Annotated in this window: 44 protein-coding genes and 1 riboswitch (2 of these 45 cut by a window edge); of the genes, 28 read left to right on the top strand and 16 right to left on the bottom strand. The window is 72.1% G+C overall.

Features of this window, described 5'->3' with window-relative positions:
• A protein-coding gene (locus PYR72_RS14575) for a TerD family protein (protein WP_275455759.1) crosses the window boundary here: on the bottom strand, positions 1 to 442 show its 5' portion. It extends 161 nt beyond the left edge of the window; 442 of the gene's 603 nt are visible here — the first part of the coding sequence; the start codon lies at positions 440 to 442; its stop codon lies off the left edge, out of view.
• A gap of 85 nt (positions 443 to 527) precedes the next feature.
• Between PYR72_RS14575 and PYR72_RS14570 the strand changes: the two genes are divergently transcribed.
• From PYR72_RS14570 to PYR72_RS14555, 4 genes are all read left to right on the top strand, one after another.
• Entirely contained in the window at positions 528 to 1,133 is a 606-nt protein-coding gene (locus tag PYR72_RS14570) for a YdbC family protein (RefSeq protein ID WP_275455758.1), read from the top strand.
• Positions 1,134 to 1,273: 140 nt separating this feature from the next.
• Positions 1,274 to 1,933 carry a histidine phosphatase family protein gene (locus PYR72_RS14565; protein ID WP_275455757.1) on the top strand — a complete coding sequence of 220 codons (660 nt, stop codon included), beginning with the start codon at positions 1,274 to 1,276 and terminating at the stop codon, positions 1,931 to 1,933.
• A gap of 12 nt (positions 1,934 to 1,945) precedes the next feature.
• Complete coding sequence (locus PYR72_RS14560; RefSeq protein WP_275455756.1) at positions 1,946 to 2,848, top strand: ADP-ribosylglycohydrolase family protein; 903 nt, start codon at positions 1,946 to 1,948, stop codon at positions 2,846 to 2,848.
• A gap of 291 nt (positions 2,849 to 3,139) precedes the next feature.
• Positions 3,140 to 4,882, top strand: a complete 1,743-nt coding sequence (locus tag PYR72_RS14555) for a DUF4153 domain-containing protein (RefSeq protein WP_275455755.1) — start codon at positions 3,140 to 3,142, stop codon at positions 4,880 to 4,882.
• A gap of 125 nt (positions 4,883 to 5,007) precedes the next feature.
• Here the strand turns inward: PYR72_RS14555 and PYR72_RS14550 are convergent, their stop codons facing one another.
• Positions 5,008 to 6,558, bottom strand: coding sequence for an MFS transporter (locus tag PYR72_RS14550; RefSeq protein ID WP_275455754.1), 1,551 nt, complete (start codon positions 6,556 to 6,558; stop codon positions 5,008 to 5,010).
• Between the two features lie 183 nt (positions 6,559 to 6,741).
• Between PYR72_RS14550 and PYR72_RS14545 the strand changes: the two genes are divergently transcribed.
• The 3 genes from PYR72_RS14545 (at position 6,742) to PYR72_RS14535 (ending at position 8,838) form a co-directional block, all read left to right on the top strand.
• Positions 6,742 to 7,365, top strand: coding sequence for a TetR/AcrR family transcriptional regulator (locus tag PYR72_RS14545; protein ID WP_275455753.1), 624 nt, complete (start codon positions 6,742 to 6,744; stop codon positions 7,363 to 7,365).
• Positions 7,366 to 7,447: 82 nt separating this feature from the next.
• Positions 7,448 to 8,149 (top strand): ribonuclease HII, encoded by a 702-nt coding sequence (locus PYR72_RS14540; RefSeq protein ID WP_275455752.1) that lies wholly within the window; start codon positions 7,448 to 7,450, stop codon positions 8,147 to 8,149.
• Positions 8,150 to 8,217: 68 nt separating this feature from the next.
• Positions 8,218 to 8,838, top strand: coding sequence for a hypothetical protein (locus PYR72_RS14535; RefSeq protein ID WP_275455751.1), 621 nt, complete (start codon positions 8,218 to 8,220; stop codon positions 8,836 to 8,838).
• 499 nt (positions 8,839 to 9,337) lie between these two features.
• Here the strand turns inward: PYR72_RS14535 and PYR72_RS14530 are convergent, their stop codons facing one another.
• On the bottom strand, positions 9,338 to 9,964 hold the full coding sequence (locus tag PYR72_RS14530) for a hypothetical protein (protein WP_275455750.1): 627 nt from the start codon (positions 9,962 to 9,964) through the stop codon (positions 9,338 to 9,340).
• 256 nt (positions 9,965 to 10,220) lie between these two features.
• On the bottom strand, positions 10,221 to 12,401 hold the full coding sequence (locus PYR72_RS14525) for a RecQ family ATP-dependent DNA helicase (protein WP_275455749.1): 2,181 nt from the start codon (positions 12,399 to 12,401) through the stop codon (positions 10,221 to 10,223).
• A gap of 133 nt (positions 12,402 to 12,534) precedes the next feature.
• On the opposite strand from PYR72_RS14525, the gene PYR72_RS14520 reads away from it, so the two are divergent.
• The 7 genes from PYR72_RS14520 (at position 12,535) to PYR72_RS14490 (ending at position 24,661) form a co-directional block, all read left to right on the top strand.
• Entirely contained in the window at positions 12,535 to 14,076 is a 1,542-nt protein-coding gene (locus PYR72_RS14520; protein ID WP_275455748.1) for a DUF4192 domain-containing protein, read from the top strand.
• Between the two features lie 890 nt (positions 14,077 to 14,966).
• The gene (locus tag PYR72_RS14515; protein WP_275460413.1) at positions 14,967 to 16,907 is read left to right on the top strand and encodes a glycogen debranching N-terminal domain-containing protein; all 1,941 of its coding nucleotides are present in this window, start codon (positions 14,967 to 14,969) and stop codon (positions 16,905 to 16,907) included.
• A 151-nt stretch (positions 16,908 to 17,058) separates the two neighbouring features.
• The gene (locus PYR72_RS14510) at positions 17,059 to 17,817 is read left to right on the top strand and encodes an NUDIX hydrolase (RefSeq protein ID WP_013000250.1); all 759 of its coding nucleotides are present in this window, start codon (positions 17,059 to 17,061) and stop codon (positions 17,815 to 17,817) included.
• Positions 17,818 to 18,013: 196 nt separating this feature from the next.
• Positions 18,014 to 20,158, top strand: coding sequence for an ABC transporter ATP-binding protein (locus PYR72_RS14505; protein WP_275455747.1), 2,145 nt, complete (start codon positions 18,014 to 18,016; stop codon positions 20,156 to 20,158).
• A gap of 185 nt (positions 20,159 to 20,343) precedes the next feature.
• Positions 20,344 to 21,231 (top strand): FCD domain-containing protein, encoded by an 888-nt coding sequence (locus tag PYR72_RS14500; protein ID WP_079081799.1) that lies wholly within the window; start codon positions 20,344 to 20,346, stop codon positions 21,229 to 21,231.
• A gap of 924 nt (positions 21,232 to 22,155) precedes the next feature.
• The gene (locus tag PYR72_RS14495; RefSeq protein WP_275455746.1) at positions 22,156 to 23,700 is read left to right on the top strand and encodes an RNA polymerase sigma factor; all 1,545 of its coding nucleotides are present in this window, start codon (positions 22,156 to 22,158) and stop codon (positions 23,698 to 23,700) included.
• 145 nt (positions 23,701 to 23,845) lie between these two features.
• Complete coding sequence (locus PYR72_RS14490) at positions 23,846 to 24,661, top strand: serine protease (protein WP_275455745.1); 816 nt, start codon at positions 23,846 to 23,848, stop codon at positions 24,659 to 24,661.
• A 126-nt stretch (positions 24,662 to 24,787) separates the two neighbouring features.
• Here the strand turns inward: PYR72_RS14490 and PYR72_RS14485 are convergent, their stop codons facing one another.
• Positions 24,788 to 25,018 (bottom strand): hypothetical protein, encoded by a 231-nt coding sequence (locus PYR72_RS14485; protein WP_184900160.1) that lies wholly within the window; start codon positions 25,016 to 25,018, stop codon positions 24,788 to 24,790.
• Between the two features lie 469 nt (positions 25,019 to 25,487).
• Here PYR72_RS14485 and PYR72_RS14480 point away from each other — a divergent pair, with 469 nt between their 5' ends.
• The 3 genes from PYR72_RS14480 (at position 25,488) to PYR72_RS14470 (ending at position 29,954) form a co-directional block, all read left to right on the top strand.
• Positions 25,488 to 27,608, top strand: coding sequence for a DNA topoisomerase IV subunit B (locus PYR72_RS14480; protein ID WP_275455744.1), 2,121 nt, complete (start codon positions 25,488 to 25,490; stop codon positions 27,606 to 27,608).
• 217 nt (positions 27,609 to 27,825) lie between these two features.
• Positions 27,826 to 28,365, top strand: a complete 540-nt coding sequence (locus tag PYR72_RS14475) for a DUF485 domain-containing protein (RefSeq protein ID WP_275455743.1) — start codon at positions 27,826 to 27,828, stop codon at positions 28,363 to 28,365.
• Entirely contained in the window at positions 28,362 to 29,954 is a 1,593-nt protein-coding gene (locus PYR72_RS14470; RefSeq protein WP_275455742.1) for a cation acetate symporter, read from the top strand. Before PYR72_RS14475 ends, PYR72_RS14470 begins: the two co-directional genes overlap by 4 nt.
• A 34-nt stretch (positions 29,955 to 29,988) precedes the next feature.
• On the opposite strand, the gene PYR72_RS14465 is transcribed toward PYR72_RS14470, so the two are convergent.
• From PYR72_RS14465 to PYR72_RS14445, 5 genes are all read right to left on the bottom strand, one after another.
• Positions 29,989 to 30,669: a response regulator gene (locus PYR72_RS14465; protein WP_275455741.1), complete on the bottom strand. Its 681-nt coding sequence runs from the start codon at positions 30,667 to 30,669 to the stop codon at positions 29,989 to 29,991.
• Positions 30,666 to 32,432: a sensor histidine kinase gene (locus PYR72_RS14460; RefSeq protein WP_275455740.1), complete on the bottom strand. Its 1,767-nt coding sequence runs from the start codon at positions 32,430 to 32,432 to the stop codon at positions 30,666 to 30,668. The genes PYR72_RS14465 and PYR72_RS14460 overlap by 4 nt, the downstream gene beginning before the upstream one ends.
• 114 nt (positions 32,433 to 32,546) lie before the next feature.
• Positions 32,547 to 33,485 carry a sucrase ferredoxin gene (locus tag PYR72_RS14455; RefSeq protein ID WP_275455739.1) on the bottom strand — a complete coding sequence of 313 codons (939 nt, stop codon included), beginning with the start codon at positions 33,483 to 33,485 and terminating at the stop codon, positions 32,547 to 32,549.
• Between the two features lie 145 nt (positions 33,486 to 33,630).
• Positions 33,631 to 33,867, bottom strand: a complete 237-nt coding sequence (locus PYR72_RS14450; RefSeq protein WP_037724008.1) for a hypothetical protein — start codon at positions 33,865 to 33,867, stop codon at positions 33,631 to 33,633.
• 218 nt (positions 33,868 to 34,085) lie between these two features.
• Entirely contained in the window at positions 34,086 to 34,643 is a 558-nt protein-coding gene (locus tag PYR72_RS14445; protein WP_275455738.1) for a DUF6082 family protein, read from the bottom strand.
• A 639-nt stretch (positions 34,644 to 35,282) separates the two neighbouring features.
• Between PYR72_RS14445 and PYR72_RS14440 the strand changes: the two genes are divergently transcribed.
• A complete protein-coding gene (locus PYR72_RS14440; protein WP_275460412.1) occupies positions 35,283 to 36,434 on the top strand; it encodes a CobW family GTP-binding protein in 1,152 nt (383 codons plus the stop codon).
• 10 nt (positions 36,435 to 36,444) lie between these two features.
• On the opposite strand, the gene PYR72_RS14435 is transcribed toward PYR72_RS14440, so the two are convergent.
• Positions 36,445 to 38,901 carry a DNA topoisomerase IV subunit A gene (locus tag PYR72_RS14435; RefSeq protein WP_275455737.1) on the bottom strand — a complete coding sequence of 819 codons (2,457 nt, stop codon included), beginning with the start codon at positions 38,899 to 38,901 and terminating at the stop codon, positions 36,445 to 36,447.
• A gap of 383 nt (positions 38,902 to 39,284) precedes the next feature.
• Between PYR72_RS14435 and PYR72_RS14430 the strand changes: the two genes are divergently transcribed.
• The 4 genes from PYR72_RS14430 to PYR72_RS14415 all read left to right on the top strand — a co-directional run bounded on the left by PYR72_RS14430 (position 39,285) and on the right by PYR72_RS14415 (position 44,149).
• Positions 39,285 to 40,673, top strand: a complete 1,389-nt coding sequence (locus PYR72_RS14430) for a pitrilysin family protein (protein WP_275455736.1) — start codon at positions 39,285 to 39,287, stop codon at positions 40,671 to 40,673.
• Positions 40,670 to 42,058, top strand: coding sequence for a pitrilysin family protein (locus PYR72_RS14425; protein WP_275455735.1), 1,389 nt, complete (start codon positions 40,670 to 40,672; stop codon positions 42,056 to 42,058). Before PYR72_RS14430 ends, PYR72_RS14425 begins: the two co-directional genes overlap by 4 nt.
• Positions 42,059 to 42,272: 214 nt before the next feature.
• Positions 42,273 to 42,442, top strand: a riboswitch (cyclic di-AMP (ydaO/yuaA leader).
• Between the two features lie 13 nt (positions 42,443 to 42,455).
• Positions 42,456 to 43,244, top strand: coding sequence for a M23 family metallopeptidase (locus PYR72_RS14420; protein WP_059081509.1), 789 nt, complete (start codon positions 42,456 to 42,458; stop codon positions 43,242 to 43,244).
• Positions 43,245 to 43,444: 200 nt separating this feature from the next.
• Entirely contained in the window at positions 43,445 to 44,149 is a 705-nt protein-coding gene (locus PYR72_RS14415; protein ID WP_275455734.1) for a GntR family transcriptional regulator, read from the top strand.
• A 178-nt stretch (positions 44,150 to 44,327) separates the two neighbouring features.
• On the opposite strand, the gene PYR72_RS14410 is transcribed toward PYR72_RS14415, so the two are convergent.
• On the bottom strand, positions 44,328 to 44,609 hold the full coding sequence (locus PYR72_RS14410; protein WP_019061039.1) for an HPr family phosphocarrier protein: 282 nt from the start codon (positions 44,607 to 44,609) through the stop codon (positions 44,328 to 44,330).
• Positions 44,610 to 44,799: 190 nt separating this feature from the next.
• On the opposite strand from PYR72_RS14410, the gene PYR72_RS14405 reads away from it, so the two are divergent.
• The 4 genes from PYR72_RS14405 to PYR72_RS14390 all read left to right on the top strand — a co-directional run bounded on the left by PYR72_RS14405 (position 44,800) and on the right by PYR72_RS14390 (position 50,333).
• The gene (locus PYR72_RS14405; protein ID WP_275455733.1) at positions 44,800 to 47,694 is read left to right on the top strand and encodes a GNAT family N-acetyltransferase; all 2,895 of its coding nucleotides are present in this window, start codon (positions 44,800 to 44,802) and stop codon (positions 47,692 to 47,694) included.
• Positions 47,695 to 47,849: 155 nt separating this feature from the next.
• Positions 47,850 to 48,437: a DUF5998 family protein gene (locus PYR72_RS14400; protein ID WP_013000227.1), complete on the top strand. Its 588-nt coding sequence runs from the start codon at positions 47,850 to 47,852 to the stop codon at positions 48,435 to 48,437.
• Positions 48,437 to 49,624, top strand: a complete 1,188-nt coding sequence (locus PYR72_RS14395) for a nucleotide pyrophosphatase/phosphodiesterase family protein (RefSeq protein WP_275455732.1) — start codon at positions 48,437 to 48,439, stop codon at positions 49,622 to 49,624. Before PYR72_RS14400 ends, PYR72_RS14395 begins: the two co-directional genes overlap by 1 nt.
• Positions 49,625 to 49,685: 61 nt before the next feature.
• Positions 49,686 to 50,333 carry a thymidine kinase gene (locus tag PYR72_RS14390; RefSeq protein WP_020114136.1) on the top strand — a complete coding sequence of 216 codons (648 nt, stop codon included), beginning with the start codon at positions 49,686 to 49,688 and terminating at the stop codon, positions 50,331 to 50,333.
• Positions 50,334 to 50,390: 57 nt separating this feature from the next.
• Here PYR72_RS14390 and PYR72_RS14385 read toward each other — a convergent pair whose 3' ends face one another.
• Complete coding sequence (locus tag PYR72_RS14385; RefSeq protein WP_275455731.1) at positions 50,391 to 51,185, bottom strand: VOC family protein; 795 nt, start codon at positions 51,183 to 51,185, stop codon at positions 50,391 to 50,393.
• Positions 51,186 to 51,507: 322 nt separating this feature from the next.
• Between PYR72_RS14385 and PYR72_RS14380 the strand changes: the two genes are divergently transcribed.
• Complete coding sequence (locus tag PYR72_RS14380) at positions 51,508 to 52,335, top strand: sulfurtransferase (protein ID WP_275455730.1); 828 nt, start codon at positions 51,508 to 51,510, stop codon at positions 52,333 to 52,335.
• A gap of 198 nt (positions 52,336 to 52,533) precedes the next feature.
• Here PYR72_RS14380 and sepH read toward each other — a convergent pair whose 3' ends face one another.
• The 3 genes from sepH to PYR72_RS14365 all read right to left on the bottom strand — a co-directional run bounded on the left by sepH (position 52,534) and on the right by PYR72_RS14365 (position 56,506).
• On the bottom strand, positions 52,534 to 53,568 hold the full coding sequence (sepH, locus tag PYR72_RS14375) for a septation protein SepH (protein WP_275455729.1): 1,035 nt from the start codon (positions 53,566 to 53,568) through the stop codon (positions 52,534 to 52,536).
• A 417-nt stretch (positions 53,569 to 53,985) separates the two neighbouring features.
• The gene (locus tag PYR72_RS14370) at positions 53,986 to 55,305 is read right to left on the bottom strand and encodes a D-arabinono-1,4-lactone oxidase (protein ID WP_275455728.1); all 1,320 of its coding nucleotides are present in this window, start codon (positions 55,303 to 55,305) and stop codon (positions 53,986 to 53,988) included.
• Positions 55,265 to 56,506, bottom strand: coding sequence for an MFS transporter (locus PYR72_RS14365; RefSeq protein ID WP_275455727.1), 1,242 nt, complete (start codon positions 56,504 to 56,506; stop codon positions 55,265 to 55,267). Before PYR72_RS14365 ends, PYR72_RS14370 begins: the two co-directional genes overlap by 41 nt.
• A 150-nt stretch (positions 56,507 to 56,656) precedes the next feature.
• Here PYR72_RS14365 and PYR72_RS14360 point away from each other — a divergent pair, with 150 nt between their 5' ends.
• Positions 56,657 to 57,671 carry the 5' portion of a ferrochelatase gene (locus tag PYR72_RS14360; protein ID WP_275455726.1) on the top strand. Its footprint extends 116 nt past the window's final position, so the window shows 1,015 of its 1,131 coding nt (coding positions 1–1,015); it begins with the start codon at positions 56,657 to 56,659; its stop codon lies beyond the right edge, outside the window.

Raw genomic sequence — 57,671 nt, 5'->3', positions numbered from 1 at the left:
CGAGGACCGTGTAGCCCTCGCGGATGCGCAGGCCGGGGTTCCGGACACCGGCGAAGGTCTTCGTACCGGATCCCTGCTGTATGGCGACACCGATGACGACCCGCCCGTAGCGGCCGTCGAGGCGGTTCAGCTCCACCGTCATCATCTCGTCCCAGCCGAAACCCTGACCGTTCTTGCTGTCGCGGTTCAGGGTGATGGTGCCGTCGGGCGAGCGGCTGTCGAAGTGGACGACATAGGCGGGATCGCCGCTCGGATCGGCCGCGGTATAGGTCGCCGCGATGATGTCGAGGTCCGTCGGCGGCTGGCCGGTGGGGCTCGGGTCCCACTTCAGCGACACCTCGACCTTGCGGATGCCCTTGTTGAGGCCGTTCAACAGAACTCTCCTCCCCGTCCTTCTCTGCGTGCGGACCGAACTGCCTGGCGGTCCAGGCCAGTTGTCCATCCTCGCACGCGCGCCGGGGCGCTCGCCCGGGTGCAACCGGCCGGAGAGTGACCGCCGCCACGTTCCGTGGCCTTACCATGGCGCGGTGCTGGTCAAGTGGATTCGCTGCACCGTGGTGGACCGCCGTGGGTTCGAGCGGGGGCAGCGAAAGTGGGCGGGGCTTCCGGGGGAGCCGGGTTTCCGGGGACAGGGTGGGGGTTGGAGCCGGGCTCGGCCCGGCGTGGCGCACATCTTCTCCTTCTGGGAGAGCCGCGCCTTCTACGACTCCTTCATGGCACGTTCCCACGACCGGCTCGCCGCGTCGCAGTCCGGCACGTTCAAGGACCCGCAGGTCAAGCTCTTCGACCACCGCTTCGACGTGAAGACCGGTTTCGAGCCCCGCTTCACCGACGCCGATGTGGTGCGGGTGGCGCACTGCCGTGTCCACGAGGAACGCGCCGAGCACTTCACCCTCATGCAGGAGAAGGTCTGGAACCCGGCGATGGCCGGCTCCCCGGGGATGGTGCGCGGGCTGTTCGGCGAGGCGCCGGGCCATGAGTTCATGATCCTCTCCATGTGGCAGTCGGCCGCCGAGCACGGCAAGTACCGCGCCGAACGCATCGAGCGCCTCGCCCTGCGGGCCCAGCTGGAGGCCGACGTCGCGGCCCTGGCGGGCGACATCGTGGAACTGGAGCCGAGCTGGACGGTGTGATCGCCGGACGGTCCGGGGGCGCACGCGCCTTGGCTCCGGGGATCGGACCTGTGCGTTCGACGGGTGGGACCTGTGTGACCTACGCCGTATGGCACCCGGAGAAGTGCCCGATCCGGCCTCGTCCCCTTTAGGGTCTTGGCATGGCACGACCACGGCGCATCATCCTTGTCCGACACGGCGAGTCAACGGGCAATGTTGATGACACCGTGTACGAGCGCGAGCCCGACCACGCCCTCGCGCTCACCGATCTGGGCTGGCAACAGGCGGAGGAGACGGGAAAACGCATCCGCGACGTCCTCGGCCGCGAGCGCGTCAGCGTCTACGTGTCCCCCTACCGCCGCACGCACGAGACGTTCCAGGCGTTCCATCTGGACCCCTCACAGGTGCGGGTGCGCGAGGAGCCCCGGCTGCGCGAACAGGACTGGGGCAACTGGCAGGACCCCGACGACGTACGGCTCCAGAAGGCGTACCGGGACGCGTACGGGCACTTCTTCTACCGCTTCGCTCAGGGTGAGTCCGGCGCGGATGTGTACGACCGGGTCGGCGGCTTCCTGGAGAGCCTGTTCCGCAGCTTCGAGGACCCCGACCACCCCCCGAACGTCCTGCTGGTCACCCACGGGCTCGCCATGCGGCTGTTCTGCATGCGCTGGTTCCACTGGACGGTGGCGGAGTTCGAGTCGCTGTCGAATCCCGGGAACGCGGAGATGCGGATGCTCGTTCTCGGAGAGGACGGCAAGTACACACTCGACCGGCCGTTCGACCGCTGGCGGGACCCGGAGTCGTACGGGGCCACCGGATAGAGTGGCAGGGCGATGACCGCTGACTCCTCTTCCGACGGCCGCCTGGAGCGCGCCCTGTCCAGCCTGCGCGGACTCGCGGTGGGGGACGCGCTGGGCTCGCAGTACTTCGTGCCGGTGAACTATCCGCTGCTCAAGCGCCGGGAGGTCCCGTCCGGTCCCTGGCAGTGGACCGACGACACCGAGATGGCCTGTTCCGTGGTCGCCGTCCTGGCGGCGCACCGCCGGATCGACCAGGACGAGCTGGCCCGCTCCTTCGCCGTGCACCACGACTTCGACCGGGGCTACGGGCCGGCGGTCAACCGCCTGCTGCGCCTGGTGCGGGAAGGCGGCGACTGGCGGGAGCTGGCCTCCGCGCTCTTCAACGGCCAGGGGTCCTGGGGGAACGGCGCGGCCATGCGGATCGCCCCGCTGGGCGCCTGGTACGCGGACGACCCCGAGCAGGCCACCCACCAGGCGGAGATCTCGGCCTACCCCACGCACCAGCACCGGGAGGCCGTCGTCGGCGCCATGGCGGTCGCCGCTGCCGCCGCTCTCGCGGCCGACCCGGCCGGACCTCCGAGCGCCGGTGCGCTGCTCGACGGCGTGATCGCGCTCGTCCCCAAGAGCGCCGTCGGCGCCGGGCTGCGCCGTGCCCGGGACATGCTCGACTACGCCGACGCGGACACCGTGGCCGCGGTACTGGGCTGTGGGCGGCGTACGACCGCGCACGACACCGTGCCGTTCGCGCTCTGGTCGGCGGCCCGCGCCCTCGGTGACTACGAGCAAGGCTTCTGGACGACGGCCCAGGTCGGCGGCGACGTCGACACGACGTGCGCCATCGTCGGTGGAGTCGTCGCCTCCGGAAAGGCCGGGACGCCCCCCGAGGCCTGGGTGGAGCAGACCGAGGCGTTCCCGGGCTGGCTGCGGGTGGGTTAGCGGCCGTCAAGGGCCGGGCCGTCCGTACCTCGTCACCCGTGCCTCGTCACCCGTACTTCGCCACCCGTGCCTCGTCACCCGTGCCTTTTCTGTCTCAACCGTCCCGACTGTCACAGGAGTGCCACAGCTCGTTCCCCGGTCGGCCATGGGTGCGCTTGTGCGGCATAGCCTGTCCGCCACGCCGCCTGTTGATCATGACAAGTCGCGGCGACGAGGTACCGGCCGCGCGGCTTCTGCCGTGGCCATGCGCCGTCCACGGGTGCGAGGGGGCCGGTCGGGGGAGGGGGTCCCATGTCCGAGACACCGTCGGTACCAGCCGCACCTGAGCCGGAAGGGCCGGGGGCCGGACCGGAGCCGGAAGTCACGGCGGCCAGGCCGGAGCCGGAAGGCCCGACGGCCGGACCGGAGCCGGAAAGGCCGGCCTCCAGGGCGCGTGCCGCGAGCGGGGAGAGCCGCTCCGGGCCGGCAGGACCCGGAGCCGCCCCATCGCGGGACGGGACCGGCAGGCCCGCGCGGATCCGGACACCCGCCCCGCCCCAGGCGTCCAAGGGGATCGACCTCAGCCCCGGGCTACCCGCGCCCATCGGCACCACGACCCTGTGGGCGGCCCTGGCCACCGGCGTCCTCAGCATGCTGCTGCTGGGCGAGGGCCTGGCGGTGAACATACTCGTCGTCGCCGTGCCCGCCACGATCGCCGTGTACGCCGCCGGCCGGCGAGCGGGCCGACGTCCCCGGCCGTGGGCGCTGGTCTGGGGCGCGGCCGGGGCCGCCCTGCTGACCGTGCCCGCGCTGCGCGCCGCCGAATGGCCTTCGTTCCTCGCCGTCGTCACCGCGCTCGCGGTGGGCTCGCTCGCCCTGCACGGCGGCCGTACCTGGCCCGCCGTCCTGCTGGGCCCGATCGGTGTGTTCACCTCGCTGGTCACCGGCCCGGCCTGGGCCTGGCAGGGATTGCGCGAGCGGGTGGGCGGCGACCGCAGCCGTCTGGCGCCCGTGTTCCGGGCGGTCGGCGTGGCCGCGGTCCTGCTCCTCGTCTTCGGCGCCCTGTTCGCCGGCGCCGACGCGGCCTTCGCCGATCTGCTCGGCGCCCTGGTGCCCGACGTCTCGGTGTCCGACGGGCCCTGGCGGATCCTGCTCCTCGCGCTGGGCCTGTTCGGGACCCTCGCGGCGGCCCACACGGCGGCGGCGCCGACCCGCTGGGACCGCGTGCGGGTGCCGGCGGGACGCGCACGCGGGCGCGTCGAGTGGGCGCTGCCCCTGGTCGGGCTCGTCGCGCTCTTCGCCGTCTTCAACGCCGTGCAGCTCGCCGTGCTCTTCGGCGGCTACGACGCCGTCCTGGAAGAGACCGGCCTGACGTACGCCGAGTACGCGCGCCAGGGGTTCTGGCAGTTGCTCATGGCCACGCTGCTCACTCTGCTGGTCATCGTGATCGCCCTGCGCTGGGCGCCCCGCACGCGTCCGAGCGACCGGACGCTCGTGCACGGGGTGCTGGGAACCCTGTGCGCGCTGGCGCTCGTGGTCGTCGCGTCCGCCGTACGACGTATGGACATGTACGTGGACGCCTACGGACTCACGCGGCTGAGGATCTCGGTGCTGGCCATGGAACTCTGGCTCGGCCTGGTCATCGTGCTCATCATGGCCGCCGGGGTGTGGGGCGCCCGCCGGCTCCCGCGCGCCGTCGCGGCCGGGGCGGTCGCCGCCGTGCTGGCCTTCGGGCTCGCGTCGCCGGACGCGCTCATCGCCGGGCGCAACGTCGAGCGGTACGAGACGACCGGCCGCTTCGACCTCCCCTACGCCAGAGGGCTGTCCGCCGACGCGGTGCCCGCCCTGGACCGGCTGGAGGAACCCATGCGGTCGTGCGCCCTGCGGGACATCAAGGAGGAACTGGACGAGCGGCGGCACATCCCCTGGTACGCCACGAGCCGGGGCGAGGCCGAGGCGAGGCGGATTCTGGAAGAGCGGCCTCTCGTGCCGGGGGCGAGCGGGCCGGCGTGCGGCGAGTCTGAAGGGGAATCGGAATCGGAGTTCTACCGCTGAGTGGTCCTGGTGCGTTCGCGCACGGCCGGGCCCGGGCTCGCTGTGCTCGGCGCCCCTGCTCCCTGCGCTCGGCCTGCCGGCGGGTGGTCCGGCAGACCGAGCGCCGATCGGGTGCCCGCCTCCGGTCAGCCTCCGGCGGCGGGGCCGGCCGTGCCGGAGAGGGCCTCCAGGTCGCTTTTGCGGACCCTGATCACGAAGACGGCGGTGGCCAGGGCCAGTACGGCCATCGCGACAGCCGGGACGAACGCCGTCGAGATGCCCTGCGCGAGCACTTCATGACTCCAGGGCGCGGGGAGCTGCTGGGTCCTGGCGAACTCGGCCTTCTGCTCGGCGGTGGACTGCGCCATGAAGAGCTGCACCTGCTTCTCCGCCTCGTCTCGGCTGGCCGTACCGAAGACCGTGGTGAGGATGGAGAGGCCGAGCGAGCCGCCCACCTGCTGGGTGACGTTGAGCAGGCCGGAGGCGGCACCCGCTTCGTGCGGGGCGACCCCGGAGACCGCGGTCAGGGTGAGCGTCACGAAGTTGAGCCCCATGCCGAAGCCGAACATGACCATCGGGCCGAGCACCCCGCCGAGGTACGAGCTGTCGGGGCTGATCATGGTCTGCCAGCCCAGGCCCAGAACGACCATCGTGGAACCGGCCATCATGAACGGCTTGGGTCCGAGCACGGGCAGGAACCGCTGGGACAGCCCGGCGCCCGTGACGATCGCGACGGTCACCGGGAGGAAGGCCAGGCCGGCCTCGATCGGCGTGTACCGCAGCACGTTCTGCACGAACAGCACGATGAAGAAGAACATCCCGAACATCGCGGCCGCGAGGCTCAGCATGATCACGTACGTGCCCGAGCGGTTGCGGTCGGTGAACATCTTCAGCGGGGTGATCGGTTCCCTGGCGCGCCGTTCGATGAGGCCGAACATCAGCAGCAGGACCGCGGCCGCCGTGAAGGACCCGATGGTCAGGCTGTCGCGCCAGCCTTCCTCCGCCGCGCGGATGAACCCGTAGACCAGCGAGGCCATACCGGCCGTCGAGGTGAGCGCGCCCGCGACGTCGAACCGTCCCGGGTGCCGTTCGGACTCGCTGATGTACATCGGGGCGAGGACGGCGATCAGCACGCCGATGGGTACGTTGACGAAGAGCACCCATCGCCAGTCGAGCCACTCGGTGAGCATGCCGCCCGCGAGCAGACCGATGGCTCCGCCGCCCGCGGAGACCGCGGCGAAGACGCCGAACGCCCGGTTCCGCTCAGGGCCTTCGGCGAACGTCGTGGTGATGAGCGCCAGCGAGGTCGGGGACGCGATCGCCCCGCCGACGCCCTGGAGGGCGCGTGCCGCCAGCAGCTGCCAGGGCTCCTGGGCGAGTCCGCCGAGCAGTGAGGCGAGCGTGAAGACGAGGATTCCGGTCATGAACACACGGCGGCGGCCGAGGATGTCCCCCGCCCGGCCGCCGAGGAGCAGCAGACCACCGAAGGTCAGTGTGTAGGCGCTGACCACCCATGTCAGGTCGGTGGTGCTGAACTTGAGCGCGTCTTGAATGTGCGGGAGCGCGATGTTCACAATCGTCGCGTCGAGTACCACCATGAGTTGGCAGGCCGCGATGACGGTGAGCGCGATGCCGGGACGCCCCTCCCGGCGGGCTGCTCCCGGCTTCTGATCCTGAATCAACGGAGAGGTTGTCACTATGGGTCCCCCACAACTGCCTTAGTGAACGCTTGCGTTCACTGACGCGTCCACGGTAGTGAGTCCCCCTTAGTGAACGCAAGCGTTCATTGAAGTCGCTGTCGTGGAGGCGTCGCGCCCTCGTTTCCGCTCCCCGCACCCCGCACCCCGCTCCCCGCCCCTCGGCTCAACGGAGAAATACAGATGGTCACTTCGCGCTGGACGGCCGCTCCCGCTCAGACGGCCTCCCCGCGTCGGCGCGGCGCCGTACTGGAGCGCGCCATCCTCGATGCCGCGCTCGAACAGCTCAGTACGGTCGGCTGGAGCGGCCTCACCATGGAGGGAGTGGCCGCGGGCGCCCAGACGGGCAAGGCGGCCGTCTACCGGCGCTGGCCCTCCAAGGAGGACCTGGTCGCCGACGCGCTCCGGGCGGGACTGCCTCGCTTCGAGGAGTCGCCGGACCTCGGGAGCGTGCGCGAGGATCTGCTGGAGCTGTGCCGTCAGGCGCGCGAGGCGATGTTCTCCCGGCCCGGCTTCGCCCTGCGTTCGGTCATTCACGAATGCGACAACCTCCAGGCCGAACGCTTCCATGCTGTGATCATCGGCGGCGTCGTGGAGCCGACGGTCAGGCTGTTGAGAGAGGTCGTCGAGCGGGGAATCCGGCGCGGCGAAGTGCGCCCCGACGCGGCGAACAGCTACGTCTTCGACGCGATCCCAGCCATGATGATGTACCGCTCGAAGGTGTGCGGAAGCGAATGGAGCGAGCGGGACATCAAGGAACTGATCGACCAGTTGATGGTGCCGCTGCTGCGGCGACGGGGTGCTTGAGCCGACTCGCGGGCGGGTCTGGGGCGACCCCGGAAAACCTGGGTGTCGAGGAGGGGTGCGGGCGGCGTAGGCTAAGGGCGCCATGCCGTACGAACCACCTACCCACACCGTCGAGCGCTCTCTGCGTGCCACGACCGGAGCGAAGATCGTCGCCGGTGTCGACGAGGTGGGGCGCGGAGCGTGGGCCGGCCCCGTCACCGTCTGCGCGGCGGTCACCGGGCTGCGCCGACCGCCCGAGGGCCTCACCGACTCCAAGCTCCTGACGATCAAGCGACGCGAGTCGCTCTCCGAGGAACTGCTGAAGTGGGTGACGTCGCACGCCCTCGGTCACGCCTCTCCGGAGGAGATCGACGACCTGGGCATGACGGCCGCTCTGCGGCTGGCGGCGGTACGGGCCCTGGAGGCCCTTCCCGTACGGCCCGACGCGGTCATCCTCGACGGCAAGCACGACTACCTGGGCTCGCCCTGGCGGGTGCGCACGGTGATCAAGGGCGACCAGTCCTGTGTCGCCGTGGCGGCCGCCTCGGTGATCGCCAAGGTTCAGCGCGACAAAATGATGGCCGAACTGGGTGTCGACCATGCAGACTTCGGTTTCGCGGCCAACGCCGGGTATCCGTCGCCTGTCCACAAGGCCGCGCTGGCGGAGCGGGGCCCCACCCCGTACCACCGGCTGTCGTGGGCGTATCTTGATGCGCTGCCCCAGTGGCGGCACCTCAAGAAGGCCCGCAACTGGGCGGACGGAAACGTTCCGGAGATCGAGGGCCAGCTCGGCTTCGATTTCTGACCGATCCGTTCGCACTCATGTGCCACCCGCCGACGCGAGTCGCACCGGCGTTTGATAAAAATCAGCTCATGCCTCTCCTTCCCGAGGAGCCTCAGATTCACGAGAGTGCCCAGGGCCCGCGTGCCACTCCGGCCAGCGGCCGGGTCGCACCGACCCCCCGTCCCGTACCCGGTCCCCGTCCCGCGGCTCCGCCGCGTCCCGGTCGTCCGGGTCCTGCCCGGCCGGTGCCGGCCCAGCGTGCGGCGCATGCCGCGCCCAGGCCCGGGCCGTCCGCTCCTGCCGCCACCCCTTCTGCCGCGACCCCGCAGATCCAGCTGATCCCGGCCTCGGCCGAGGGGGCGCTGGACGCCGCCGAGGAAGCCGTCGACCTGCTGTTGGAGTCGGGCCGCGCCCCCGGCGACGTGCTGGTGATCACCACCGGCGAGCCGCACCCGTGGGCCGCCCACGAACTCTCCTTCGGTGAGGCCGCCTACTGGGCGCAGCACGACGCGGGCGACGACGTCTTCTACGCCGATGCCTCGGCCACCGAGCGGGCCGCGTCGCGTCCCGTGGTCGTGGTCGCGGTCAACGGCGGGACCGATGCCGTCGCCGCGCACGCGCTGCCCAAGGCCCTCGGCCGGGCCGGGGCCCTGTTGATCGTGTGCGGCGACCCGCAGACGATCAACTCGGTCCTGGGCGCCGGAGTCTGAGCGACTGCGGAACCCGCCCCGGTCGGCCCTCAGGGGTCACCGGGGAGCCGTTGTGCGCCCGGACGACGCTCCGGGTGCCCGGGCGGCCACACCCCGCGACGGGGCGCTTCGGCGTGCCTGCGGGGTGTTTCGGCATGCCCGGGGGCGCCTTGCGGGGGCGGTGTGGGCCGGGGTGCAACTTCGTGGGTCTAGTGGCGTGCGGGTGTCCCGTGTGGTGCGGGGTGCGGGGTGCGGTGCCGCACTGTGCGGTCTACGAGGTGCGGTGCCGCCGCTGGTCTGGAGCCGGTCGGCTTGGCGCCGTTCGGCCCGGGGCGGGGTGGACGGCACCGGGGTGCGGTGCGAGGGGGTGTGCCGGAGTGCGGTGATCGGGGCCGGGTGATCGGCGTGCGGTCGTTACCGCACCGCTGCGGGCGGGCCCGGGGTGTGGGTCGACCCTCAGTCGACCCACACCGCATCGGGCATGCACCGGACATGCGCTGGAGGCCGCAGCCTCAGTGGCTCACCGTGCCGCGGCGCGGCGGAGCACCTCCGAGGCGACGCCGCCGGTGCGCGGCATGGGCGGCGGCGTCAAGGCCGTGGCGAAGGGCTCGGCCGGCGAGTCCGCGTGGGGACGGCGACCGCCCCGGCCCTCCCCGAGAACCTGCCAGCCGTCACGTGTCAGCGTGATGTACGCGCCGCAGCGCAGCCCGTGCAGCGTGCAGGCGTCCCGCAGCCCCCACATCCACGCCCCGTCCTCCTCCGTCCAACGCGCGTCACCGTCACGGCAGTAGAGCAGCACCGCCGTCCGTACCGGGGTCCGTCGGCGCAGATCGTGCGGAATCACCCGTCTCAGCTGGGCGAGGAGCGCGTTGCGGAACATCCACCCGTCGGCCGGTGACGGACGCCGGATGAACGAGGCACTCGCCCGCAGCCGTTCGTCCGGATCCAGGACGGCGATGACCGCTGTCGAGGGCCGGGGCTGATGCCGCGCGTGCAGCCCACTGACGACCTCCCGGGGATTGCGCAACAGCGGAATCCCGGCGGCGGCCCATTCCGCGGGCTCGAGCATCCGGTTGGCGGAAGCGGCGGACTGGTCGGCAGACGTCGACACGGAGGCCGCCGAGGACGGAGCGAATCCGAAGGTCACGATCCTCCCTTCGGCTACGCGCCCACTCTGAGGGCGAGGGTCGGACTTGGGGGAGCGCACGCCGCGGCAGAAGCCCTACCGATTCACGGTGAGGCCGTGCGGGGAGCGGACTCCAATTCTTCCTGGCGAACTTGGTTGCGGCAACGAGCAATTGGGGCCACTGACAGTTTTGTGGTGATTCACAGCTTATATCCCTGCACAGAGGACTCGACGGCAACGCCCGGGCAGCACGGCACCCCGCCGGGCGACCCGTCGGTCACGCCCGGACGGCCAGCACGAGAGGCAACACCCCCTGTGCGCCCGCGCGCCGGAGCATGCGCGCGGTGACAGCGAGTGTCCAGCCGGTCTCCGTGGCGTCGTCCACCAGGAGCACCGGCCCGCCCGCCTCCCGAAGGGCGGCGGCCAGCTCGGGCGGTACGGTCAGGGCCCCGTCGAGTGCCTTGAGCCGTTGCGCGCTGTTGCTACGGGTGACCTGGGAGACCGCGCCGGTGTACGCCACCGACCCCAGCAGCGGCATACGGCCGATCTCGGCGATCCGCGCGCCCAGGGAGCCGATCAACTGCGGCCGGGACCGCGAGGCCATGGTCACGACACCCACCGGACGGGGCGGTGCGTCGGGCTGGCCGGAGGCCCAACCGCCCGGCCCCTTCGCCCAGTCGGCCAGCACGGCGACCACGGCCTTGGCCACATCGTCCGGAACCGGCCCGTCCGGGGACTGGGGGGCGAGCATCGGCCGCAGGCGGTTGCCCCAGCCGATGTCCGACAACCGCCCCAGGGCCCGTCCGGGGGCGGCCTGCTCCCCGGCCGGAATGCGCCCCTTCAGATCGACCCCCACGGCAGGCAGCCCCGTCGGCCACATCTTGCGGGGCTCGACCTCGACACCCGCGCGCCCCAGCTCGCCGCGCGCCGCGTCCAGAGCCGCCGGGGAGACGGACTCCGCGAATCCGGTCTTCGTGCAGTTGTCGCACCGCCCGCACGGGACGGCCTCCTCGTCGTCCAACTGCCGCCGCAGGAACTCCATGCGGCAACCCGGTGTCGCCACGTAGTCACGCATGGCCTGCTGCTCGGCGGCGCGCTGCTTGGCGACCCAGGCATAGCGCTCGGTGTCGTACACCCAGGGGGCGCCGGTGGAGATCCAGCCGCCCTGGACGCGTCGGACCGCACCGTCCACGTCGAGGACCTTCAGCATGGTCTCCAGGCGGGAGCGCCGTAGTTCCACCAGGGGTTCTAGGGCGGGGAGAGACAGCGGTCGCTCCGCGTGGGCGAGGACGTCCAGCGTGCGGCGCACCTGCTCCTCCGGAGGAAAGGCGACGGAGGCGAAGTACTCCCAGATCGCCTGGTCCTCCTTGCCGGGCAGCAGCAGCACCTCCGCGTGCTCCACGCCACGGCCGGCGCGGCCCACCTGCTGGTAGTACGCGATGGGGGAGGAGGGCGAGCCCAGGTGGACCACGAAGCCCAGGTCGGGCTTGTCGAAGCCCATGCCCAGCGCGGAGGTGGCGACCAGGGCCTTGACCCGGTTGGCGAGCAGGTCCTCCTCGGCCTGCTGCCGGTCCGCGTTCTCGGTCTTGCCCGTGTACGACGCCACCGTGAGCCCGCACTGGCGGAGGAAGGCGGTGACCTCCTCCGCCGCGGCCACGGTGAGTGTGTAGATGATCCCGGAGCCCGGCAACTCCTCCAGATGGTCGGCGAGCCAGGCCATGCGGTGGGCGGCGTCGGGCAGTTCGAGCACCGCCAGGCTCAGGCTCTCGCGGTCCAGCGGCCCTCGCAGCACCAGCGCGTCGGTCCCGCCGCCGGTGCCCAGCTGCTCGGCCACATCGGCGGTCACGCGCGCGTTGGCCGTCGCGGTGGTGGCGAGCACCGGGACACCGGACGGGAGGTCGGCCAGCATGGTGCGCAGCCGGCGGTAGTCGGGGCGGAAGTCGTGGCCCCAGTCCGAGATGCAGTGCGCCTCGTCCACCACGAGGAGACCGGTCGCGGCCGCCAGCTCGGGCAGCACCTGGTCGCGGAAGTCCGGGTTGTTGAGCCGCTCGGGGCTGACCAGGAGCACGTCCACGGTGCCCGCGGTGACCTCCTGGCGGATGGTGTCCCACTCCTCCGTGTTCGAGGAGTTGATGGTCCGTGCCGCGATTCCGGCGCGGGCGGCCGCCTCCACCTGGTTGCGCATCAGCGCGAGGAGCGGCGAGACGATGACGGTGGGCCCCGCGCCCCGCTCGCGCAGCAGCGCGGTCGCGACGAAGTACACCGCGGACTTGCCCCAGCCCGTGCGCTGCACCACCAGGGCTCTGCGCTTGTCCGCGACCAGTGCCTCGATGGCGTGCCACTGGTCCTCGCGCAGTCTCGCGGCGCCCGCCGGGGCGCCGACGAGACGGGCGAGCACGGCATCGGCGGTCGTGCGCAGATCTTGGCGGTCCGTGGTGGGCCGGTCTTCGTCGCTCATGGCCCCATGCAACCCGATGCCTCGGACATCGCGCGAACGAGCGGGCCGAACTGTGGACAACTTCTGACGTGGCCATGTTCGGACTTATCCACAGGGCGAAGCGGAATTTCAAGATCCGCGAGATGGTCGCCGCATGACGAATCACAGCGAAGCGGCCGGGACCTCCGGCAACAGTGACATCAGCGGGCAGAACGGGTGCGGCGGAAGTCGCGAGCCCTCCGTCCGCGCGGGACACGGCGCGGCCGCCGACAGCCGCGGGGAACCGCAGGTGACCCTCCGCACCCCCGCCGAACTCGCCGACGCCCTGCCCTACCTGTTGGGCTACCGCCCCGAGGACAGCATCGTCCTCGTCGCACTGCACGACCGGGACACCCGTGGCCGGTTCGGCGGCAGGGCCCGGCTGGGCATCCCGGCCCAGACGGACGACTGGCCGTCCGTCGCCCAACAGCTGGCCCGCGGTCTGGTCACCGGCAGCGAGCGCCGGGGAGCCAAACCGGAGAGCATGGTCGCCTTCCTCTGCCAGGACCCGGCGAGCGGCGAGTCCGCACGTGACGTCATGGAACGACTGAGGCCACTCGCCCAGCTGCTGCGCAGGGCCTGCGGCAGCATGGATGTGCCGGTGGTCGAGGCCCTGTGCATCTCCGACGGCCGTTTCTGGTCCTACTGCTGCCCGGGCAACGGATGCTGCGCGGCCGACGGGGAACCGATGGGACTCCCGGGCACCTCGGTCCTGGCCGCTGCCGCCACCTACGCCGGCCTTCAGGTCAGGGGCTCGCTGAGGGAACTGCGGGCCAGGCTCATGCCGTGGGAGACCGCCGCCGCGCTCCAGCAGGAAGCAGCTCTCGACTCCGCCCAGTCCGCCCTCATCCCCAGGATTCTCGACGTGGACAGCCGGACGGAGGTGGCGGAGGAGACCCTCGCGGTGGCGCGGCGCGTCATCGGGCGCCTGGCGGAGGTTCCGCCCGGCCCCGCCACGCTGGACGCGGACCTCCGCGACGACGCACTCGTCGGGCACGACGACGCGGCCACCCTGATCCTCGGACTCCAGGACCGGGCCACCCGCGATCGAGCCGCCGAATGGATGGAGGGCGACGAAGCGGGCCCCGCGCTCCGTCTCTGGCGCGCCCTCGCCCGCCGATGCGTCGGCCCCTACGGCGAACACGCCGCCGCCCCGCTCACGCTCGTCGGCTGGGTCGCCTGGTCCTCCGGAGACGAACTGGAGGCCCGCGAAGCCCTGGCCATGGCCCTGGCCGCCGACCCCGAGTACCTCTTCGCCCGCCTCCTCCACCAGGCATGCAACGACGGGCTCGACCCCGAGACCATTCGCCGCTGTCTGCGCGCGGAACGCCGAGGACGCGATCTCGCGGCTGCCCCTGCCGGCGCGGGGACCGGTGGCCGGACCAGCTCCCTCGCCCCTTCGCCCCATCCGCACCCGGTCTCGGACCTGCCCTGCGTCGTGACCGGCGCCCGCCGCCGACGCAGGCCCCGGGCGGAAGGAGGCATCGGAGACCGTGCCGTCCGGCGGTCGTCCGCTGCCCCGCCCGCCCGCCGCGCGCGCTCCGCCGACGGCAGCCCACCGATCGGCCGGAAGCCGGGGCGTACGGCGAACGTGGCGAGCGGCCGGGCGCGCGGGCGCCGCGGCACCGGAGGGCAGTCCAAGGAGAGCGAGTCGTGAGCGCACGGATCCGGTCGCGCCCTCCCGCAGCCGTGCTGTGCCTGTTGATCCCTCCCCTCCCTGTGTCGTGCTGGATCTGGGCGTGCCTGAGTCTGGTGCTCGCCCACCGGGATCGTGCGAGCCGAGCCCGGGGAGCCGGCGCGAGAGCCCTTCCCTCGCTCTTGCGGCAGGTGGCCATCCTGTTCGACAGGGCCGCCCGCCGGGCAGTGCCGCACCGGCCGCGCGGCCGCACCGGGCCGGAGCCCCAGCGGGGTGCGCGTCTTCCGGCCCGCAGGGTTGCGGCGACGTGCACACGGCCCGCGCGCCGCCCGCGTACGGCACGACGGCTGCGCGCCGAGCCGGGGGCGTCCGAGTCCGGCGTTCGTCGCGTCCCGGCCTTCGTGCGCACGGCGGCACGAGGTGCCGGTTCGGAAGGCTTGTCCCGACGCGGGCGTGACCCGGAGCACAGCCGTTCCGTTCACCTGTGTGGCGGTACCCATGGCCTGGTCCCGCCGTTCCGTGACCCCGTCCCTCTCCGGCTCCCCACCTGGTGCCGAGCGCACCCCGAGCGCGCCGAAGACAGAAGAAGCCGCCCCATGCCCCTCTCCTCGTTGCCCGACGCCCCGGACGACGTTCCGACCTTCCGCCCGCCCGTCCAGCCCTCTCCCCGCACCCGTGGGGACGGCATCGACGCTCCCCGTCCGGAGATCGCCGTCCCGGCCGGACGCGCCCCGGCGCCTCACTCCCCGGCGCCCCACACCCCGGCGGCACGCGCCGCCGGCGCACGGTCAGGCGGCCCCGGTGCCCTCGCGCCCGGTACCGAGGGCCCTTCGGCACTCGGGCATTCGGGTAGGGCGAGCTCGTCGGCTCCGCAAGCTCCTCCCGCCCCTGGCGCGCGCCGCCCCAGGGAGCTGCCCCCGGCCCACACCACGCTGATCTGTGTCGCCCTGCCGGGCCTCGCGATCTCGACGGACCAGGGCCAGCTGAACGGCAGTGGGCTGGAGGGTTTCTACCGCGCGGGACGGCGCATGCTCTCCCGCTGCCAGGTGAGAGTGGCCGGACGTGAACCGCTCGCCGTGCAGGCCCGGATGGTGACCGCCGACCGGGCCCGGTTCGTGGCGACACTGCGTCTGTCCGCGGACTCCGGACCGGATCCGGACGTCATGGTCGAGCGCACCCGGTACGCCGACGGCACGGAGCGGATCACCCTGCGGAACACGGGCCTCCGGCCGCTGTGCCTGCCCGTCGAGGTGTCCCTGGGCACGGATCTCGCGGAGCTGGGGGCGGTCGCCTCCGGCGGCGCGGGCCCGGAACTGCCCGCGACCGTGCACGGCTCCGGCCTCCGCTGGTCCTGCGCGAAAGGGCACTCCACGGTGTCCGCCCACCCTCCGCCCGCCGACGCCCTGGCCTCCGCAGGACTACTGCGCTGGGAGCTGCACCTCCCGCCCGGCGGCAGCCGGAGCGTGGAACTGCGCGTGCGACCCGACGGCACAGGACCCATCAGACCGGTGGGGCGCGGCGCCACCAGCCCGCTCGCCCCGGCCCGCGTCGCGGGAGACGATCCGGTGGCGCAGTCGCTGCTGCCCACCTGTCTCGAAGATCTCGAGGCGCTGCTGCTGCGCGACCCGGGAAACCCGGCAGACACCCACCTCGCGGCGGGCGCACCCTGGCGCTGCGGACTGGCACCGGCCGACGCGCTCGCCGCGGCCCGGATGACGCTGCCGCTCGGCACGCGCCTCGCGGCAGGCACGCTGCGCACTCTGGCCCGCACCCAACTCGCGGGCAGGGACGCCCGGTCCGGCATGATCCCGGGACCCCGGCGGGACGCGGGCCCGCATCTGCCACCGGGGTGCACGGGCACGGAGGCGACCCTGTTGTTCCCCGTCCTCCTCGCGGAGGCCCGGAGATGGGGACTCCCCGAACAGGAGACGGAGGCACTGCTGCCCGCCGCCGAGCGCTGCCTGCGCTGGCTGCTGGAAGCGGTCGGCAACGGTGTCTACCTGCCCGATCCGCCTCCCGGCGGACCGCTGCGCTGCGAGACCCAGGCCCAGGCACACCGGGCCGCGCTGCTGGGTGCCGACCTTCTCGACGCGTACGGCCGGCGGGGCGGCGCCGAGCTGCGCAACTGGGCGGGAGAGCTGCGCAGCCGGTTCGGGGCGGACTTCTGGATCGACGACCGGGGCGGCGGCAGACCCGCGGCCGCCCGCACCCCGGACGGGCGTCCTGTGCCGCACCTGGGCGCCGGCGCCGCACATCTTCTCGACACCGGGCTGCTCGGTGGGGGAGAGCAGGCTGAGGGACTCCTCGACAAGGTGCGGACCGAGCAGCTCGCCCGACTGCTCGGAGGGCCCGCGATGGACTCGGGGTGGGGGCTGCGGAGCCTGGGGGCGAAAGAGGCCGCGTACAACCCCTTCGGTCATCGCAGCGGTGCCGTGCGTGTCCACGAGACGGCGGTCGCGGTCGCGGGACTGGCCGCCGCCGGATACGAGAAGGAGGCGAGCGCCCTGCTGAGGGGCGTGCTGGCGGCGTCGGAGAGCTTCGGCCATCGGCTGCCGGAGATGTACGCGGGGGAGCAGCGGACCGCCGGCGGCGCACCGCTGCCGCACCCGGCCGCCTGCAGACCGGCCGCGACGGCGGCTGCCGCCGGGGTGCTGCTGCTCACCACCCTCGTCGGGATCCGCCCCGACGCCCCCGCCCGGACGGTGACCCTGCGGCCGGTTCGCAGTGCGCCGCTGGGCGAGATCGGCATGACGGGACTGCGTGTCGCCGGCGCCCCCTTCGCCGTACGCGTCAGCAGGCTGGGGCTCGCGATGGTCGAGGAGGCGGCCGACGGACTGCAGTTGGGAGTGTGACCTCGCGCGACACGGGACGGCACCACGGACGGCGTCGGCTCTCCGCGCCCCGAGGGCGGCCTGCGGGAAAGAGGGCGAACCGAAGTGGATCACGTGGGGAAGCGGACACGAAGGGAGTGTTTATCGTCAGGCAGACGACTATGATCGCCGCATGCCCTACGACCCGTCGGACTATCCGCCCTTCGCCGTCACCGTGGACCTGGTCGTGCTGACCGTCCGTCGCCACGCGCTCTGCGCACTGACGGTACGGCGGGGCGAACAGCCTTTCCAGGGGCGGTGGGCGTTGCCCGGTGGCTTCGTGCGGCCGGACGAGGACCTGTCGCAGGCCGCTGCCCGGGAACTGGCCGAGGAGACGGGCCTGACCGCCCATGAACCGTCCGAACCGGCTCAGGACAACGGCGCGCACCTGGAGCAGTTGGCGACCTACGGCGACCCGAAGCGCGACCCCCGGATGAGAGTCGTCAGCGTCGCCCATCTCGCCCTCGCCCCCGACCTGCCCGCGCCCCGGCCGGGAGGGGACGCCAACAGCGCACGCTGGGCGCCCGTGGAGGAGTTGCTGGAGCAGGGCGGCTACGGGCGTGACGGTGACCCGGTGGCGCCCTTGGCGTTCGACCACGCACAGATCCTGGCGGACGGGGTGGAGCGTGCCCGCTCCAAGATCGAGTACTCGTCGCTGGCCACCGCCTTCTGCCCGCCGGAGTTCACGGTCGGTGAGCTGCGGCGTGTCTACGAGGCCGTGTGGGGTGTGGCGCTGGACCCGCGCAACTTCCATCGCAAGGTGACGGGAACGCCGGGCTTCCTGGTGCCCACCGGCGGTACCACCACCCGGCAGGGGGGCCGCCCCGCCCAGCTCTTCCGGGCCGGCGGCGCCACCCTCCTCAACCCGCCGATGCTGCGCCCCGAGGTCTGATCCGGCGGAGAGGGGGAGGGTCCGCCGCCGGGCGCGGTGGTCTCGCCCGTGGGGGCCGCCGGGGTGTCGACCGGAGGGCGCGGCGAAGTCCGGGGCTCGCGAACTGTGCGGGGCTCGCCCGGTGACCGCGAGGCGCTCCGCGAAGTACAGCGCAAGGTACCCGGGAAAACGGACATATCGCGCTATCTTGCCTAGGGTGATCCAGGCCATCGGATTGACCAGCAATCCCCGCAAGGAGTTCCCCCCCGCCGTCGACGATGTGTCCTTCGAGGCGCACTCCGGCCGTGTCACCGCACTCCTCGGGGCTCCCGGTGCGGGCAAGTCGACGGTTCTGAGACTCGCCCTCGAACTCCAACACGGCCGTGGGGTGGCCTACTTCAGAGGCCGCCCCCTCCACAGGATCGCCCACCCCACACGCGAAGTGGGCGTCCTCCTCGGCGACGTGCCCGGGCACCCCGCCCGCACGGTCCGGGGCCACCTGCGCATGCTGTGCGCGGCCGCCGGGCTGCCCGGGCGGCGTGCCGACGAAGTCCTGGAGGTAGTGGGGCTGGTCAGCCTCCGCGATGCGCGGCTGAACACGCTCTCGCGAGGCATGGACCGTCGCCTCGGCCTGGCCTGCGCTCTGCTGACCGACCCGCACACCCTGGTGCTGGACGATCCCGCCGACGGACTGGCGGTGCGCGAGGGGCGGTGGCTGCACGGGATCATGCGGGCGCACGCCGACCAGGGCGGCACGGTCCTGTTCACCACCGTCGATCCGAAGGAGGCGGCGCGCACCGCCGACCGGGTCCTCACGCTCGAACGAGGCAGGCTCCTTGCCGACCAGGAGGTCGCGGACTTCTCCCGTACCCGGCTCCGGCCCCGGGTCGCCGTCCGCACCCCGTACGCCGCCCGGCTCGAAGTGCTTCTCGCGAAGGAGGCCCGGACGGCGCGACGTTCCGTGGAGGTCGTGCGGGAGGGCGGCAACCGGCTGTCGGTGTACGGCAGTACCTGTGCCGAGATCGGTGAGACCGCCTTCCGGCACGGCGTCCTCGTCCATCAACTCGCCGACGAGATCGGGGACATGGGACCCACGCCCTCACCCACGCCCTCGCCCTCGCTCACGCCCTCACCGTCGCCGTCGGGGGTGTCATCCGCGCCCTCGTCGGTCGCCGGGGAAGACGCGGTGCCGGCCGAGCTCGCGTGGGGCCCGGCCAGGGAGGCCGAAGGGCCGGCGGAGGAGTGCCGGGTGCCCGCGGACGAGCTCTGCGCATCCGAGGCCGGCAGCGCCGTCGCCGCGCCCGCGAACTCCCCTCGGTCGGCCCCGGTCGAGTCGTGGGACTCTGCTGACGAGGCGTCGGAGGTCAACCCGACGCCTCTCGCCGCCCCCCGATCCGCTGAACCCTTCGCACCCCGCGCGGATCCCGAGACGAATGATCATTTCGGTCCGTGTGATGATCCCGGCCCCCGTGACGACCTCGGGCTCCGCCCGGCTCGCGGCCCGCGCGACGCGCCCTATGCCGAGCCGCAGTCGCAGCCGCAGTCGCTTCCGTCGCTGCCACCGCTGCCCCCACCCATCACCGTGCGCCCGGCGCCGAGCCCGCTGCGGCCGTTGCGCTACGAGCTGCGGCGGGCGGGCGGGGTCGGCACCGCCTACGTCACCACCGCGGCCGTCCTCGTCACCTCCGCCCTCGTGGCGGTGTTCCTGGCAGGGATCGGGCACACCCCACAGCCACGGCTGCTGGCGGCGTGGCCGCGTGAGCTGCCGCTGCCGCCCGCGGCCATCGGGGCGGGGCTGCTCGGGGCCATCGCCTTCGGCGACGAGTTCCGCCACCCCGCCCTTGCCGCGGACCGCGGCACCGTCCCCCGGCGCTTGGGGCTGCTCCTCGCGAAACTCCTCGTCGCGGCGGTCACCGCACTGCTGCTTGCCGTCCTCACCGTGGGCTGTGACCTCGAAGTGCTCTATCTCGTCTACGGACCGGAGCTCGTCTCGGTCCCGGCCGGCTGGTTCCCGCTCGGCGCGAGCTGGCTCGGCCTCGTCGTGGGGTGCGCCTGGGCCGGGGTGCTCGCGGCGGGCGTCTTCCGGTCCACGTCCGCCGGGCTCGCGGCCGTGGTCGCCGTCCCCCTCGTCGTCGTACCCCTGGTGCAGAAGGCGCTGGAGGGGGCGACCGTGCGGAGCGCGGTCGGGTTTCCGGTGCGGCTGCGTGAACTCCTGCTGGTGCAGTGGCCGTTCGGGGGAGGGCGGTATCTGGAGGCCGTGGCCCGGGCGATCTCCCAACCCGTGGGAGGGGCGCTGCTGTTGTCGCTGACGGCACTGCTGGGGGCCTACGTGTTCACCAACCTCCGCGCCCGGGTCAGGTGATGATCGTCCTCATCCTTTCGTGCTCACTGTCCGTGCCCTTCCGTTGGTGCAATGCGCACAACTCCTCGTAGAACGCCCATTTCTTTCCGATAAGGCGTCAATTGCGACGGGGTGAGCGATCACCCTTTCGTGTGCTTTTCACCAAAGACCTCAAGGGAGTTGGAAACGCAGCCGACAAAGGATGCGTGAGTACCCTTGCGCACACCATGATGACCGCCGCCCGCTCCGCCGACTCCGGCCTCGCAGGACCGGGCGAACTCGACCGCTACCCCTACGCCGAACCCGCGAGCGTCGACCGCGTGGGCCTCCCCGCCTGGGACGGCGCGGACCCCGAACTGGGCCGCGTGGGCCGCCGCGCCGCCGGGAGCCGCGGACGCGGACTGCACGGCCAACTCGTCCAGCAGCTAGGCCAGATGATCGTCTCCGGCGACCTCGGCGCGGACCGCCCCCTCGTCCCCGAGGAGATCGGCCAGCGCTTCGAGGTCTCCCGCACCGTCGTCCGTGAATCCCTGCGTGTCCTGGAGGCCAAGGGCCTGGTCAGCGCACGCCCGAACGTCGGCACGCGCGTCCGGCCGGTCAGCGACTGGAACCTGCTCGACCCCGACATCATCGAATGGCGGGCCTTCGGTCCGCAGCGCGACAACCAGCGGCGCGAGCTCAGCGAGCTGCGGTGGACGATCGAGCCGCTGGCCGCCCGTCTCGCCGCCGGCCACGGGCGCGACGACGTGCAGCAGCGCCTCGCCGACATGGTCGAGCTCATGGGCCACGCCATGGCCCAGGGCGACCCGCTGACCTTCTCGCGCGCCGACGCCGAGTTCCACTCGCTGCTCATCCAGCTCGCGGGCAACCGGATGCTGGAGCACCTCTCCGGGATCGTCTCCTCCGCCCTCCAGGTCTCCGGCGGCCCGGCCACCGGATGTGACCGGCCGACCGAGTCGACCCTCACGCACCACGCCCGGATCGTCGACGCCCTCGCGGCGGGCGACGGAGGGGCCGCCGAGGCGGCCATGCGGCAGCTGCTCACCGTCCACCCCGAGGTGGAGCGTGTGGTGCCGGCGCCGCGCGAGCACTGAGGGCGCGCCGCGAGCGGTACGAGGCCGGTGCGGCCGGGGCGCCGACCCTTCGGCGGCGTCACTCGGCCGGCGGACCCGTGCCGCCGGGCCCCAGCGAATCCTCCCAGGGGTTCGGCGGGGCCCGGCGGCGCGAGCGAGGCGCGATGCCTCCAGGACCGCGCGCCACCAGGGCTGTCCCGGACGTCGGAACGCGTGCATCACCCGGCGATCGACCGGCGATCCACCGACGATCGACCAGCGATCACCCGACGATCGCCCGGCGCATAGCCGGACCAGCCGCCGGGCCAGCCGCCGGGTGAATCGCCGGTGAATCGTCGGACCGGTCCCCTCCACGGGGGTCGACAGGCGCCGGGTGATCGGCGAGAGTGGCGAGGTCCACCGGGACGGCGGGTTCGACCGGAACGGTGCGGTCGATCGGAGCGGCGGGATCCGGCAGGTGTGCCGGGCCCGGCGAGAGTGCTCGGGCCGGGCGAGGCGCCGGGACCGGCCGCCCGGGGAACCGGCGCGCGAGCGCACCGAGGCGAAGGACACCGCCCGGCAGGGCATCCGGCGGCCGCCGCGAAGACGGCCCGCCGGACCTGGCCGGGACGATGATCCGGAACACGGAGTTCATTCGGGAAGCGTTCGGGTACCAGTCCTAACAGAACCGGTTGTGGCCTCGATCGATCGCCTCTGCCAGTGTCTGACCGCTTTTGCGCGCTTACGGGGTGTGACTCGGGCCACGCAGATTGGGCGTAACGCTCGTGGGAACAACGCGATGACCTAAGAGGCGACAGCCGCGGAGGGAATACGGACGCCGTTCATGGCGCTGTGCATCTCCCCGGCCCCCGCCCGCACCGTCGGCCCACTCCCAAGCCGGTGGTCGGCTCCGGTCCGTAGTGGACGGGGCCGGAAGCCGTTTTCCAACGTTCCGAGAGGTTGTTCGTGTCGGCCAGCACATCCCGTACGCTCCCGCCGGAGATCGCCGAGTCCGTCTCTGTCATGGCGCTCATTGAGCGGGGAAAGGCTGAGGGGCAGATCGCCGGCGACGATGTGCGTCGGGCCTTCGAAGCTGACCAGATTCCGGCCACTCAGTGGAAGAACGTACTGCGCAGCCTCAACCAGATCCTCGAGGAAGAGGGTGTGACGCTGATGGTCAGTGCCGCGGAGCCCAAGCGCACCCGAAAGAGCGTCGCAGCGAAGAGTCCGGCCAAGCGCACCGCCACCAAGACGGTCGCGGCGAAGACGGTGACCACCAAGAAGGCCACTGCCGCAGCCGCCCCCGCGGAGCCCGTGGCCGACCCCTCCGGCGAGGACGTCGCACCCGCCAGGAAGGCCGCCGCCAAGAAGGCGGTCGCCAAGAAGGCGGCCCCCGCCAAGAAGACCGTAGCCGCCAAGAAGACGGCGGCGAAGAAGACCACCGCCAAGAAGGACGACGCCGAGCTCACCGAGGAAGAGGTCCTCGAGGAGGCACCCGGCGGCAAGCCCGGCGACGAGCCCGAGGGCACCGAGAACGCCGGTTTCGTGCTCTCCGACGAGGACGAGGACGACGCGCCCGCCCAGCAGGTCGCCGCCGCCGGTGCCACCGCCGACCCGGTCAAGGACTACCTCAAGCAGATCGGCAAGGTCCCCCTGCTCAACGCCGAGCAGGAGGTCGAGCTCGCCAAGCGCATCGAGGCCGGTCTGTTCGCCGAGGACAAGCTGGCCAACGCCGACAAGCTCGCCCCCAAGCTCAAGCGCGAGCTGGAGATCATCGCCGAGGACGGCCGCCGCGCCAAGAACCACCTCCTGGAGGCCAACCTCCGTCTGGTGGTCTCCCTGGCCAAGCGCTACACCGGCCGCGGCATGCTCTTCCTGGACCTGATCCAGGAGGGCAACCTCGGTCTGATCCGCGCGGTCGAGAAGTTCGACTACACCAAGGGCTACAAGTTCTCCACGTACGCCACCTGGTGGATCCGTCAGGCGATCACCCGCGCCATGGCCGACCAGGCCCGCACCATCCGTATCCCGGTGCACATGGTCGAGGTCATCAACAAGCTCGCGCGCGTGCAGCGCCAGATGCTCCAGGACCTGGGCCGCGAGCCCACCCCGGAGGAGCTGGCCAAGGAACTCGACATGACCCCCGAGAAGGTCATCGAGGTCCAGAAGTACGGCCGCGAGCCCATCTCGCTGCACACCCCGCTGGGCGAGGACGGCGACAGCGAGTTCGGTGACCTCATCGAGGACTCCGAGGCCGTCGTCCCGGCCGACGCGGTCAGCTTCACGCTCCTGCAGGAGCAACTGCACTCCGTCCTCGACACGCTCTCCGAGCGCGAGGCGGGCGTCGTCTCCATGCGCTTCGGTCTCACCGACGGTCAGCCGAAGACCCTCGACGAGATCGGCAAGGTGTACGGCGTCACGCGCGAGCGCATCCGCCAGATCGAGTCCAAGACGATGTCGAAGCTGCGGCACCCGTCCCGCTCGCAGGTGCTGCGCGACTACCTCGACTAGGGACGGCACGGCACCCGCCGACCCGTCGCTCCCGCAGGCCCGGTTCCCCCGAAGGAGCCGGGCCTTCGGCGTGTGTGCGGCTGCGGAAGCCGATCCGGTGGATCACTCTGGGTGTGCCATCCCTGTCCCGGAGTGAGGAGCGCGCATGCGTCGATCGTTCGCCCGACTGCTGGCCGTCGCGGCCACCACGGCCGTCATACCGCTGGCGTCACCGCCGCCGGCGACGGCCGAGGTCGTCATCGGCGGTCATCCGGTAGAGATCTCCCAGGCGCCGTGGACGGTGGCCCTGGCCAGCCGTGACCGGTTCGGAGGTACGCGGGCAGGACAGTTCTGCGGCGGTGTCGTGATCGGCCGCTCGACCGTCCTGACGGCCGCCCACTGCCTCAGCGAGAGCGTGCTGGGAGGTCCTCCGGAGCGTGTCGGCGATCTGAGGGTCATCGCGGGCCGCGCCGAACTGCAGTCCGCCGAGGGCCAGGAGATCGCGGTGAGCGGCGCCTGGGTCGATCCGGCGTACGACCCCTACACGAACGCCGGGGACTTCGCGGTGGTGACGCTGGCCTCACCCCTGCCCGAGACCTCGGTCATCGGGCTGGCGGAGGCCGGCGACCCCGCCTACGGGCCCGGCACCCCGGCCGCGGTCTACGGCTGGGGGGACACCACCGGTGCCGGGGACTACGGCCGGAGTCTGCGGGCCGCGCCGGTGCAGGTGCTGGCCGACGAGGTCTGTGAGAGGGCCTACCCGGGCAGCGCGGACGGGCGGTTCCTGTCCGGGTCCATGGTGTGCGCCGGGGAGCAGGACGGCGGCCGGGACGCCTGCCAGGGGGACAGCGGAGGGCCGCTGGTCGCCCAGGGGAAGCTGATCGGCCTCGTCTCCTGGGGGAGCGGCTGCGGGCTCGCCGGGAGCCCGGGGGTCTACACCAGGGGCTCGTACATCGCCCGGGTGCTCACCGGAGGCCGCTGAGACGCGGCTCACGGCCCCGCGGCGGGCGGGTGCGGAACGAGAGCGGGCGGCCACCCCGTGGGTACGGGAGTGGCCGCCCGGTCACCGGCCTCGAGCCGGTGGCGGCTCGTCGTCAGGTGCGAAGCGTCAGCGCTCGTCCTCTTCTGCGGTCGCGGGAACGGCCGTGAGCCGCTCCGTCTCGTCCTGTATCTCCGCGGCGATCTTCTTGAGCTCCGGCTCGAACTTGCGGCCGTGGTGGGCGCAGAACAGCAGCTCTCCACCGCTCAGCAGGACGACGCGCAGGTAGGCCTGGGCGCCGCAGCGGTCGCATCGGTCAGCGGCCGTCAGCGGGGTCGCGGGGGTCAGAACAGTAGTCACGTCGCCTCTTCTCTAGCTCGACGAGCTGTCGTACCAGGGTCAACATCCAACCAGGCCGAAAACGTTCCCGCTCGCGGCTTTAACTCGAAAAAATCTTTCCGGGCCGGCTGTCTGCTGCCGGTTGGCGGCGAATGAGCCGTAGTGCGTGTCTTCGTGTCGTACGGGCTTCGCGCTGTCTGTCGGTGGTTCTGGTGGTCGTTCTTTCGGCTGTACGGTCCTCCCGGCTGGGTTGCCGGTTGTTCAAGAGGACGTGCCCGGAGCCTAAATGGTTCATGCCTCGAAGGGAACGTGATATGTACTTCACCCCATCGAGGGATCGAACGTGTATGCGAGTCTGGACTACCCTGAGTTTCGCCACGAGGGTGGCGTTACAGCGGCTCTACCAGGGCTCGGTACCCTCGAACCGGCAACAGAGCCCGGCCCCTTACCCAAAAGGGCCTCACCTGAAATTCAGCGAGGAGCGAACCGCGTGACCGCCGATACGTCCGTGCCGTCCACAGCGCTGCTGACCGGAGCAGACCGGGACGGTTCCAACTACACCGCGCGGCACCTGCTCGTCCTCGAGGGGCTCGAGGCCGTGCGGAAGCGCCCCGGCATGTACATCGGCTCGACCGACAGTCGAGGCCTGATGCACTGCCTGTGGGAGATCATCGACAACTCCGTGGACGAGGCCCTCGGGGGCTACTGCGACCACATCGAGGTGATCCTCCACGACGACGCCTCGGTCGAGGTGCGGGACAACGGCCGGGGCATCCCGGTCGACGTCGAGCCCAAGACCGGCCTGTCCGGTGTCGAGGTCGTGATGACCAAGCTGCATGCCGGCGGCAAGTTCGGCGGCGGCTCGTACGCCGCATCCGGCGGTCTGCACGGTGTGGGCGCCTCGGTGGTGAACGCGCTCTCCGCCCGCCTGGACGTGGAGGTGGACCGCAACGGCAGCACCCACGCCATCAGCTTCCGGCGCGGCGTGCCCGGCGCCTTCGCGGGCACCGGGCCGGACGCCAAGTTCGAGACCGGCGGGCTGCGCAAGGGCAAGCGGATCCCCAAGACGCGCACCGGCACGCGCGTGCGCTACTGGGCCGACCGCCAGATCTTCCTCAAGGACGCCAAGCTCTCCCTGGAGCACCTCCACCAGCGCGCCCGGCAGACCGCCTTCCTCGTCCCCGGACTGACGATCGTCGTCCGGGACGAGTTCGGCCTCGGCGAGGGCGGCAGCAAGGGTGAGGAGTCGTTCCGCTTCGACGGCGGCATCAGCGAGTTCTGCGAGTACCTGGCGTCCGACAAGCCCGTCTGCGACGTCCTCCGCTTCTCCGGGCAGGGCACCTTCAGGGAGACCGTGCCGGTCCTCGACGAGCACGGTCAGATGACCCCCACCCAGGTCACCCGCGAACTGGGCGTGGACGTCGCCATGCGCTGGGGCACCGGGTACGACACGACCCTCAAGTCGTTCGTGAACATCATCGCCACCCCCAAGGGCGGCACCCATGTGGCGGGCTTCGAGCAGGCCGTGGCCTCCACCATGAACGAGGTGCTGCGCGCCAAGAAGCTGCTGCGCGTCGCCGAGGACGACATCGTCAAGGACGACGCCCTCGAAGGTCTCACGGCCGTCGTCACCGTGCGTCTCGCCGAACCTCAGTTCGAGGGGCAGACCAAGGAGGTCCTCGGTACCTCGGCGGCCCGCCGTATCGTCGCGCAGGTGATCGCCAAGGAGCTCAAGGCGTTCCTGACCTCGGCCAAGCGTGACGCCGCCGCGCAGGCGCGGGTCGTCATGGAGAAGGCGGTCGCCGCCGCGCGGACCCGGATCGCCGCACGACAGCACAAGGACGCGCAGCGGCGGAAGACTGCGCTGGAGTCCTCGTCGCTGCCCGCCAAGCTCGCCGACTGCCGCAGCGACGACGTGGAGCGCAGCGAGCTGTTCATCGTCGAGGGCGACTCGGCGCTCGGTACGGCCAAGCTCGCGCGGAACTCCGAGTTCCAGGCGCTGCTGCCGATCCGCGGCAAGATCCTGAACGTCCAGAAGTCGTCCGTGACCGACATGCTCAAGAACGCCGAGTGCGGCGCGATCATCCAGGTCATAGGGGCAGGGTCCGGACGTACGTTCGATATCGACGCGGCGCGCTATGGCAAGATCATCATGATGACCGACGCCGATGTGGACGGCTCGCACATCCGCTGCCTGCTGCTCACCCTCTTCCAGCGGTACATGCGGCCGATGGTCGAGGCGGGGCGGGTCTTCGCGGCCGTGCCGCCGCTGCACCGGATCGAGCTGGTCCAGCCGAAGAAGGGGCAGGACAAGTACGTCTACACGTACTCGGACCGCGAGCTGCGCGACCGGCTGCTGGAGTTCCAGAACAAGGGCGTCCGGTACAAGGACTCCATCCAGCGCTACAAGGGCCTCGGCGAGATGGACGCGGACCAGCTGGCGGAGACGACCATGGATCCGCGTCACCGGACGCTGCGGCGGATCAACCTGTCGGATCTGGAGGCCGCTGAGCAGGTGTTCGACCTGCTGATGGGCAACGACGTCGCCCCGCGCAAGGAGTTCATCTCCAGCTCGGCGGCCACGCTGGACCGGTCGCGGATCGACGCCTAGCCGCGGCGCAGGGCTTCGTCGGAGGGCGTCCGGGCCGGTCCCGGACGCCCTCCCTCGCGTGAGGGCCGGGGCATTCCGCAGGCGCGTCGCCCCTCCCGGCTGCCACGGGTGCGGAGGCCCTTCCCGGGTGGGGGAGGCTGGCCGGTGTTTCACCTGATGGGGTGAACAATCGCGCAGAGGCACGCCGGGGGTCTTTCCGCTCTGTCCATGCTTGGGCATGCAGTCAAGCACCGGCCGTCCCCGCCGACGCGAGGGTGGTTCTGAGAACCCGGTTGAGCAGCACGAGGGACACGGCCTCGCCGACGAGGACGTGCGGTTCGACGATCCCTGGTACGACGCGCTGGCCTCCGGCTGGGGCGAGCTGGACGGCACGGACGGGCCCGCCCCGGCCGCCGCCGAGGCGAGCGGCAGCGGGGGCGGGGGAGCGGCGGAGGTCTACCTGGAGGTCCAGCGGAGCGCGGCCTTCCAGGAGGTGCGCAGCCGCTACCGCAGGTTCGTGATCCCCGGCGTCGCCCTCTTCTTCGGCTGGTACGTGGCGTACGTGGTGACGGCGACCACGGCACCGGGCCTGATGGCCCGGCCGGTGGCGGGCTCGGTGAACGTGGCGATGCTGGCGGGGCTCGGACAGTTCCTCACGACGTTCCTGTTCACCTGGGCGTACGCGCGGCACGCCAGGCTGCGCCGGGACCGGGCGGCGCTCGATCTGCGCTGGGACACCCAGGAGTTGACGCGCGGCCTCCGAGGGGGCGTCCGATGACCACCGACCACCAGATGCTGGCGCTGCTGCTGTTCAGCCTGTTCGTGGCGGTCACGTTGGGCATCACCACCTGGGTCAGCCGTCACCGGCACGGCTCGGCGGAGGAGTTCTACGCCGGGGGGCGGTTGTTCTCCCCCATGGAGAATGGTTTTGCCATCGCGGGCGACTACATGTCCGCCGCGTCCTTCCTCGGTATCTCGGGGCTCATCGCCCTCTTCGGGTACGACGGGCTGCTCTACTCGGTGGGCTTCCTGGTCGCCTGGCTCGTGGTGCTGTTCCTGGTGGCCGAACTGGTGCGCAACTGCGGGCGGTTCACGCTCGCCGACGTGGTCGCGGCCCGGATGAGCGAGCGGCCGGTGCGGATCGCCGCGGGAACCTCCTCGGTGACCGTGTCCGTTCTGTACCTGGTGGCGCAGATGGTGGGAGCGGGCACCCTCGTCGCGCTGCTGCTGGGGGGAGAGAGCGGGGCGGCACAGGCCTGGACGGTCATCGGGGTGGGCGCGCTGATGGTCGTCTACGTGTCGCTGGGAGGGATGCGGGCCACCACCTGGATCCAGATCGTGAAAGCCGTCCTGCTCATGGGCGGGGCGGTCGCGCTGACCGTGCTCGTCCTGGTGCGGTTCCACGGCGACTTCGACCAGTTGCTGCGGACGGCCGCCGAGCGCAGCGGACACGGCGACGCGTTCCTCGCCCCCGGGCTGAAGTACGGCGGTGACTGGGTCGCGCGCTTCGACTTCATCAGCCTCGGACTCGCGCTGGTGCTGGGCACGGCCGGCCTGCCGCACATCCTGTCGCGCTTCTACACGGTGCCCACCGCACGGGCCGCGCGCCGCTCGGTGGTCTGGTCGATCGGCCTCATCGGCGGCTTCTATCTGATGACGATCGTGCTCGGCTTCGGCGCGGCGGCCGTGGTCGGCCCGGAGGCCGTACGCAGCTCCAACGCGGCCGGCAACACGGCGGTGCCGTTGCTCGCCCTCGATCTGGGCGGTGGCACGAACTCCACCGGTGGCACGGTCCTGTTCGCGATCGTCGCCGCCATCGCCTTCGCCACGATCCTCGCGGTCGTCGCCGGCATCACCCTCGCGTCGTCGGCGTCCGTCGCCCACGACCTGTACGCCTCGCTGCGGCGCAGACGTTCGAAGCCGCGCAGCGAGGTCGCCGTGGCCCGGACGGCCGCCGTCGGAGTCGGCATGGTCGCCATCGTGCTGGGGCTGCTGGCCAAGGATCTCAACGTGGCCTTCCTCGTGGGCCTCGCCTTCGCGGTGGCCGCCTCCGCCAACCTGCCCGTGCTGCTCTACTCGCTGTTCTGGCGCGGCTTCACCACACGCGGCGCGGTGTGGTCCGTGTACGGCGGGCTGGTCCCCTCCCTGGTCCTCGTGCTGCTGTCGCCGGTCGTGTCGGGCAGCGCCGACTCGCTCTTCCCCGGCCTCGACTTCCAGGTCTTCCCCCTGCAGAACCCCGGCCTGGTCTCCATCCCGCTGGGCTTCCTCGCGGGCTGGCTCGGCACGGTCCTGTCGGCCGAGCCGCCGGACGAGGCCAAGCACGCCGAGACGGAGGTGCGTTCGCTGACGGGCGCCGGGGCGGTGTGAGCGGTGGGCGGGTCTCCCGGCGGTTCGCGGGTGCTCAGGGGCGGGTCGCCCACTCGTACCGGTGTTCCGGGCGGCCGGCGTCCCCGTACTTGAGGGTCAGCCGGGCCCGTCCCGTGCGTTCCAGGAGCTTCAGATAGCGCTGGGCGGTCTGACGGCTCAGTCCGGTCCGCTCGGCGATCTCCTGGGCCGACAGCGGCCCCTCGGCGGTCATCAGGGCGCGGCGCACCAGCTCGGTGGTGGTGGCCGAGTGGCCCTTGGGCAGGTCCGGCTCGCCGCCCGCCGAGAGCGCGCCGAAGATCCGGTCCACCTCGGCCTGTTCGGCCTCACCGCCGCCGTCCAGGGTGCGCCGCAGCTCCGCGTACGCCTCCAGCTTGGCCCGCAGCCCGGCGAACGCGAACGGTTTCACCAGGTACTGGAGCGCGCCCTGACGCATCGCGGCCTGCACGGTCGAGACGTCGCGGGCGGCCGTCACCATGATCACGTCGCACTGGTGGCCCCGGCGCCGCATCTCCTGGACCACCACGAGCCCCGTATCGTCCGGCAGATAGTGGTCCAGCAGGACCAGGTCGACGTGCGGCAGCGCCTCCAGGCGGTGCAGCGCCTCGGCCGCGCTGTGGGCCACACCGGCGACGTGGAAACCGGCGACCTTCTCCACGTAGGCGGCGTTGACGCGGGCGACCCTGGTGTCGTCGTCCACGATCAGGACCTCGATCATCGCGGCTCCTTGTCGGCTGTGCCGGCGGCTTCGGGCTCCCGCGCGGAGGCCGGCCGCCCGTCGTGGCCGGCGCCCGGCCCGTCCTGCCGCGCCGGTCCGTCCTCGGGTGCCCGAGGGGCGGGCGCCGCCGAGGGCGCCGGTGTCACCAGGCCGTGCTCCGCGAGCGCGTCGGGCAGGACGACGGTGAACTCCGCGCCGCCGCCCGCCGCCTCCGTGACCCGGGCGCTGCCTCCCTGCCGCTCGGCGAGCCGGCGCACCAGGGAGAGCCCGATGCCACGCTCGCGATGGGCGGGCGGAGTCTTGGTGGACCACCCCTCGGTGAAGATCAACTCTCGCTTGTCGGGAGGCACTCCGGGTCCTGTGTCGCGGACACGGAGGACCGCCGTGCGCCCCTCGGTCCGCAGATCGACCTCCACGCGCGCGTGCGGAGTGCCCGCGACCGCGTCCAAGGCGTTGTCGACGAGGTTGCCGACGACGGTGACCAGCCCCCGCGGGTCTATCAGCCGGTCCGGCAGCATCGTGCCGTCCGCGATCGACAGGGCGACCCCTCGTTCGGCGGCGACGGTGGCCTTGCCCACCAGCACCGCGGCGAGCAGCGGATCGTGGATCTTCTCGGTGACCTGTTCGGCGGTGGCCCGGTGCTCGCCGACGACCTCGCCGACGAACTCCACGGCCTCGTCGTACATCTCCAGTTCGAGCAGGCCGAGGAGGGTGTGCATCCGGTTGGCGTGCTCGTGGTCCTGGGCGCGCAGGGCGTCCGTCAGGCCGCGTGTGGAGTCCAGTTCGCGCCCCAGCTGCTCCAACTCGGTGCGGTCGCGCAGGGTGGCGACGGCGCCCCCGTCGTCGGTGGGCATACGGTTGGCGACCAGCACCCGCTGTCCGCGCACGGTCAGCAGATCGGTGCCGGTGACCCGTCCCGCCAGCACGTCCGTCGTACGGCCGGGGCCGAGCGCGTCGTCGAGCGAGCTGCCGACCGCCTCGTCGCCTATCCCGAGCAGCCGTCGCGCCTCGTCGTTCAGGAGGCGCACGCGCCCGGCGCGGTCCAGCGCGACCACGCCCTCCCGGATGCCGTGCAGCATCGCCTCGCGCTCCGCGAGCAGCCCCGCGATATCGGAGAAGGCCAGGTCACGGGTCTGACGGTGGACCCGCCGGGAGATCAGATACGCGGCCAGCGCCCCGACCGCCATCGCGCCGCCGGCGTACGCCAGGAGCCCGGGGATCGCGTGGAACAGCCGGTCGCGCACGCTGTCGTACTCGATGCCGACCGAGACGGCGCCCACGATCCTTCCGTCGGCGTCCCGCAGCGGCACCTTGCCCCGGGCGGAGCGCCCCAGGGTGCCCGAGTCGATCTCCATGACCTCTTTCCCGGCCAGGGCGCGGCGCGGGTCGGTCGAGACGAGCCCGCCGATCTCCGTCGGGTCGGGATGCGACCAGCGCACGCCGCGCCGGTCCAGCACGACCACGTACTCGGCTCCGCTGGCCTTCCTGATCCGCTCGGCCTCGACCTGCACGGGGCCGGTCACGGACGGCCGTGTCGACACCAGGTCCCGCGCCATCTGCGGCTGGGCCGCCGTGGTCTGCGCGATCGCGAGGGCGCGGCGCATTGCCTGGTCGTCCAACTGCTGGCTGAGCGGCGCCAGGAACAGCCCGGTCGCGAGGACGGCGACACCGGCGGCGATCGCGACCTGCATCAGCAGGACCTGCGAGAACACCCGCCGCGGCATGCCGAACCGCAGGCGGCGCGCGAGGGGAGCGGGACTCATACCCATGACCGTACGTGGACGGAGTGGGCCGGTCGTAGTGGGGTGTGGCGCGGATCTCAGTACCGGCGCGTTCGTACGGCGGCCCCCGGCAGGCAGCGGCCTCGCGCCGGACCGCTAGTGGCCGACCGCCGCGGGCGACAGTTCCCGTACGGCCAGGACGTCCATCCTCGCCGGGGAGCCCAGCGGGGAGCCGCAGCTCTCCGGGCGGGGCGGCCGGGCGGGGCCGTGGGAGACGGCGACGGTCCAGCGGCGGCCGTCGGCGTGGGCGACGGTCACGTCCCAGTGGGGTGCCGTGCCGTCCGTGCGGAGGACGGTGAGCGCGTCGGCAGCGTCCTCGCCGGTCTCGGTGCGCACCGCCAGTTCGGCCGCCTGGCCGGGGCGCTCCCAGGCGGAGCCGCCACGGCATCCGTCGGTGACCACACGGCCGTCCCGTACGCCTTGGAGGACCTCCTTGACGTGGTGGGCCTCCGCGCGGCCGTACACGTATCCGAAGGGGAGCACGAGCACGGTGGGGGAGAAGCGGTGACCACCCAGATGGGTGACTTCCCAGGTGCCCTCGACCCCCGAGGCGGCCAGTTCGGCGGCGAGCGGCCGGCCGAGGAGGGCGCAGCAGCGGTCGCGCTTGCCGTTGGTGCAGACGAGCGCGAGCGGGTCGCCGGTGTGCGGCCGGCCCCGCAGGACCGTCCCGAAGGACCGGTGGTCACCCCGCCCGAGGGCGGCGAGATCGAGGCCGAGCAGCTCACGGGGGTCGGACGTCGTGGCGCTGTGCAGCCAGACGTTGCCGGGGACGGTGTGGGCCACGTACACGCGGCGCTCGTGGACCTCGCGGCGGTCGGCGTGGCGGCCGGGACGCCGGATGAGGGCCACGCGTACGCCGGTGCCCTCGGCCGCGGCTTCGAGGGCGCGGCCGAGCACGGGGTCGAGGTGGCTGGAGGTGAGCGCGTTGACGCCCCAGGGGCCGGACTGTTCCAGCAGCAGCCATGTCCTCGCCGTGGCGGCGGTCCCGGCGAGAGGCTCGCCGAGAAGTCGGGACGCGGATGTGCACGTACTCACAGAGGTGAGCCTAACCTGACTTGCGTCCGCGTGGCGCGTGAGTGGCCCGAAGGAGTGTCGGCGAGGGTGCCGCGAGGGGGCTGTGCGAGAGGAACGGCGGCGCGAGGGGCCCGCGCTGTAGTGCAGGCGAGCCCCTGTTTCAGGATCAGGCGTCGGGGATGTCCGACTTTGCCCGGATGAGAGTGTCGCGGCTGATGACCACGATCCTCTCGTAGTCAGCGCGCGAGGCGTCGGCAGGAAGCTCGGGGTCGAGTTTCTCTGTCCGGTCGGTCCCGATCACTGCGAAGTTGCCATCCTGCAGTTCGAAGATGTCTGGGCATGTCTGCCCCGCGGCACTGCCCCTCTCCCGAGGGGAGGCACCGATGCGGCGCACGATTTTCAACGGGTTCGATCCTTGGGTCATGAGTAGTGACAGCGATGTTGAGCGGGCCAAACTTAGCCTCATGCGGCCGGTTGATGCGCCCGCGTCCCAGGGGTGCGGGCGTGAAGGCGGGGACGGGGGTCGCGCCGTGGGGAGCGAGCGCCGTGGGGGGTGAGCGGCACGGGCGTGGGTGTCGCGGGGGACGAGGGCCTGACGGTGAGCATCCCTGGAACGGGGGCTCATTCCGCGGGCGGCTCGCCCACGACCCACCACTCGTCCGTGTTGGCCTCCTCCAGGTCGCTGATCAGGGCGTCGACCATCCTGCCGATCTCCGACTCCTCCGACCCCTCCTTCAGGCTCGACCGGTGATGACGCGTGGCGGCCCAGTAGTCGCGCATGAGGGCGCTCTGAAAGATGCCGCGCAGATGTCCGTACAGCTCCGCCCGGCTGAAGACGCCCACCCGGTAGCCCTGGAGGACGTGGGTGTAGAGGAGGTTGGCGAAGAGGTACTGCCGCTGTCTGTCGGTGGACAGCTCCTCCTCGTAGGCGTTCAGGACGGGCAGCAGCGTCGGGTCCGCGGCCGCCTTCATGACCAGGTCGACGTTGTGGCGCTGGTAGGCGATCAGGGCGGCGTGCCGCTGGGCCTCCCGCTCCAGCCGCTCCAGCCGGTCCAGACGGCGGAGCACCGCGCGGACGCGCCGCTCCACGGCGAGCGCGCCCAGCGCTCCCACCGCGAGGACGAGGCCCGCTGCTGCGGCGGGGCCGAGTCCGCGCGCCCCAGGATTCTGTGTGGTCATGTCAACCCCCGGTTCAGGCGGCCGTCCGTCGGTCGTCGGTGCGGGGCGACGGGATGGGACCGGCGAGCGCTGGGCGGCGCCTGCCGCCTCCCAGTGTCGCCGAGCGGCAGTGGTCGACCGGGAGGCGGAGAAGAGGCGCACGGAGGGATGTGCGGGTCGCGCGGACCGGCGCCATGCCCAACGTGTGCCCCTCGGGCGCCGCTGACAGGCGCGCACTCCACAGGGCGTTCGGCCCCCACTCGTATCCTGGGGCGGCCTGCAAGGAGGCACGGGAGCTGGGCTGTTCCGGTGGGAACCGGTCCTTGAGCCCGCCCCGTACGGCGGCCGGCCGCGAGCCGCCGCACGCAACGACGGGAGAGAGGGCGCGCGTTGAGCCAGTCGTCGAGCCAGGGGTCGCACACGCGACCGGAGCCGGAGCCCGGAACGCGCCCTGAGCCCGCGCCCGGGGCCGAGTCGGCATCCGGGCTGGAGTCGGCATCCGGGCTTGAGCCCGTGCCAGGACGCGGACCGGGACCTGTCCCGAGCCCGGAACCTGTCCCGAGCCCGGAACATGTCCCGACCGCGGGACCGGCGGAAGGTGTGAGCCCGCACGGTTCGCGTGGCCCGGACGACCTGAAGGGCCCGGACGACCTGAAGGGCCTGGACGGCCTGGACGAACGGCACGGCTCGCAGAGTCCGCCGCAGATCCCCGTCGTCGTCCTCGCCGGATTCCTCGGCTCCGGGAAGACCACGCTGCTCAACCACCTCCTCCACCGCAGCGGCGGTAGCCGCATCGGTGCCGTCGTCAACGACTTCGGGGCGATCGAGATCGACGCGATGGCCGTCGCCGGCGCGCTCGGGGACTCCACCGTGTCGCTCGGCAACGGATGCCTGTGCTGTGCCGTCGACGTCGCCGAACTGGACGAGTACCTGGAACGGCTGGCCGCTCCCGCCGCCGGGATCGACGTCATCGTCATCGAGGCGAGCGGGCTCGCCGAGCCGCAGGAGCTCGTGCGGATGGTGCTCGCCAGCGAGAACCGCCGGGTGGTGTACGGCGGGCTCGTCGAGGTCGTGGACGCGGCCGAGTTCCTGGAGACCCGGCAGCGGCATCCCGAGATCGACCGGCACCTCGCCCTCGCCGACCTGGTCGTCGTCAACAAGCTCGACCGGGCCGAGGAAGGGGAGCGGATCCTTTCGCTCGTCCGCTCCCTCGCCGACCGCGCCGCCGTGGTGCCCGCCACCTACGGGCGCGTGGACCCCGAGTTCCTGTTCGACTGCCGGCCCTCCGAGGAGCGCCTCGGCCAGCTCTCCTTCGACGACCTGCACCGGCACGACCTCGACGACCACGAGGATCACGACGGGCACGACGACCAGGGCGGGCACGCCGGGGACGATGCCCAGGGCGGGCACGCCGGGCATCTGCACACCGGCTACGACAGCGTCTCCTTCGTCTCCGACGCGCCGCTCGACCCCCGCCGGCTCATGGAGTTCCTGGACGGGCGTGCCGAAGGGCTCTACCGGATCAAGGGGTACGTCGACCTCGGTCCGTACGACCCGCGCAACCGCTACGGCGTGCACGCCGTCGGACGGTTCCTGCGGTTCTACCCCGAGCCCTGGCCCGGCGACGAAAGGCTCACGCAGCTCGTGCTCATCGGCGCCGGCATCGACGCCCCCGCCCTGCACAAGGAGTTGGAGGCGTGCCGGAGGGACGACGACGCCCCGCACGCCGACGAGCACGGCATGTGGGGCGTCCTGCGCTACGTCCAGGAGGCCGGGGCCGAAGACCCCGAGACCTCCTACGACGACCTGTGAGGCCCGGCGCTCACACCGGCCCCGCCACCGACGCCACCGTCTTGCCCAGGGACACGCCCGAGCCGTCGCGGCGCGGGTCCATCTCCGGGAGGTCGGCCGGGGTGCCGTTCTTCTGGGCGGCGCGGGCCGGGGCCGGTCCCGCCCAGGCGACGGAGAGGCAGTCCTCGCCCTTGAGGAACCGCTGGCAGCGGACGCCGCCCGTGGCACGGCCCTTGCGGGGGTACTGGTCGAACGGGGTGAGCTTGGCGGTGGTCTGGACGGAGTCGTCGAGGGTGCCGCGGGAGCCCGCCACCGTGAAGACGACCGCGTCGACGGCCGGGTCGACGGCGGTGAAGGAGATGACCTTCGCGCCCTCGGTGAGCTTGATGCCGGCCATACCGCCGGCCGGGCGGCCCTGCGGGCGGACCTGTGCGGCCTGGTAGCGCAGTAGCTGGGCGTCGTCCGTGATGAAGATCAGGTCCTCCTCGCCCGTGCGCAGCTCGACGGCACCGACGATCCGGTCGCCCTCCTTGAGCGTGATGACCTCCAGCTCCTCCTTGTTGGACGGGTAGTCGGGGACCACGCGCTTGACGACACCCTGCTCGGTGCCGATGGCCAGCCCGGGCGAGGACTCGTCGAGCGTCATCAGACAGACGACCGTCTCGCCGTCCTGGAGGGTGAGGAACTCCGCGAGCGGGGCGCCGCCCGACAGGTTGGGGGCCGCCGAGGTGTCCGGCAGCTGCGGCAGATCGACCACGTTCAGGCGCAGCAGGCGGCCGGTGGAGGTCACCGCGCCCACCTCGCCCCGGGCCGTCGCCGGGACCGCCGAGACGATGACGTCGTGCTTGGTGCGCCTGCCGTCCTCGTCCGCCGCGAAGGGCTCGGCGCTCGCCGTACGGGCCAGCAGCCCCGTCGACGACAGCAGGACCCGGCACGGGTCGTCCGCCACCTGCAGCGGGACCGCGGCCACCTGGGTGCCCGAGGACTCCAGCAGCACGGTGCGGCGCTCGGTGCCGAACTTCTTCGCCACGGCGGCGAGTTCACCGGAGACCAGCTTGCGCAGCTCCGCGTCCGACTCCAGGATGCGGGTCAGCTCGGCGATCTCGGTGTTGAGCTTCTCCTTCTCGGACTCCAGCTCGATGCGGTCGAACCGGGTCAGGCGGCGCAGCGGGGTGTCGAGGATGTACTGCGTCTGGATGTCCGACAGGGCGAAGCGCTCGATCAGGCGCTCCTTGGCCTGGGCGGAGTTGTCGCTGGAGCGGATCAGCCGGATGACCTCGTCGATGTCCACCAGCGCGGTGAGCAGACCCTCGACCAGGTGGAGCCGGTCGCGCTTCTTGCCGCGGCGGAACTCCGAACGGCGCCGGACGACCTCGAAGCGGTGGTCGAGGTAGACCTCCAGCAGCTCCTTCAGGCCGAGGGTGAGGGGCTGGCCGTCGACCAGGGCCACGTTGTTGATGCCGAAGGACTCCTCCATCGGCGTCAGCTTGTAGAGCTGCTCCAGGACGGCCTCCGGCACGAAGCCGTTCTTGATCTCGATGACCAGGCGCAGGCCGTGGGCGCGGTCGGTGAGGTCCTTGACGTCGGCGATGCCCTGCAGCTTCTTCGCGCCGACCAGGTCCTTGATCTTGGCGATCACCTTCTCCGGGCCGACGGTGAACGGCAGTTCGGTGACGATCAGGCCCTTGCGGCGGGCCGTCACGTTGTCCACCGTCACCGTGGCGCGGATCTTGAAGGTGCCGCGGCCCGTCGCGTACGCGTCCTTGATGCCGGAGAGGCCGACGATCCGGCCGCCGGTGGGCAGGTCGGGGCCGGGGACGTGCTTCATCAGCGTGTCGAGGTCGGCGTTCGGGTACCGGATGAGGTGGCGGGCGGCCGCGATGACCTCGCCCAGGTTGTGCGGCGGCATGTTGGTGGCCATACCGACGGCGATGCCGGACGCGCCGTTGACCAGCAGGTTGGGGAAGGCGGCGGGCAGGGCCACCGGCTCCTGCTCCTGGCCGTCGTAGTTCGGGGAGAAGTCGACCGTGTTCTCCTCGATCGACTCCGTCATCAGGCTGGTCGCGTCGGCCATCCGGCACTCGGTGTACCGCATGGCGGCCGGCGGGTCGTCGTTGCCCAGCGAGCCGAAGTTGCCGTGGCCGTCGACCAGGGGGAGCCGCATGGAGAAGGGCTGCGCGAGGCGCACCAGGGCGTCGTAGATCGAGGAGTCGCCGTGCGGGTGCAGCTTGCCCATGACCTCGCCGACGACGCGGGCGCACTTCACATAGCCGCGGTCGGGGCGCAGGCCCATCTCGTTCATCTGGTAGACGATCCGGCGGTGCACCGGCTTCAGACCGTCACGGGCGTCGGGCAGGGCTCGGGAGTAGATGACCGAGTACGCGTACTCCAGGAAGGAGCCCTGCATCTCGTCGACGACGTCGATGTCGAGGATCCGCTCCTCGAACGCGTCGTCGGGCGGCGGGGTCTTCGTGCTGCGGCGGGCCATCGCTGCCGGCTCCTCTTTGTCTGGTCGCTCACCTACGGGGCGCTCACGTCTCCGGCTCACGCTCGGCGAGACGTGAACGGGAACTGACGCGCACCATTGTGGACTGCCGCACCGACAACCCCGACACGACCCGGCCCCGACCGCCGGGCGCGGCCTCGTGGGACCGCCACGTCAACAGCGTGCGCCGACCTTAACCACGGACCGCGGGCCGCAACCCCGGTCTCGCTCTCGGCGTACGGCGCCCGGGAACTTCTCCGGGGGTCCGCGCGCTTGCATACAGTGGCGGGACCGGCAGGAAACAGCGGTTTCCGCGACGATTTCCACGACGGACACGACCGCGGATCCCGCGCACACAGCACAGCGATCGAAGGGACGTATCGCCCATGGGTCACACGGCCACAGCCGAGGCCGGCTCCGAAGGCCTGACAGTGAGGGAGCACCGCCTGGACAACGGCCTGCGCGTGGTGCTCTCCGAGGACCACCTGACCCCCGTCGCCGCGGTGTGCCTCTGGTACGACGTCGGTTCGCGCCACGAGGTCGCGGGCCGCACGGGCCTCGCCCACCTCTTCGAGCACCTGATGTTCCAGGGCTCGGGCCAGGTGAAGGACAACGGCCACTTCGAGCTGGTCCAGGGCGCCGGCGGTTCGCTGAACGGCACCACCAGCTGGGAGCGCACCAACTACTTCGAGACCATGCCCACCCACCAGCTGGAGCTGGCGCTGTGGCTGGAGGCCGACCGCATGGGCAGCCTGCTGCTCGCGCTCGACCAGAAGAACCTGGACAACCAGCGGGCGGTCGTCCAGAACGAACGCCGCCAGCGGTACGACAACGTGCCCTACGGCACCGCCTTCGAGAAGATCTTCCGCCTGGCCTACCCCGAGGGCCACCCCTACCGGCACACCCCGATCGGCTCGATGGACGACCTGGAGGCCGCGAGCCTGGAGGACGCCCAGCAGTTCTTCCGGACCTACTACGCGCCCAACAACGCCGTCCTGTCGATCGTCGGCGACATCGACCCGGAGCAGACCCTCGCCTGGGTGGAGAAGTACTTCGGCTCGATCCCCGCGTACGACGGCAAGCCCGCGCCCCGTGACGGCGCGCTGCCCGACGTCATGGGCGAGCAGCTGCGCGAGGTGGTCGAGGAGAACGTGCCCGCGCGCGCGTTGATGGCCGCCTACCGGCTGCCGGAGGACGGCACCCGCGCGTGCGACGCCGCCGACCTGGCGCTGACCATCCTCGGCGGCGGCGAGTCCTCCCGCCTCTACAACCGGCTCGTGCGCCGCGACCGTACGGCCGTGACGGCCGGCTTCGGCCTGCTGCGGCTGGCCGGGGCGCCCTCCATGGCGTGGATGGACGTGAAGACCTCCGGCGACGTCGAGGTGCCGGTCATCGAGGCCGCCGTCGACGAGGAGCTGGCCCGGTTCGCCGCGGAGGGCCCCACGGCCGAGGAGATGGAGCGCGCCCAGGCCCAGTTGGAGCGCGAGTGGCTGGACCGGCTCGGCACGGTCGCGGGCCGCGCCGACGAACTGTGCCGCTACGCGGTCCTGTTCGGCGACCCGAAGCTCGCCCTCACCGCCGTCGACCGGGTCCTGGAGGTGACGGCCGACGAGGTCCAGGAGATCGCCAAGGCCCGCCTGCGGCCCGACAACCGGGCGGTGCTCGTGTACGAGCCCGTCGCCGGCGAGGAGGACGCCGAAGACGACGCCGAAGAGGCGGCCGCCGAGACGGAGGCCGTCGAGACCACCGACGAGAACGAGGAGTCGGCGAAGTGACCGAGCTCGCGAGCATGGAGTTCCACCCGCAGCCCCAGGCGGGCGACGCCCGCCCCTGGGCGTTCCCCGCGCCCGAGCGCGGCACTCTGCCCAACGGCCTGACCGTGCTGCACTGCCACCGCCCCGGCCAGCAGGTCGTCGCCGTCGAGGTCGTCCTCGACGCGCCCCTGGACGCGGAGCCGGCCGGCCTCGACGGCGTCGCCACCATCATGACCAGGGCGTTCTCCGAGGGCACCGACAAGCACACGGCCGAGGAGTTCGCGGCCGAGCTGGAGCGCTGCGGCGCCACCCTCGACTCGCACGCCGACCACGCGGGCGTACGCCTGTCCCTCGAAGTGCCCGTGTCGCGGCTGGAGAAGGCCCTGGGGCTGCTCGCGGACGCCCTGCGGGCTCCCGCGTTCGACGACGGCGAGATCGAGCGTCTGGTGGCCAACCGGCTCGACGAGATCCCGCACGAGACCGCCAACCCGGGCCGGCGGGCCGCCAAGGAGCTCTCCCGGCAGCTGTTCCCGGCCGAGTCCCGCATGTCGCGGCCCCGCCAGGGCACCGAGGAGACCGTGGAGGGCATCGACTCCGCGGCCGTACGCGCCTTCTACGAGCGGCACGTGCGCCCCGCGACGGCCACCGCCGTGGTCGTCGGCGACCTCACCGGGGTCGACCTCGGCACGCTGCTGGGGGACACCCTGGGCGCCTGGACCGGCTCCCCTGCCAAGCCCAGCGTCGTTCCGGCGGTGACCGCCGACGACACCGGGCGCGTGATCATCGTGGACCGCCCGGGCTCCGTGCAGACCCAGTTGCTCATCGGCCGGGTGGGCGCCGACCGGCACGACCGTGTGTGGCCGGCCCAGGTGCTCGGCACCTACTGCCTCGGCGGCACCCTCACCTCCCGGCTGGACCGCGTCCTGCGGGAGGAGAAGGGATACACCTACGGCGTGCGCGCGTTCGGCCAGGTGCTGCGCTCCGCCCCGGACGGCTCGGGCACGGCGATGCTCGCCATCAGCGGCTCCGTCGACACGCCCAACACCGGCCCGGCGCTGGACGATCTGTGGACGGTGCTGCGCACCCTGGCCGCCGAGGGGCTGACCGACGCCGAGCGCGATGTGGCCGTGCAGAACCTCGTCGGGGTCGCCCCCCTCAAGTTCGAGACGGCCGCGGCCGTGGCGGGCACGCTGGCCGACCAGGTCGAGCAGTACCTGCCGGACGACTACCAGTCGACGCTGTACCGCCAACTCGCCGCCACGGGCACGGTGGAGGCCACCGCGGCCGTCGTGAACGCCTTCCCGGTGGACCGCCTCGTGACGGTCCTCGTCGGGGACGCCGCGCAGATCGAGGAGCCGGTCAGGGCCCTCGGAATCGGCGAAGTCACCGTCGTACCCGCCGAGTAGGGAACCGGGGAGATACCGGACGGCAGGACACGCACGAGTGAGGCCCTGGTGACGGAAGAGTCACCAGGGCCCACTTTTGTCCGTTTGATGGCGGAGGTTGTGTGTCTGACCTGTGGCGTAGTTAACAAATCCTGTGATCCGTTTGTTATTTCGAAGACGGCCCACTTAGCGTCGGTCCGGCTGTTCGTCAGATGTTCGCCGCAGCCGCGGCACCGGACAGTCATCGCCGAGTCCCGAGGCGCGAGCCTGGGGAGCCGGGGACCCACCGAAGTCCCTGGGGTGAATCGGGTGCCCTTCGCGAGCCACGCGAAACGGGGGGCAGCCGTAGGAGACCTTCCTGCTCCGAACCCGTCAGCTAACCCGGTAGGCGAGAAGGAAGGAAAGGACCAGCCACTTCATGGCGTTCACCCGCGCCCCTGGCAAGCACCGCCGTCCCGGCCGTGTGTCGCGCACGACCACGAGGAACGTGGGCGTCGCCGCTCTCACCACCACCGGCGTCATCGGCACCCTGGCCGGCCCCGCGCTCGCCGCGGAGGAGCCCGCCGTCGAGCAGACCGGCCTGAACCAGGTCATCGTCCTCGGTGACACGGTCGCCGACCAGGTCGACGCACAGGCCGCCGCCCAGCAGCAGGCCGCCGAGGTCGCCGAGGTCAAGAAGAAGGCGCAGGAGGAGGCCCGCAAGGCCGCCGCCGAGAAGGCCGAGCAGGAGCGTGCCGCCGCCAAGGAGCGCGAGGAGATCAAGGCCCGCGCCGCCCGTGCGGCCGAGCGCGAGCGCCTCAACACCTACGTCTCGCCGATCACCGGCTCCTACATCTCCACCGGCTACAAGGCCGGCGGCGCCGTCTGGTCCTCCGGCAGCCACACCGGCGTCGACTTCCACGCCGCCACCGGCACGGCCGTCCTGGCGGTCGGCTCCGGCACCGTCGTGGAGGCGGGCTGGGGCGGCGCCTACGGCAACAACATCGTCATCCGCATGACCGACGGCACGTACACCCAGTACGGCCACCTGTCGTCCATCGGCGTCTCCGTCGGCCAGACGGTCACCCCCGGCCAGCAGATCGGCCTCTCCGGGGCGACCGGCAACGTCACCGGCCCGCACCTGCACTTCGAGGCCCGCACCACGGCCGAGTACGGCTCGGACATGGACCCCGTCTCCTACCTGCGCGCGCACGGTGTGAACGTCTGACACCTCGCTCCACGCCTTCGAAGGCCCCGGCTCACGAGCCGGGGCCTTTCGCGTTGCGTGAACCTCTTGTGGCGCGCCTCCTGTCCAAAAAATATCCCTGGATTCCGGTCCGCCATCGGAAATTCCGTCCCGCTGCAATAGAGTCGCTGGAACACGCGTCAATCATCGACGTTTCACGGGGATTAAGGCGGAGGTCGGTCATGCGTATTCCGGCGCATTCGGTATGCACGGCGATCCGGGACGACATCGTCGCGGGTGTCTACGAGCGCGGCAGCCGCCTCACCGAGGAACTGCTCGCCCGCCGGTACGGCGTCAGCCGGGTCCCCGTCCGTGAGGCGCTGCGCACGCTGGAGGCCGAGGGCTTCGTGGTGACCCGGCGCCACGCGGGCGCGTGCGTCGCCGAGCCGACCGAGCAGGAGGCTGCCGACCTGCTGGAGATGCGCATGCTGCTGGAGCCGCTGGGTGCCGCCAGGGCCGCCCAGCGCCGCACGGAGGCGCACCTCAAGGTGTTGCGCGGCCTCGTCAGGCTGGGCCAGGAGCGGGCCAGGAGGGGCACCAGCGAGGATCTGCGCTCCCTGGGCGGCTGGTTCCACGAGACGCTCGCACAGGCGTCCGGCAGCCCTGCCCTGACCTCGACACTCGCCCAGCTGCGGCACAAGATCGCGTGGATGTACGCGGTCGAGGCGCCCGCCGACCCGGTGGAGTCCTGGGCGGAGCACGGCGGGATCGTGGACGCCGTCGCGCGCGGGGACAGCGACCGGGCCCGCACGATCACGTCCCTGCACACCGAGCGTGCCACCGCCGCGCACCGGTTCCGATTTCCGGGCGGGGCCGGCGGGCCCGACCGCCCGGACCGTGTGAGGACTTCGCAACACCCCGTAAACACGCCGAGCCTGCGGCATTAACACGGAAGCCGTATACAAAGAGGCAAGAATTCCGTGGGGCATTATTTCTGCTGCCCGCAGAACGGAAAAGGAACGAAAAGGCGAAGGGCCCGCCCGATAAATCGGACGAGCCCTCCACATGTGTACGGCCGGCCTTTCAGGGCCTTTTTCCGTTCGGGCCGGCCGGTCGCCCGGTGGTTCAGACCGTCTCGGGGAGTTCTTCCAGTCCCTCGGCCACGAGCTTGGCCAGACGGTCGAGCGCGGCGTCCGCGCCCTCGGCCTCGGAGGCGAGCACGATCTCCTCGCCGCCCTGGGCGCCGAGGCCCAGGACCGCCAGCATGGAGGCCGCGTTGACGGGGTTCCCGTCGGCCTTGGCGATCGTCACGGGGATACCGGAGGCCGTGGTGGCCCGGACGAAGATGGATGCGGGTCGGGCGTGGAGGCCCTCGGCCCAGCCGACGTTGACGCGGCGCTCAGCCATGTGATGCTGCCCTTCAGGTGTCTCGGGTGGTGCAGAGTGGTCTGGACCGGGTTGTCTAGACCAGTTTCCCATATGGCGCGACGGAGTGGAACGGGCCCACGGCCTGGCCACGAACCGGCTCTCGCGCTTCTGTTGTGCTTCCCCAGACTGCCCCGCGCCACAGCCGGACGCGAGCCGTACTCTGGGGCCCATGCAGACCTCGTCGGACCGGCACGAGTACCCCGCCCACTGGGAGGCCGACGTGGTGCTGCGCGACGGCGGCACCGCACGCATCAGGCCCATCACCGTCGATGACGCCGAGCGTCTGGTCAGCTTCTACGAGCAGGTCTCGGACGAGTCGAAGTACTACCGCTTCTTCGCGCCGTACCCTCGCCTGTCCGCCAAGGACGTCCACCGCTTCACTCACCACGACTTCGTGGACCGGGTGGGGCTCGCCGCCACGGTCGGCGGCGAGTTCATCGCCACCGTACGCTACGACCGCATCGGCCCCGACGGGATGCCCGCGTCCGCCCCCGCCGACGAGGCGGAGGTCGCCTTCCTCGTCCAGGACGCCCACCAGGGCCGCGGCGTCGCCTCCGCCCTCCTCGAACACATCGCCGCCGTCGCCCGCGAACGCGGCATCAGACGCTTCGCCGCCGAGGTGCTTCCCGCCAACAGCAAGATGATCAAGGTGTTCACCGACGCCGGGTACCAGCAGAGGCGCAGTTTCGAGGACGGCGTCGTCCGCCTGGAGTTCGGCCTGGAGCCCACCGACCGCTCCCTCGCCGTGCAGCGCGCCCGGGAGCAGCGCGCCGAGGCCCGGTCCGTGCAGCGTCTGCTCGCCCCCGGCTCGGTCGCCGTCGTCGGCGCCGGGCGCACACCGGGGGGAGTGGGCCGCGGCGTCCTCGCCAACCTCCGGGCCGCGGGCTTCACCGGGCGGCTGTTCGCGGTGAACAGGGCCCTCGGCGAGGACGAGAAGGACATCGACGGGGTGCCCGCCCACCGGTCCGTCACCGACATCGGCGAGCCCGTCGACCTCGCGGTCGTCGCCGTCCCCGCCGCACACGTCCCCGAGGTCGTCGCCGAGTGCGGGGAACACGGCGTGCAGGGGCTCGTCGTCATCTCCGCCGGGTACGCCGAGAGCGGCCCCGACGGGCGCGAGCGCCAGCGCGAACTGGTGCGCCAGGCACGCACCTACGGCATGCGCATCATCGGCCCCAACGCCTTCGGGATCATCAACACCGCCCCGGACGTGCGGCTCAACGCCTCGCTCGCCCCCGAGGCGCCGCGCTCCGGGCGCATCGGCCTCTTCGCCCAGTCCGGCGCCATCGGCATCGCGCTGCTGTCCCGGCTGCACCGGCGCGGGGGAGGGGTCACCGGTGTCACGGGCGTCTCCACGTTCGTGTCGTCCGGCAACCGCGCGGACGTCTCCGGCAACGACGTCCTGCAGTACTGGTACGAGGACCCGGACACCGATGTCGTCCTCATGTACCTGGAGTCCATCGGCAACCCGCGCAAGTTCACCCGTCTCGCCCGGCGCACGGCGGCGGTCAAGCCGCTCGTGGTGGTGCAGGGAGCGCGTCACGGTTCCGCGCCGCAGGGGCACGCCGTCCGCGCCACCGAGCTGCCGCACACCACCGTGTCCGCGTTGCTGCGGCAGGCCGGCGTGATCCGGGTCGACACGATCACGGAACTGGTCGACGCGGGGCTGCTGCTGGCCCGGCAGCCGCTGCCGGCGGGGCCCCGGGTGGCGATCCTCGGGAACTCCGAGTCGCTGGGGATGCTCACGTACGACGCCTGCCTCTCCGAGGGGCTGAGCCCGCTCCGGCCGCTGGACCTGACGACCGGGGCCTCGGCACGGGACTTCCACGCGGCCCTGTCCCGGGCGCTCGCCGACGACACGTGCGACGCGGTGGTGGTGACGGCCATACCGACCCTGGGGGAGACGTCTCCGGGGGACGCGGCCCTGGCCGAGGCGCTGCGCTCGGCCGCCGCCGCGAACCCCTCGAAGCCGGTGCTCGTCGTCCATGTCGAGCTGGGCGGGCTGGCCGAGGCACTGTCGGCGGCGGCCAGCACGGCACCGCAGGCCGGCGACCGGGCGCCCGGCACGGCACCGCAGGCCGGCGACCGGGCCCCCGGCACCGACGGCCCCGCCCCCCTGCCGCGCGAGCTGCCGGCCGCCGCCGAGGTCCGGGCGACGCCGGAGGCGGGAGAGGCGACGGGCGCCGCGACCGAGCCCTCCTCCCGGCTCATTCCCGCCTACCCGGCCGCCGAGCGGGCCGTCCGCGCGCTCTCCGAGGCCGTCCACTACGCGCAGTGGCGGCGGGAGGCGGCGGAACCGGGACGGGTGCCCGCGTACGAGGACATCGACGAGAAGGGGGCGGCCGAGCGGATCGACGCGCTGCTGTCCAGGGGTGAGGGGCTCACGCTCGGCGCCGAGGAGGCGGGCGCGCTGCTCGGGCGGTACGGCATCCGCCTGCGGCAGGCGTGGCCCGCCCCCACCCCCGACGAGGCGGCGCGGGCGGCCGGGGCCATCGGCTACCCCGTCGCGCTCAAGACCACCGCCCCGCACCTGCGGCACCGGGCCGACCTCGGCGGCGTCCGGCTCGACCTGGCGGACGAGGAGCAGCTGCGCCGGGCGTACACGGAGCTGACCGAGCTGTTCGGGAGCCCCGGGGAACTGCGCCCGGTCGTGCAGGGCATGGCCCCGCGCGGGGTCGACACGATCGTCCGGACGGTGGTGGACCCGGCCGCCGGAGCCGTGCTCTCGTTCGGGCTCGCGGGACCCGCCTCGCAGTTGCTCGGCGACATGGCCCACCGCCTGATTCCGGCCACCGAACGGGACGCGGCCTCACTGGTCCGGTCGATCAGGACGGCGCCGCTCCTCTTCGGCTGGCGGGGCTCCGCCCCCGTCGACACGGACGCGCTGGAGGAGTTGCTGCTGCGCGTCTCGCGGCTGGTCGACGACCACCCCGAGGTCGTGGCGGTCTCCCTCGAACCCGTCGTCGTCGCCCCGCACGGTCTGAGCGTCCTCGGCGCCACCGTCCGGCTCGCCCGCCCGCCCCTGCGCGACGACCTCGGCCCGAGGACGCTGCCGGTCTACTGAGGGACGCCCGCCGCGGGAGCGCCGGGGACGACCCGCGACCCGCGGGGCCCGGCGCGCGGCTGCCCGCATCGATCCGTCCACTTGATCCGTCCACGACAGAACGGAGACGGCAGAGCGGTCCCTCGCAGTCAGTGCGCCCCCGTAGGATGGACATCATGGCCAAGACCAGTACGACGACCCAGGGGCTGCGTGCGGCGATCGAGCGCAGCGGCTACTACCCGGCCCTCGTGGCCGAGGCGGTGGAGGCCGCTGTCGGCGGCGAGGCCATCAAGTCGTACCTGGTCCACCAGGAGACGACGTTCGACGCGAACGAGGTGCGGCGGCATGTCACCGTCCTCGTCCTCACGGGCAACCGCTTCATCGTCAGCCACACCGACGAGCAGGCCGCGGACACCACCTCGCCGACCCCGTACGCCACGACCTCGACCGAGTCGGTGAAGATCGGCCGGATCTCGTCGGTCGTGCTCAGCCGTGTCGTCGCCAACCCCGAGTCGTACACGCCGGGCACCCTGCCCCGCGAGGTCGTCCTGACCATCGGCTGGGGTGCCGTCTCCCGTATCGACCTGGAGCCCGCCGCCTGCGGCGACCCCAACTGCGAGGCGGACCACGGCTACACGGGCAGCTCGACGGCGGACGACCTCAGCCTGCGCGTCAGCGAGGCCGGGGACGGCCCGGAGACCGTGCGCCAGGCCCTCGCCTTCGCGCAGTCCCTCTCCGAGGCGACCGCGGACACCGCCCGCTGATGGCGCTGCCCACCTGGGACGACCCGGAACCCCTCACCCTCGGCTCCGCCCCCGTCCCCGAGTACGGGACCGGCTCGCTCGCCGATCTCCTGCCCACCCTCGCGGCGGGCATGGGGGTTCCCGGAACGACCGCGGCGATACCGGAGCTGACCCCGGCCGACCGGGCCTGCGTGTTCCTCGTCGACGGCCTGGGCTGGGAGCAGCTGAGGGCGCACCCCGACGAGGCGCCCTACATGAACGCGCTGCTGGCGTCCTCGCGCGGCGGCACCGGCCGCCCGCTCACCGCGGGATACCCCGCCACCACCGCGACCTCCCTGGCTTCCGTGGGCACCGGCCTTCCGCCGGGCGCGCACGGACTGCCCGGCTACACGGTCCGCGACCCGCGGACCGGGGAGCTGATGAACCAGCTCCGCTGGCAGCCGTGGACGGAGCCGAAGGTGTGGCAGCCGTACCCCACGGTCTTCCAGCTCGCCGACCGGGCGGGTGTGCACACCGCGCAGGTCACCTCCCCGGCCTTCCAGAACACCCCCCTCACGAAGATCGCGCTGAGCGGCGGCACCTTCCACGGCCGGCTCTCCGGCGACGACCGCATGGACGTGGCCGCGGAGCAACTGGCCGCCGGGGACCGCGCGCTGATCTACACGTACTACTCCGAACTGGACGGCGCGGGACACCGCTTCGGCGTCGACTCGGACGCCTGGCGCGGCCAGCTCATGCACGTCGACCGGCTGGTCCAGCGGCTGGCCGAGCAACTCCCGCCGCGCACCGCCCTGTACGTCACCGCCGACCACGGCATGCTCGACGTCCCGTTCGACGAGCAGCACCGCATCGACTTCGACGAGGACTGGGAGCTGCGGGCCGGGGTCGCCCTGCTGGGCGGCGAGGGCCGGGCCCGCCATGTGTACGCGGTGCCGGGCGCGGAGGCGGACGTCCTGACCTGCTGGCGCGAGGTGCTGGGCGAGCAGTTCTGGATCGCCTCGCGCGACGAGGCGATCGCGGCGGGCTGGTTCGGACCGCGGATCGACGACCGTGTGTACGCCCGCATCGGCGACGTGGTCGCGGCGGCACACGACGACGTCCTGATCACCGCCTCCGAACGGGAGCCCAAGGAGTCGGCGATGGTCGGCAACCACGGCTCGATGACCCCCGCGGAACAGCTGGTCCCGCTCCTCGAAGTACGCTCCTGACGCCCTGCCCGCCCCCCGGCCCCGCCCGTCGCCGTCCATGCCGAAAGGTGCTCAACTCACCATGCCCGAGCTGGTGTTCTTCTCCGGAACCATGGACTGCGGGAAGTCGACGCTGGCCCTCCAGATAGAGCACAACCGTTCGGCGCGCGGCCTCCAGGGCATGATCTTCACGCGGGACGACCGCGCGGGCGAGGGCAAGCTGTCGTCGCGGCTCGGCCTGGTCACCGACGCCGTGGAGGTCGAGGACGGGCAGGACCTCTACGCGTACCTGGTCGACCACCTCTCCCAGGGCCGTCGCGCGGACTACGTGATCGCGGACGAGGCCCAGTTCCTCGCCCCCGAGCAGATCGACCAGCTCGCCCGCGTCGTGGACGACCTGAGCCTGGACGTGTACGCCTTCGGCATCACGACCGACTTCCGCTCCAAGCTCTTCCCCGGCTCCCAGCGCCTGGTGGAGCTGGCCGACCGCGTCGAGGTGCTCCAGGTGGAGGCCCTGTGCTGGTGCGGCGCCCGCGCCACCCACAACGCCCGCACCATAGGCGGCCAGATGGTCGTCGAGGGCGCCCAGGTGGTCGTCGGCGACGTCAACCAGCCCGACGACATCGGCTACGAGGTGCTCTGCCGCCGTCACCACCGCCGCCGGATGACGGCGGCCTCCGCGCACGCGAGCGCCCTCGCCCCGGACGTCCTGCCCGTCGAGACGGTCTGACGGGACCGCTGGGCGCCCCCGGGATCACCCGATCGGGCGACGGGCACAGCGGGCGGTTCAGCGCTGTGTGTGCACCACGGCGAACTTCGCGCCCTCCGGATCGGCCAGTGTGGCCACCGGGCCGTGCGGGGTGTCGTGGGTGGGTTCGAGGACCCGCCCGCCGAGTTCGATGACCCGGTTGGCGGCCTCGTCGGGGTCCGCCACCTCGAAGTAGGTCAACCAGTGCGGACCCCGGTCGCGGGGGAGCGTGTCGCCGACCCCGTGGATGCCGGCGACGGAACGGCCCGCGACGCGCAGGGTGAGGTAGTCGTCGTCGGCCGAGACCAGGGGCTCCTCCTCGTAGCCGAACGTCGTCTCGTAGAACTTGGCGACCAGCGAGCTGTCGACGGTGAGGAGTTCGTCCCACGCCGGGGTGCCGGGGACTCCGCCGATGTCCGCCCCGAGGTGCTCCGCGGCCTGCCAGACGCCGAAGACCGCCCCCGCGGGATCGGAGGCGATCACCAGGCGGCCCGCCTCACCGGCGTCCAGCGGACCGACGCCGACGGTGCCGCCGCAGTGCCGTACGGTCTCCGCGGTCCGGTCCGCGTCGTCCGAGGCGAAGTACGGCGTCCAGGCGACGGGGAGATGGCGGTCGGGCGGGAGCTGTCCGATGCCCGCCACCTGGCGCCCGTCGAGCAGGGCCCGTACGTACGGGCCGAGCTGCTGGGGGCCGGGCTGGAACTCCCAGCCGAACAGGGCCCCGTAGAACTCCTGGGTCGTGGCCATCCCGTGCACCATCAGGCTCACCCAGCAGGGCGTGCCCGGTGGGTACGCGGCGCCGCTCGGGCCGGCCGACCCCCGTGCCTCGGTCATCGTCACTCTCTCCTCGGCCCCTCGCGGTGGCCGTGTCCGTCCGCCCTCGGTACGCGTGTACCGCGTCCGCGCGCGATCACGCCCCGTGCCGATGCTCGCACCACCCATGGCGAGCCGGACCCGCGCCGCACCGCCGCGCCCGGCGTACGTGCCCGAGGATGCCGGACGATCCGGTACCGGGCGCTGTCCGCGGCGCGGCCGTGCGAGGTCCATCGGCTGTACGGCATGTGTCCGATCCCGTACACCCGGTGATCGGCATCGCCCGGCGGGCAGAGTAGCCGGACCCGGGCGACGCGGCCACCCCGTACGCGAGGATGGAGCCATGAACGCCATCATCTCCGCCGCCGACCTCGCCGGCGAACTGGCCGGCCCCCGCCCGCCGGTCCTCCTGGACGTCCGCTGGCAGTTGGGCGGCCCGAACCTGCGTCCCGAGTACGACAGGGCCCACATCCCGGGAGCCGTCTTCGTCGACCTGGACGCCGAACTGGCCGGCCCGGCGGGCTCCGGCGGCCGTCACCCGCTGCCCGACACCGGCGCCCTCGGCGCGACGATGCGGGCGGCCGGGGTCAGCGCCGACCGTCCCGTCGTCGTCTACGACGGCGGCCTCAACTGGGCCGCCGCGCGCGCGTGGTGGCTGCTCGGCTGGGCGGGGCACCCCTCGGTACGGGTCCTGGACGGCGGTCTGGCGGCCTGGGAGGGTCCTCTGACGGCCGAGGTCCCGCAGCCCGCGCCCGGCACCTTCGAGCCCGCCCCCGGCGCGCTGCCGCTGCTCGACGCGGACGGCGCCGCCGAGCTGGCCCGCACCGGACTGCTGCTGGACGCCCGGGCCGCCGAGCGCTACCGCGGTGATGTGGAGCCCATCGACCCGGTCGGCGGTCACATCCCGGGTGCGGTGTCCGCCCCCACCACGGAGAACGTGGCCGAATCGGGCCGCTTCCGGTCCGCCGCCGAACTCGCCGACCGCTTCAAGGGACTCGGCGCGAGGCCCGACACCGAGGTCGGCGTGTACTGCGGCTCCGGCGTCTCCGGGGCCCACGAGGTGCTGGCCCTGGCCGTCGCCGGCATCCCGGCGGCGCTGTACGTGGGCTCGTGGTCGGAGTGGTCCCGGGACGGGAGCCGGCCGGTCGCCACCGGCCCCGACCCCCGGTGAACGGGCGCTGACGGAAGGCCGAGGGGCCCGCGCCTGAACGACGCGGGCCCCTCACCCGTATGAATAACCGATCCTGCACCAACAAAAAACACCATCGGACAGCGTCGGTGACGGCGCGGACAGGACACCGCCGGAGACACAGACGAGCACACCGGTCCCTCGGGACGACCGGTCGGACCCCCCACCGCCGTAGGCCCGCTACTCCTGTTTCTTGCGCCGTGTACCGAACACGATCTCGTCCCAGCTCGGCACCGCCGCGCGCCGGCCCGGGCGGACGCCGTCCGCCTCGGCCTGCCGGTCGGTGGCGCCGATCAGCCGGTCGCGGTGGCCGTTGACCGACCGCGGCATGAGGACGTCCGCGTACGCGGAACCGGCCGAGGCCGCGGGGGCCGCGGACTCCTCCTCCGCCACCTCCTCGACGGAAGTGGACTCCTCCTGCGGTTCGAGGGAGGGCAGTTCGGGCACGACCAGGTCGCCCCGGTAGCTGGGGACGGCCTCCAGGATGCTGGTCAGCGAGTCGCGCTCGCTCACCAGTTCCTCGTCGGACTCGGGCGGCCCCGGCAGGGCGGGCCGGTCCGCCTGGCGGTCCAGGGGGCGGTCGCGGGGCAGCCGGGCGATCCTCGGCACGAACGGGAAGCTCGGTTCGGGCGACCCGAGGTCGTCGGACTCGCCGATCAGCGAGCGGGCCTCGTCGTCGACGGCCTGGACGAGCCGTCTGGGCGGGTCGTACGTCCAGCTCGCCGAGTGCGGTTCACCGGCGACGCAGTACACGAGCAGCACTTCCCAGGTGCCGTCGTCCCGACGCCAGGAGTCCCACTGGACGGTGTCCTTCTCGGCGCCGCGCAGCAGCAGCCGCTCCTGGACGGCCTCGCCGAGCTGGGGTCCGGCCGCGTTCTCTCCGGGGCGGCGGACCGGGGTCTTGCGGGCCCGCTCGGCCATGAAGGCGCGCTCGGCGAGGACGGGGCCCTCGAACCGGCGCACCCGGTCGACGGGGATGCCGGCGAGCTGCGCGACCTCCTCGGCCGTGGCACCCGCGCGTATCCGCGCCTGGATGTCACGGGGGCGGAGATGGCTCTCCACCTCGATCTCGATCTGACCGAGGCGAGGACGGTCGCCGCGCACGGCGGCACGCAGCCGCTCGTCGATCGGCAGCGTGTACTCCGTGGAATCGGCAGCCTTCAGCACCAGCCGTGTGCCGTCATTGGAGACGGCCACGACACGCAGTTCGGGCATGGGGACCTCCCGGGTGGTGCCTGCCGACGTCACGTGCGTCGCTGCTTCCGCTAGTCGAGTGTTCCGCTAGTCGAGTGTGGCCTGCCCGGGTGCAGCCTGCCACAACCTTGCCGAGTTGCCCGGCGTGTCGGGCGTGGGCCCGGGACCGCCGTTATGGCACGGTTATCAATTCGCAACGCTAAGTGACGAACCTCATCACCCTGTGCAACGATCCCCCTCCCGGCGGTCCTTGGAGGCCCCGGACACCCTGGCGGGAGTCCGGACCCAGGGCTCGCAACAGTACTCCATTCGGGCCACCTGCGTGGATCGCCGCGCCGCCCGACTTCTCGCGGGTGACGTCAATCGGCCGCAGGAGCAGACCTTTTCGTGACCTCGGGAGGGACGCGCGTCACACGATCACCGACATCCCGGGACCGACTAGGCGCCCAGCACCCGGCGCAAGTAGTCGTTCTGGAAACGCCGTTCGGGGTCGAGCCGGTCGCGCAGCGCGGTGAACTCGCCGAACCGGGGGTAGACCTTGGCGAAGTAGTCCGTGTCGCGGGTGTGCACCTTGCCCCAGTGCGGCCGCCCCTCGTGCGCGGTGAAGATCCGCTCGGCGGCGGTGAAGTACGCCTGATAGGGCGTGCCCTTGAACATGTGGACGGCGACGTAGGCACTCTCCCGGCCGGAGGCGGTGGAGAGCGTGATGTCGTCGGCCGGAGCCGTGCGCACCTCGACGGGGAAGCTGACGCGCAGCTTCGAACGGTCGACCATCGCCTTGAGTTCACGCAGCGTGTCCACGAGGGCCTCGCGCGGCACGGCGAACTCCATCTCCACGAACCGCACCCGGCGCGGGGAGGTGAAGACCTTGTAGGGGATGTCGGTGTAGGTCCGCGCGGACAGGGCGCGGCTGGAGATCTGCGCGATCGTCGGGATGGTGGCGGGGACCGCCTGACCCACCCAGTTGGCCACCTGGAAGACGCCGTTGGAGAGGAACTCGTCCTCGAACCAGCTGTTCAGCTGGGGCACGGGCTTCTCGGGGCCCGCGCTGCGGTTGTTGCGCTTGGTGTTGGTGTTGCCGGTGTGCGGGAACCAGTAGAACTCGAAGTGCTCGTTCTCGGCGTGCAGTTCGTCGAACTCGGCCATGACCTTCTCGAACGGCATCGGTTCCTCGCGCGCCGTGAGCAGGAAGATCGGCTCCACGGCGAAGGTGATCGCGGTGACGATGCCGAGGGCGCCGATGCCGACACGGGCGGCGGCGAACACGTCGGGGTTCTCGGTGGGCGAGCAGGTGAGGACCGAGCCGTCCGCGGTGACCAGTTCGAGTCCCCGGATCTGGGCGGCGATCGAGGCCGAGTCCCGGCCCGTGCCGTGCGTTCCGGTGCTCGTCGCGCCGGAGACCGTCTGCTCCATGATGTCGCCCATGTTCGTGAGCGACAGCCCTTCGCGCGCGAGGGCCATGTTGAGCCGCTTGAGCGGGGTGCCGGCGGCGACCGTGACGGTCATGGCCTCACGGTCGATCTTCCGTATGCCCGTCAGCAGTTGGGGACGGATCAGCACGCCGTCGGTCGCGGCGGCGGCCGTGAACGAGTGGCCCGTGCCGACGGCCTTCACCCGCAGGTCGTCCTCGGCGGCCCGCCGTACGGCCGCGGCGAGTTCCTCGACCGTGGCGGGAGTGACCTCCCGCACGGGCCGGGCGGTGACGTTCCCCGCCCAGTTACGCCACGTGCCGCTCTTGCCGATCACGGTGGTGCTCATGGGGCCCTCCCCGCCTAGGAGCCGGCCTGCGCAGCCGGCGGTACCCGAGGAAACCCACCGCGACCGCGACGGCTCCGGACGCCGCCGGAACCACGTACCCCGCCCGCGCCCCGGCGGCGTCGATCACCCAGCCGGAGACCGAGGAACCGAGCGCCACCCCGACCGCGAGCCCGGTGCCCACCCAGGTCATGCCCTCGGTCAGTTGCGTGCGTGGTACGTGCTCCTCGATCAGGGACATCGTCGTGATCATCGTGGGTGCGATGGACAGTCCGGCGACGAAGAGCGCCACGGCCAGGAACGGCAAGTTTCCGACCAGTAGGAGGGGGATCATACTCACGGCCATGGCGCACACGCCCAGCAGCCACCGTCGTTCCGCCGCCCCGGCGAAGCGCAGCAGCCCGAAGACGATGCCCGCGGCGCAGGAACCGGCCGCGTACACGGCCAGGACGACGCTCGCGGCGGCCTTGTGGCCCCGCTCCTCGGCGAAGGCCACGGTCACCACGTCGACGGCTCCGAAGATCGCTCCGGTGGCCACGAAGGTGGCCACCAGGACCTGCAGTCCGGGCGAGCGCAGCGCCGAACGGCCCTTGTCGTGCCGCCCGCGCGGATGCGGCGCCGGTTCGGTCGCCCGCTGGGCGGTGAGCCAGAAGACGCCGGCCGCGAGGAAGCAGGCCGCCAGCAGCGGACCCGCCTCCGGGAACCACACGGTGGACAGCCCGATGGAGATGATCGGCCCGAAGATGAAGCAGACCTCGTCGACGACCGACTCGAAGGAGTACGCCGTGTGCAGTTGCGGGGTGTCCCGGTACAGGGCCGCCCAGCGCGCCCGGGTCATCGCGCCGAGGCTCGGCACACAGCCGATGCCGGCCGAGCAGACGTACAGCACCCAGTCCGGCCAGGAGTGGTGCGCGGCGAACAGCAGCGCGGCCGACGCGGTCAGCGCGACCAGGGTCGCCGGGCGCAGCACCCGCCGCTGTCCGTACTGGTCCACCAGCCGCGAGATCTGCGGGCCGAGCACGGCGGCGGACAGCGCGATCGTCGCCGACAGCGCGCCCGCCAGGCCGTACCGTCCGGTGAGCTGGGAGATCATCGTGACCACGCCGATGCCCATCATGGACAGCGGCATCCGCCCGAGAAGACCCGCGGCGGTGAAGCTCTTGGTGCCGGGGGCGGCGAACAGGGCGGTGTAGGGGCTGGGCACGGGGTCTCCGGTCGGTCCGGTAGGCGGAGGAGAGGCGTCCGCGTAAGGCGTGACCGCGGCCGATACAGCTTACGGGTGAGGTCACCCTAAGTCATCCTCGGGTATGGGCCGGGATCCCGGCCGTCGGCGCCGGGTGGCAGGATCGACGCCATGCCACACGCGCACGACGCCACCCCCTACGACGCCCTGCTCCTGCTCTCGTTCGGCGGCCCGGAGGGCCCGGACGACGTGGTCCCGTTCCTGGAGAACGTGACACGGGGGCGCGGCATCCCCAAGGAACGCCTCAAGGAAGTCGGACAGCACTACTTCCTGTTCGGCGGGGTCAGCCCGATCAACGACCAGAACCGCGCCCTGCTCGACGCCCTCCGCAAGGACTTCGCCGAGCACGGGCTGGACCTGCCGGTCTACTGGGGCAACCGCAACTGGGCGCCCTATCTGACCGACACGCTGCGTGAGATGACCGCCGACGGCCGCCGCCGCGTGCTGGTCCTGACCACCAGCGCGTACGCCTCGTACTCGGGCTGCCGCCAGTACCGCGAGAACCTCGCCGACTCGCTCGCCGCGCTGGAGGCCGAGGGCCTGGAGCCGCCGAGGATCGACAAGATCCGGCACTACTTCAACCACCCGGGCTTCCTGGAGCCCGTGATCGACGGCGTCCTGCGGTCGCTCGCCGACCTTCCCGAGGACGTGCGCGACGGCGCGCACCTCGCCTTCTGCACGCACTCCATCCCGAACGCCTCGGCGGACACCTCCGGCCCGGCCGAGGACCACGGGGACGGCGGTGCCTACGTCGCCGAGCACCTGGACGTCGCGCGGCTCGTCGTCGACGCCGTGCGCGAGCGGACCGGCGTGGAGCACCCCTGGCAGCTCGTCTACCAGTCCCGCTCCGGCGCCCCGCACATCCCGTGGCTGGAGCCCGACATCTGCGACCACCTGGAGGAGCGGCACGCGTCCGGGGTCCCGGCCGTCGTGATGGCACCCATCGGGTTCGTCTCGGACCACATGGAGGTCCTGTACGACCTCGACACCGAGGCCATGGCCAAGGGCCGGGAACTGGGGCTGCCGGTCCGCCGCTCCGCCACGGTGGGCGCCGACCCGCGCTTCGCCGCCGCGATCCGGGACCTGGTCCTGGAGCGGGCGGCGGTCGAACGCGGCGAGGACGCGG

It is taken from the genome of Streptomyces sp. VNUA24, from assembly GCF_029167005.1.
Taxonomy (GTDB): Bacteria; Actinomycetota; Actinomycetes; order Streptomycetales; family Streptomycetaceae; genus Streptomyces; species Streptomyces scabiei.
This window is presented reverse-complemented; position numbering and strand designations above follow the sequence as displayed.

What these genes read in the sequence shown, in the direction of transcription:
- PYR72_RS14540 (WP_275455752.1), top strand. Translation starts at nt 7,448, where the DNA reads ATGCCGTACGAACCACCTACCCACACCGTCGAGCGCTCTCTGCGTGCC.
- PYR72_RS14390 (WP_020114136.1), top strand. Translation starts at nt 49,686, where the DNA reads ATGCCCGAGCTGGTGTTCTTCTCCGGAACCATGGACTGCGGGAAGTCG.
- PYR72_RS14465 (WP_275455741.1), bottom strand. Translation starts at nt 30,669, where the DNA reads ATGATCGAGGTCCTGATCGTGGACGACGACACCAGGGTCGCCCGCGTC.
- PYR72_RS14555 (WP_275455755.1), top strand. Translation starts at nt 3,140, where the DNA reads ATGTCCGAGACACCGTCGGTACCAGCCGCACCTGAGCCGGAAGGGCCG.
- PYR72_RS14410 (WP_019061039.1), bottom strand. Translation starts at nt 44,609, where the DNA reads ATGGCTGAGCGCCGCGTCAACGTCGGCTGGGCCGAGGGCCTCCACGCC.
- PYR72_RS14380 (WP_275455730.1), top strand. Translation starts at nt 51,508, where the DNA reads ATGAACGCCATCATCTCCGCCGCCGACCTCGCCGGCGAACTGGCCGGC.
- PYR72_RS14420 (WP_059081509.1), top strand. Translation starts at nt 42,456, where the DNA reads ATGGCGTTCACCCGCGCCCCTGGCAAGCACCGCCGTCCCGGCCGTGTG.
- PYR72_RS14385 (WP_275455731.1), bottom strand. Translation starts at nt 51,185, where the DNA reads ATGACCGAGGCACGGGGGTCGGCCGGCCCGAGCGGCGCCGCGTACCCA.
- PYR72_RS14460 (WP_275455740.1), bottom strand. Translation starts at nt 32,432, where the DNA reads ATGAGTCCCGCTCCCCTCGCGCGCCGCCTGCGGTTCGGCATGCCGCGG.
- PYR72_RS14370 (WP_275455728.1), bottom strand. Translation starts at nt 55,305, where the DNA reads ATGAGCACCACCGTGATCGGCAAGAGCGGCACGTGGCGTAACTGGGCG.
- PYR72_RS14525 (WP_275455749.1), bottom strand. Translation starts at nt 12,401, where the DNA reads ATGAGCGACGAAGACCGGCCCACCACGGACCGCCAAGATCTGCGCACG.
- PYR72_RS14490 (WP_275455745.1), top strand. Translation starts at nt 23,846, where the DNA reads ATGCGTCGATCGTTCGCCCGACTGCTGGCCGTCGCGGCCACCACGGCC.
- PYR72_RS14405 (WP_275455733.1), top strand. Translation starts at nt 44,800, where the DNA reads ATGCAGACCTCGTCGGACCGGCACGAGTACCCCGCCCACTGGGAGGCC.
- PYR72_RS14520 (WP_275455748.1), top strand. Translation starts at nt 12,535, where the DNA reads ATGACGAATCACAGCGAAGCGGCCGGGACCTCCGGCAACAGTGACATC.
- PYR72_RS14400 (WP_013000227.1), top strand. Translation starts at nt 47,850, where the DNA reads ATGGCCAAGACCAGTACGACGACCCAGGGGCTGCGTGCGGCGATCGAG.
- PYR72_RS14560 (WP_275455756.1), top strand. Translation starts at nt 1,946, where the DNA reads ATGACCGCTGACTCCTCTTCCGACGGCCGCCTGGAGCGCGCCCTGTCC.
- PYR72_RS14565 (WP_275455757.1), top strand. Translation starts at nt 1,274, where the DNA reads ATGGCACGACCACGGCGCATCATCCTTGTCCGACACGGCGAGTCAACG.
- PYR72_RS14415 (WP_275455734.1), top strand. Translation starts at nt 43,445, where the DNA reads ATGCGTATTCCGGCGCATTCGGTATGCACGGCGATCCGGGACGACATC.
- PYR72_RS14435 (WP_275455737.1), bottom strand. Translation starts at nt 38,901, where the DNA reads ATGGCCCGCCGCAGCACGAAGACCCCGCCGCCCGACGACGCGTTCGAG.
- PYR72_RS14510 (WP_013000250.1), top strand. Translation starts at nt 17,059, where the DNA reads ATGCCCTACGACCCGTCGGACTATCCGCCCTTCGCCGTCACCGTGGAC.
- PYR72_RS14395 (WP_275455732.1), top strand. Translation starts at nt 48,437, where the DNA reads ATGGCGCTGCCCACCTGGGACGACCCGGAACCCCTCACCCTCGGCTCC.
- sepH (WP_275455729.1), bottom strand. Translation starts at nt 53,568, where the DNA reads ATGCCCGAACTGCGTGTCGTGGCCGTCTCCAATGACGGCACACGGCTG.
- PYR72_RS14545 (WP_275455753.1), top strand. Translation starts at nt 6,742, where the DNA reads ATGGTCACTTCGCGCTGGACGGCCGCTCCCGCTCAGACGGCCTCCCCG.
- PYR72_RS14445 (WP_275455738.1), bottom strand. Translation starts at nt 34,643, where the DNA reads ATGACCACACAGAATCCTGGGGCGCGCGGACTCGGCCCCGCCGCAGCA.
- PYR72_RS14475 (WP_275455743.1), top strand. Translation starts at nt 27,826, where the DNA reads ATGCAGTCAAGCACCGGCCGTCCCCGCCGACGCGAGGGTGGTTCTGAG.
- PYR72_RS14470 (WP_275455742.1), top strand. Translation starts at nt 28,362, where the DNA reads ATGACCACCGACCACCAGATGCTGGCGCTGCTGCTGTTCAGCCTGTTC.
- PYR72_RS14535 (WP_275455751.1), top strand. Translation starts at nt 8,218, where the DNA reads ATGCCTCTCCTTCCCGAGGAGCCTCAGATTCACGAGAGTGCCCAGGGC.
- PYR72_RS14430 (WP_275455736.1), top strand. Translation starts at nt 39,285, where the DNA reads ATGGGTCACACGGCCACAGCCGAGGCCGGCTCCGAAGGCCTGACAGTG.